This is a genomic window from Haladaptatus sp. SPP-AMP-3 (assembly GCF_049568665.1).
GTDB lineage: Archaea > Halobacteriota > Halobacteria > Halobacteriales > Haladaptataceae > Haladaptatus > Haladaptatus paucihalophilus.
The window spans coordinates 2,441,882-2,497,274 of the sequence record NZ_CP145897.1; the positions used below are offsets into that span (position 1 = coordinate 2,441,882).

Consider the following 55,393-nt stretch of genomic DNA (forward strand, 5'->3'; position numbering starts at 1 on the left):
TGAGGAGGCAGGTCGTGACGGCACAGTTTCGACACGACGAACAGCCGATATCGCCGTCGTCGATAGCCTGTCCGAAGCCACTCAATCGATAGTAGGTGTGCGATGTCGTTTGTAACGTCTGGCTGAGATGTGGCCAATCATCTACCTCGCCCGCTCGCTCCGCTTCGACCGAGATTTGCGCGGGTATCCCCCCGCCGCTCCCGGGAACGAAGTCGGCCACGAGTCCTTCCTCCGAGATGTCCACTATCGGACAATGGCCCGTCGGTTTGATTCCCACCCTCACATCGAGTCCAACAGTCACTGTCCCGTAGAGGAAACAATCACGTTTGAATGTTTTGTTATTGGGTTGTTTTAGCTCATCTTTTCGACAAATACCTTCTTTGGAAAGATATATTGGACTAATTCACACAAACGGGCATTAAAAGCCGAAGTCCATTGTTCTGACTTCGCACCACTCGACCAGCGCGACGAGTGAGGACTTCCGAAAGCGACGACGGTTCCGAAACGGGACCGAGAAAGCCTTCGTTTTCCGCTCCCGTCCCGGAATCGAATTCCGAATAACAAAGCCTTACAGTCTCGGTTTTCGTACATCGGACTATGAGTACTGTTCCCGAACGGAGCGATATCGATGCCCAACATAAGTGGGATTTGGAAAGTATCTACGCGACCGACGAGGAGTGGGAGGAGGCGTACGCGGACGTCGAAGAGCGACTGAGCGAGTTGGAGGCGTACGAGGGACAGGTGACGGACGACGGCGAGACGTTGCTCACCGTGCTTCAACTCTCCGACGAACTCGGACGCGAAGTCTCCATGGTCGCCTCCTATGCTCGGATGCGGAGCGACGAGGACACGTCCGACCAGGAGTATCAGGCGCTCGCCTCGCGCGCCCAGTCGCTCGCCTCGCGCGCCGGTAGCGCGACCAGTTTCATCGAACCCGAGATCCAGTCGTTGGACCGCGAGGAACTCGACCGGATGATAGCGGAGACGGACGGGTTGGAGACGTACGAACACGCCTTGGACGACGTGATTCGGATGAAAGAACACACCCGCTCCGCCGAAATCGAGAATTTGCTCGCGGAGTTCGGCGAGGTCACGGGCGCGCCGAACGACATCTACAGCATGCTCTCGAACGCCGACATGACGTTCCCGACGGTCGAGGACCCCGACGGGGAGTCGGTCGAAATCACACAGAGCAACTTCGTCAACCTCCTCAAAAATCCCGACCGCGAGTTCCGCCAAACGGTGTACGAGAACTACTTCGACGAGTGGAGCGACGTCCGAAACGCTGTCGGCGCGGCGTACAAAAACAGCGTCAAAGCGGACGTGAAATACGCCCGCGCTCGGAACTACGACACCGCACGCGAGGCGGCGCTCGACGGGCCGAACGTCCCCGTCGACGTGTACGATAACCTCCTCGACACCGTTCGGGACAACCTCGACAAACTCCACCGACACGCGGAACTCAAGCGTCGAAGCCTCGGCGTGGACGAACTCCGGATGTGGGACGTCTACATGCCGATGACCGACACCGAGAGCCCCGACCTCGACTACGACCAAGCGGTCGAGTACGTCGTGGACGCGGTGGGTGCGCTCGGCGACGATTACCAGTCGCGCGTCGCGGAGGGCATCGAGTCCCGCTGGATAGACGTGTACGAAACCCAAGACAAGCGGAGCGGTGCCTACAGCGGCGGGACGTACGACACCCAGCCGTTCATCCTGATGAACTATCAGGACGACATCTCCTCGATGTACACGCTGGCCCACGAACTCGGCCACTCGCTTCACTCCCAGTTGACGAGCGAGTCCCAGCCGTACGCGTACAGCAGTTACGAGATATTCGTCGCCGAAGTCGCCAGTACGGTCAACGAGGCGCTGTTGACCCACCATCTCCTCGAAACGGTCGAGGACCCCGACTTCCGGCGACACGTCCTGAACGAGTACCTCGAACGGTTCCGCTCGACCCTGTACCGGCAGACGCTGTTCGCCGACTTCGAGTATCGGGCCCACCAACTCGCGGAGGACAACGAGGCGCTCACCCCCGACCGGTTGGACGGTATCTACGGCGACCTGAAACGCGAGTTCTACGACCCCGCCGTCGTCGACGACCGAATCGAGCGCGAATGGATGCGGATTCCGCACTTCTACCGCGCGTATTACGTCTACCAGTACAGTACGGGTATCAGCGCCGCCGTCGCGCTGGCGGACAAGATTCTTGAGGAGGGCGAACCCGCCGCCGAACAGTACCTCGACTTCCTCAGCAACGGGTCGCGCGAGTATCCGCTCACCCTGCTCCAAGGCGCGGGCGTCGATATGAGCTCGCCGGAGCCGATTCAGCGCGCGCTCGACGTGTACGGAAAACGGCTCGACGAGATGGAAGAACTCATCTAACCGCCGCGGAATCTCCGCGTTTCGCTGACCGTTTCGCCGTTACGTCTGATTCTCTGAGGAGGAACGCCGATATCCCAACCGATACCAATCTTCTGTATCGCCCGCGACCCAAAGGCACTTTTAATGTGGTCCCATACGCTTGAACAAGAAATGTCACGCAGCCCATCCGTCCCGGACCGACCAACGCTCGAACTGGACCCCGAGATGTCCGATGAGGAGCGCCTGTCCGCACTCAAGGAGCATTTCACGGATATTACGAAGGTCAACCAGAAACTGCGTGAGCGCGTCGATGCCGCGGCCGAGCGACGAGACGATCTCGCAAACGAGGTCGACCAGCTCCAGCGCGAAAACGAGATGCTGAAGACGACCTCGCTGTACGTCGCGACCGTCGAGGACGTGACCGAGGACGGGGTTATCATCAAGCAACACGGCAACAATCAGGAGGTGCTGACCGACGTGGCGGTGCAACTTCGGGAGGATATCGAGGCTGGTGACCGCGTCGCCGTCAACGATTCGTTCACCATTCAACGGTTGTTGGACACGGAAAAGGACGCACGAGCGCAGGCGATGGAAGTGGACGCATCGCCGACCGTCTCGTACGAGGACATCGGCGGCATCGACGAGCAGATTCGGGAGGTCCGCGAGGCCGTCGAGGAACCCCTCGTCAACCCCGAGCAGTTCGAAGCGGCGGGTATCGAGCCCCCGAGCGGCGTTCTGCTCCACGGCCCGCCGGGAACCGGGAAGACGATGCTGGCGAAAGCGGTCGCCAACCGGACCGACGCCACGTTCATCAAGATGGCCGGGTCCGAACTCGTCCAGAAGTTCATCGGCGAGGGCGCGAAACTCGTCCGCGACCTGTTCTCCCTCGCGGCGGAACGCGAACCCGCGGTCATCTTCATCGACGAAATCGACGCCGTGGCGTCCCGGCGAACCGACTCGAAGACGTCCGGTGACGCGGAGGTCCAGCGCACGATGATGCAGTTGCTCTCGGAGATGGACGGCTTCGAGGACCGCGGCAACATCCGCATCATCGCGGCGACCAACCGCTTCGACATGCTCGACAGCGCCATCCTTCGGCCGGGTCGCTTCGACCGCCTTATCGAAGTCCCGAACCCGACCGTGGAGGGTCGCCACCGCATCCTCGAAATCCACACCGGCGACATGAACCTCGCCGACGACGTGGACTTCGACCGCCTCGCCGACGAGACGGAGGGCTTCAGCGGTGCGGAAATCGAGAGTCTGACGACCGAATCCGGCATGTTCGCCATCCGCGACGGTCGGTCCGAGGTGACCATGGCGGACTTCGAGGGCGCGCTCGAAAAGATGGAAGCGGGCGACAAGTCGTCGGTGCCGAACCTTCGGTACGCGTACTAACACCCACCTTTTGCTGCACGCGAAATCGCGGCCCCACCGCGATTTCGCGTGCAGCAAAATCTGGACCAAAACCTCGGTGCTCCATTCGAGGCACTTCGTGCCTCTCCGGTCCGCGCTGAGTCCGTTCGCTTCACTCACGGAGAACAACGGCGAATCCGCGGTTGTGTCGTCGGCCTATTTCTGACGGTTGTGAAAATACGGGTTTCCGGCGGTTGGTCGCTGACTGATTCTGGCGGGTGTGTCCATTCGAGAAACGACGCCGTTTGTCCGGTTTTATTTCGTCGTGAAATCGACCTGCCATCCGAGAACTATTTCCCGCGTCGAAGGAGGTGTCTTTTTCACGTCCGACGGTGCGGAGTTTCGTATGCGAGTAGACCTCGGCAACGCCCTCGACTCCGTTGCCTCGCCCGGCGTCTCGCGCGATGCACTCTCCCGTTTGGACGAGCGCGTCGCCGACGCCCACGAACGAATCGAAACCGGACGAGCGAACGACGAACACGGCTATGCGGCGCTAAACCTCCCGGAAACGACGGATACCGACGAAATCCGGTCCGCGGTCGAACCGTTTTCCGACGCCGAGACGGTGCTCACCGTTGGCATCGGCGGCAGCGCGCTCGGCGCGGCGACGCTGGCCAACGGTCTCGACTCCGACGTGGACGCCTACTTCCTCGATAACGTCGACCCCGAACACGTCGCGTCGCTCCTCGACCGACTCTCGCTTTCTGATACGGCGGTCAACGTCGTCTCGCGCTCGGGCACGACGGCCGAGACGCTGGCGAACTTCCTCGTCGTCCGCGACGCGATGGAATCCGCGAACGTGGACTGGACGGACCGCACCTTCGTCACGACGGGCGGGGAGGGGAACCTCAGGAATCTCGCCGACCGACACGACCTGCCCGCGCTCGACGTTCCCGACGGCGTTCCGGGTCGCTTCTCGATGCTCTCGACGGTCGGCCTCGCCTGTGCCGCCATTCAGGGCCACGACATCGACGCCGTTCTCGACGGGGCGCAAGCCGAGGCGAACCGGCTTGCGGGGTCGCTGTTCGAATCGCCAGCCTACGCCTACGGTGCGACCACCTACGCGCTCGACGAACGCGGCGCGGGCATCAACGCGATGATGCCCTACGCGGAATCGCTCGAAACGTTCGCGGAGTGGTTCGCGCAGTTGTGGGCCGAGAGCCTCGGGAAGGACGGACTGGGCCAGACGCCGGTGCGGGCGCTCGGTGCGACCGACCAGCACTCGCAACTCCAACTGTACCGCGCCGGACCCAGCGACAAGATGGTGACGTTCGTCCGGCCGACGGAGCGCGCCGACCGGTCGATTCCGGGAACCGACCTGTCCGGCCTCGAATATCTCGGCGGCGGCAGTCTAGGTTCGCTCCTCTCGGCCGAGTTCGAGGCGACCGAAGCGAGCCTCGCGGCGTCGGGACAACCGAACGTCCGCCTCGAAATCGACCGCGTAGACGAGTACGGACTCGGCGAACTCTGTTACTGTCTGGAAGCGGCGTGCGTCCTCGCTGGCGAACTCTACAGCGTCGAGACGTTCGTCCAACCGGCGGTCGAGTGGGGCAAGCGCGCCGCTCGCGGCCTTCTCGGTGGCGGCGACTTCGAGGAAGCGGACGAAGTTGCAGAAAAATCGACGCTTACCGTGGAATAGCTGCGTTCACAAAGCATTTACCGGCCCGCAAACTTTCATCCTATATCCCTTGCGTCGAACCCTGAACGGCGCATTTTCAGTATGAACAGGCGACATTTAATTCGGATGGTGTTTGTGGCAATCGTCGCTCTCTCGACCGTTTCGGGCGTGACGAGCGCACGCGGCGGTACCGCGCTCGACGCGACGCGAAAAACCCCGCTCAGCCACGACCAAACGACCGCGAACAACAGTTCGGTTTCGATTTATCACGAGGATGTTCCTCTCGTTCTCACCGCTGCAGGCAATCAGTCTATCCGTGGAAACACGACGCTCGACCCCGGCACGGAGCTCGAAATGCAGGTTCACGCCACGAATCGGTTCTTCATGTCAAAATCGATGGTGGTGGCGTCCAACGGCACCTTCGCCGCGACGTTCAACTTCTCCGAGTACGAATCCGGCACGAAGTTCGGCGTCACCGTCGGCCGTCCGCGCAATAACTCGACGGACGTCGGCGCGCTGACCGTCATCGATGGCGTCCTCCGAAGCCGGACAAACGAGTCGGTACGGCGTTCGACGACCACGGCAACCGCCACCACCGAAGCCGGGACGATGACCTCGACGACCGCCGCGTCGGACGAATCGGACGCGACCGCCAGCACAACCGGGACGACGAGCACTGAGACCGAGAGGGTGGCCGAGGCACCGACCGAGAGCGAAGGGCAACCCGGATTCGGCGTTCTCGTCGCCGTCATCGCCGCCGTTGCCCTCGTCGGTCTCGGTTTCGTCCGCCGAATCGACTGACCGGTCGGAGCACATTTACCGCCGGGGATACATTTTTCGGTATGGAAGACGGTACCGCGACGGGGGTCGGCGAGTCGTCTCCCCCGCGCTCGTTCGAGGGGATGGTGCGTGCAGTGCTCCAAAGCGGCGCGCTCGGATTCTCCGGATTGCTCGCCATCTCCATCTGGGCGTCGATACTCGTCTCGCTGGCGGGCGGTGAGAGCGTCGGCGTGATGGTACGCTCCGCGCTCAGCATCGTTTCGCTCGGCCTCGGAACCGGCACCGTCGCGCTCGTATTCCTCCGCGTACGGGGAATCGGTCGCTCGTATCTCGATTTCAAACTCCCGACCCGGCGCGACGTCGGCTACGTCGTCGTGGGGATACTCTCTATCTTCGTGCTGATGTCCGTCCTCTCGTTCCTGCTGACCGAACTCGGCATTCGGACGGCCAGTCACAGCGTCGAGCAACAGGCGAAAAGCGGCAACCCGGACATTCTGCTGCTCTTCGTTCCCCTCTCGTGGCTTGTCATCGGACCGTGCGAGGAGCTGCTGTATCGAAACATCATCCAAAAGTCGCTGTACGATTCGTTCTCTGACTACGGAGCGGTCGCGGTCGCGAGCGTCGTGTTCGCGCTGGCGCACGTGCTCGCCTACGCGACGGGTTCGACGCCACTCCAACTGGCGGGGACGCTCGTCGTCATCTTCTTCCTCTCGCTCGTCCTCGGAACCGTCTATCTAAAAACGGATAATCTCACGGCCTCGGCGCTCGTCCACGGGACGTTCGACGCCATCGTGTTCGGCGTGATGTATCTCCAGTTTGCGGGATAAATCCGGTTACTCGTGGTCTCCGCTCGGTCAATTGGGGTTCTTTCGTGAGAGCGGGCTGCCACAAATCGGGCACCGGTCTTTCTTCTCGTCGAACTCCCGGCCGCATCCCGAGCACTGGAACGACCAGTCGCGCTGTTCCTCGATACCGTCCTGTGCGATGACTTCGACGGAAACGTCCAGACGGTCGGCGACGTTCTGCATCGCGTAGTCGTCGGTGACGAGGGTCCCATCCAGTTCGAACGCGGACGCGACGAGTCGGATGTCGGTGTCCGAGAGCACGTCCAAGTCGCCCGTGTGGTCCGCCGCCCGGCGTACCTTCTCGACGGCATCGTCTCGTGGGATGTGAATGTGCATTCCCGAACCCTCCATGGCGTCGAACCGGAAGGCGTGTTCGCCTTCGAGTTCCTCCTGAACCATCGGAATCGACGCTGTCTGTTGGGTGGTGTGATACTCGTTGATGAAGGCTGAGGAGTCTAAAACGTACATTTACCGCTGAACGACGATGTAGTCTTTAACCGCTTGCACTCGGTTTACGGGTAGTTCGAAATGACCGTCCTCGTTCGTTTCGAGGTCGACGGTGTCGGTATCGAGCTGTTCGTCGGGTTCGACGACGAGGCTGGACAGCCCCCCCGTCTTCAGGTTCATGGTGATGTTGTAGAGCATTCCCAGTTCCGTACCGTCCGAACCCATGACGGCCTTTCCCGAGAGGTTTTCCGCGAGTATGCTCGGCATACGAGGTGATTACCGACCGCTACTACATAAACTCCACGGGGAGTAGCCGCCCGCTTCGAATGAATTCGAGGCGAATCGGTGGACGGCCGGACGAGCGTGGCGATGGAGTTAAATGCCGTGCGGGGCTGTTCTGTGATAAGAACTTCTCCCGGGTGGTAGGTATGTCGGACACAGATACACACGAAACGGAAACTCGGTCCCTCAGGACTCCCATCGTCGCAGTCCTCGGTCACGTCGACCACGGCAAGACCAGCCTGCTCGACAAGATCCGAGGCTCGACGGTCATCGAGGGCGAGGCGGGAGCGATTACACAACACATCGGCGCGACAGCCGTCCCACTCGACGTGGTGTCGAAGGTCGCCGGGAAACTGGTCAACCCGGACGACTTCGACCTGCCAGGGCTGCTCTTCATCGACACACCGGGTCACCATTCGTTTACGACCCTTCGGTCGCGTGGTGGCGCGCTGGCGGACATCGCCATCCTCGTGGTGGACGTCAACGACGGCTTCCAGCCACAGACGGTGGAGGCCATCAACATCCTCAAACAGTCACAGACGCCGTTCATCGTCGCCGCGAACAAGATAGACACGACGCCGGGATGGAACCCCGAAATGGACGCCCCGGTCCAGAAGACGTACGAGGCCCAGAGCGACCGCGCGCGCTCGACGCTCGACAGCAGCCTGTACGAACTCATCGGCGAACTCAGCGACGCGGGCTTCTCGGCGGACCTCTACTGGCGTGTGCAGAACTTCCAGAACAACATCGGCGTCGTCCCCGTCAGCGCCGAGACGGGCGAGGGCGTCCCCGACGTGCTGACGGTGTTGATGGGGCTGGCCCAGCGCTACATGCGCGAGGACATGGAAATCGACGTGACCGGACCGGGTGCCGGAACCGTCCTCGAAGTAAAAGAGGAGAAGGGCTTCGGGACGACCCTCGACGTGGTGCTGTACGACGGCACCGTCCGTGCGGACGAAACCGTCGTCGTCGGCGGGATGAACGAACCCATCGTGACGGACGTTCGCGCCCTGCTGAAACCGCGACCCCTCGCCGAAATCCGAACCGAAGACCGGTTCGAGAAGGTCGATTCAATCGCGGCGGCGGCAGGTGTAAAAATCGCGGCGCCGAATCTGGACGAGGCGATGGCGGGTGCGCCCGTCCGCGTCGTCCGCGACCGCGAGATCGAGGACGTCATCGAGGAAGTCCAAGCCGAACTCGCGGAAGTCGAGGTCAGCACGCAGGAAGAAGGCATCGTCGTGAAAGCCGACACCCTTGGAAGCCTCGAAGCCATCGTGAGCACGCTCGAAGAGGAGGAAATCCCGGTCATGCGCGCGGAGGTCGGCGACGTCGCCCCGCGCGACATCCGCTTTGCGACGACCGCGGAGGAGCCGAAACACCGGACCATTCTGGCGTTCAACGTGGACGTGCTCGCCGACGCCGCGGACGAAGCGGAACAGCGCGATATCCGACTGTTCGACAGCGACGTCATCTACCAGCTCATTGAGGAGTACGAGGAGTACGTGGACGAGATGGAGCGTGCCCAACAGCAGACCGTCCTCGACAACATCACCCGTCCGGCCCGTTTCCGCATCCTCGAAGACCACGTGTTCCGACAGAACGACCCCGCCGTCGTCGGCGTCGAGATAATGTCGGGAACGGTACGGAACAACTCCTTCGTCGCCAAGTTCGAGGCGAACGAACCGAAACGCGTCGGTACCCTCAAGGGAATTCAAGAACAGGGCGACGACGTGGACGAAGCCCGCGCGGGAAGCCGCGTCAGCGTCGCCATCGACGGGCCGACGGTCGGCAGGCAAATTGACGAGGGCGACGAGCTGTGGATCGAACTCCCCGAGAAACACGCCAAGATTCTTGAACAGGAGCTCTCCGAGGACATCCCCGGCGACGAACTCGAAGCGCTCCGGATGTATCTCGACAAACAGCGCAAACGCGACCCGTTCTGGGGCAAGTAATCCCGCACAGTCACCACGGGGCGAGGGAGTTACGTTTTAGTTTTTCGCGGTAATAGTATCCGTTGGAGGTATCAATCGTGCGTGTGAGAAACCGACTCGGTAGCCGTATCGCTCGCGTCCCGGTTTCGTACTACGACTTCGTTCTGTTCGCCGTTCCGCTCGTCTTACTCGCGGGGCTAGTTGCGGTAGCGGTGTTCTCGATTCCGCTTCACGTCGGCATCACCGTCTCCGGCATCGTGTCGGTGGCCGTCCTCGCCGACGCGATGTTCGTTCGACCGCCGTCCAACCGGCCGCCTAGCGGGCGGTCGGCGTAATTTTGTTCTCGACCGCCTGTTTGACTTGGAGGGCGGCACTGGCGGCGAGGCCGCGGGCAACCTCGTCGCGCTCCTCGGCGTCGATGAGTTCGTCGTCGTCGAGTTCGTGTTTCTCCGGTTCGAACCCGGCGCTGACGATGTGACCGACGGGGGGTTGCACCGAGACGGACGCCTGCGGACCGGTGAGACTGTTCGTCACCTGCGAACCGATGACGTACTCCTCGGGGAGGTATTTGCGAGTCAACGTCGCAATATCGGCGACGCTATCCCGGAGATGGCGCCGCTGCTCGGGGGTAAGTTCGTCGACGTCGACGGACGCGCGCTGTCCGGCCTGCGTCACGTCGGGAATGCCAGCGTAGGGAGTATTTCCATTCATGCGGTCTGCTACCCTTCGATAAGGGCGAGCACGGTATAAACCCGTCGTCCCCGGAAACTAACAAATCGGCTCGCTCTCGCCGTACACCGCGAGGACGAGGGCGGTGACGTACGTCCCGGACTCGGCGTCCGCGGTGACGATTTTCGTCCCCTCGCCGAAGAAGTCCCAGTCGCGTAGCTTCCGACCTGCCGCCAGTCCGGCCCGAACGCGTGCTTCGATTTCCGCCGCGTCGGTTTCGCCCGACGCCTCGTAGAACAGTCCCGCGCCGTCGCTCTCGCTCCATCCCAACCCGGCGGAGACGTGCCCCGGTCCGGCGCGCGTCGCCCGCGCTTCCACCACGGTCAAGCGATTTCCGGCCGAGCCGAGGTCGGGCGCGGTGCCGACCGTCTCGACCGGCGTGTCGGCGGGGATGACCGACGAGACGGAGACGAGGTTGTAGTTGTGGACGTTCGCGTCCGCCAGCGCGGCGTCGTAGGACGACATCTTCGTCGGCCCGCTCGCGGTTCCCCAGACGACCCGAATCGTGCTCATGTTCGATGGTCGGGTCGTCGCGCGAAAGGGTCTGTCGATTACCGTTGGACCTCGACCGAACTCCCGAGGTATTTCGAGACGACCTCCGACACCGAATCCGCCTTGAACGCGGCCAAATCACCGTCGATTTCCGCCTTCAGCGCGTCGTAGTACTCCTCGTCCGTCTCGAACGCGCGGTACTCGACGCTCGTTACGGGGACTCCGAGCGCCTCGCTCGTCAACTTCCGGAAGTAGCGCTCGTCGCCGATATCGCCGCGCCAGAGGTTGTCCCGGAAGAACTGCCAGCCCTCCTCCCCGGGCGGGTCGGCGCGCCGGTAGAGGCGCGTCTCGAACTCCCGCGGTTCGAGCGTCACGCCCGACGCGTCGGGGTCGAGTCGGAACCGAACCGCGAAGACGTAGCGGGCGTCCATCAGCGCACGTCGTCGAAGCGCTCGGCCATCTCCACGTCGGTATCCGTGATGCCGCCCTCCTCGTGACTCGTCAACCGAACTTCGACTTCCTCGTATCCGATGATGATTTCGGGGTGGTGGAACTCCTCCTCGGCGACTTCGCCGACCTCGGAGGCGAACGCGACCCCCTTCAGGTAGTCGTCGAACTCGTAGGTTCGAACGATTTCGTCGCCGTCGCGTTCCCAGTCGTCCGGCTTCTGCTGTTCTATCTCCTCGTCCGAGAGCAAACTCGCCATAGGCTCCCGGACGGCGGGAATGTAAATAAAGGCATTCGCCAGCACCCACCTTTTGCTGCGGTCGGGAGCCGAGATCCGCGCCGTTTGGCGCGGATCTCGGCCTACCTCCCTGACAAAAGCTGGACCAAAAGCACGGCGTCACCCCACTTCCGTCGCTCCTTTCAGTCGCTCCGTCGGGGGTTCCTTGGCCCGGAAAATCTCCGATTTTCCGGTTGGGTTACTAGCGACTGACGGTTGTGTCACTGGCCGCTCTTAGCGGTCGTGTCGTCTGCCGCCCCGGAGAAATCTCTCTGTCGAGCGCTAAGCGGTCGTGAAAATGCGCGTTGCAATCGTCAGTCGTCCGCGGTCGATTCGAGGTGTTCGGCCACGAACGCGGGTGGGTCGTCGCGGAACTCGGGGTCGAACAGTTGGAGCGCGGTGTTGATCGTCGTCCAGTCGTCGTTCGCGGCGGCGTCGCGGAGGCTCTTGGTCGGCGGTGCGAGGAGTTGCGAGACCAGCGCGTCGGCCAGCGACTCGACGATGGCCCGCTGCTCCTCGTCAAAGTTCTCCGATTCGAGGCGCGAGAGCGCCGTTTGCAGTTCGCGCTCCTTGACCTGCTCCGCTCCCGCGTACATCTCGGCGATCACTTCGTCGGCCCGCTTTCGCTTGTACTGTTCGAGCAAGTTCTCGAACTCGCGGTCCACCATCGCCTCGACCGCTTGTGCGGCGGCGCGTCGTCGCTCGCGGGTTTCGTCCGTCACCGATTCGAGCGCCTGCATGTCGTGAACGATGATGTCGTCGAGCGCGGAGACGGCGGGGGACACGTCGCGCGGTTGGGCGATGTCCACGACCAGCGTCTCGCCGCAGTCGTCGAGCAGATCCGCATCGAGGACGTGTCCGTCGCGTCCGGTCGCGGTGATGACGACATCCGCGCGCGGCAGACTGGCCGGGAGCGCGTCCAATCCGACGGCGCGGGTGTCGGGCAGGTACACTGCCTCGGCGACCTCCTCCGCGCGCTCGATGGAGCGGTTGGCGACGATGAGCGTCTCGACTCCGGCCTCGGCGAACGCGTGGGCCGCGATGGTTCCCATCTCCCCGGCACCGATGACGAGCGCGGTCGCGCCCGCCAACTCCGAGTGGTCGCTCACGAGCGTCACGGCGGCGCTGCCGACCGAGACGACGCCCTCGTTGATGGCCGTCTCGGTGCGCGCGCGCTCGCCGACGTGAATCGCCTTCGTCAGCGCCTCCTCCAACATCGGGCCGACCGCGCCGATTGCGCGCGCCGAGGTGTAGGCGTCGCGCACCTGTCCGATTATCTGGTCCTCGCCGAGGACGAGCGATTCCAGTCCCGCGGCGACGCGGAGGAGGTGCCGGAGGCTCTCCTCGTGGCTCATCTCGATGACCGCCGAGCCAGTCACGTCGGGGACGAAATCGGCGAGCACCGTCCGTCCCGTCGCCGGTGCGTCCGTGACGACGTAGGCCTCGAAGCGGTTGCACGTCTGTAGGACGAATGCCTCGGAAACCTCCGGCTCCTCGGCGAGTCGCGCGACGGTGTTCTGCTGGTCGGTGTGACAGGCCGCCGCCACGTCGTCCAAACTGGCCCGGTCGTGGGAGACGCGGATGCCCGAAATAACACCAGTGCTCGGCGTCACAGGTTTTGCCTCCGGTGAATAGAAAACATACAGTTCATACGAAACACTCCGGACGTTCTTATCACGTGGTTAGGAAGGCGCGTACGTAAAGCCTTCTAACTCGTCTCGCTCTTCACTCCTCACTCGCCCCGCTCTTTACCCCTCGACGCCCGTTACCTCGAAGCCGAGGTCGCGGATGCCCTCCAGTATCGCGTCCTGGTCGGCGCTGGCTTCGTAGTAGAACACGATGTCGAACGTTCCGTCGCGGAGCAACTGCTGGCACTCCCAGACGAACTCCTCGTCGTCGAGCGTCAGTCCTTGGTGCTGGTTCGACGAGAAGTCGGTGTCGTCGGTTCCGGAGTAGACGTAGGTGTCGCGCGGGTCGTGGCCCGCTTGTTCCGCGATGATGTCGCCGACGTCCACCGACGCTTGGTGCATCTCGATGTCCTCGTCGCTCCCGAGGTAGGTGTGGACGATGGCCCCGTTGAGTTCTATCTCTCCGGGTTCGAGCAGTCGCTTCGTGCGCTCGTAGAGGTCGTCGTCGATAACGCTGTCCATACTCACGGATACGTGGCAGCCGTTATACGACCTACGGTTACCGCCGCTGCTCAAAAATCGTTGTTTTCGCGCGGCAGCGTGAACTCCCGCGAGAATCAGTTTCTACTGATACCGTTTACAGGCGCTGGACGTTGGTCGCCCGCGGTCCTTTGTCTGCCTGTTCGATGTCGAATTCGACTTCCTGCCCTTCCTCGAGGTCCGGGCCACCGACGTCTTCCATGTGGAAGAACACGTCTTCGTCAGAGTCCTCAGTGTCGATAAAGCCGTAGCCGCCGGTGTCGTTGAAGAAGTCAACCGTACCTTTCGCCATTGCGTTCTACCAAAGTAATCCCATACTTAAAAAGCTATGCAACTCCCAATGATCATTGTGAGCACACACCATGATTCTCGGAGGACAAGGCTGATACTCGTCGGGTGAGTGGAAGGGAACAAGACGATGTTGAGGTGGGTTCGGCGACAGCTGGAAACGGCCTACGAGCGGCAGTTACGGCGAAGCGTCTCGGGCGCACCCGCGCACGTCGCGGTCATTCAGGACGGCAACCGACGCTACGCCAGCAAACAGGGCGGGGAAGCCTCGGAGGGACATCGCGAGGGGGCGAAGACGACCGAGCGCGTCCTCGACTGGTGCGACGAAATCGGCGTCGAAGAACTGACGCTGTACACTTTCTCCACCGAGAACTTCGATCGCCCCGAACAGGAGAATGAGTCCTTGTTCAACCTACTCGAGGACAAACTGTACGAGTTCGCCGACGCCGAGCGCGTCCACGACAGCGGCGTCTGCATCCGCGCTATCGGCGACGTCCAGCAGCTTCCTCCCCGCGTCAGGGAGGCCATCGACTACGCCGAGCGGCAAACCGGCGACTACGACAACTTCGTCCTCAATATCGCGCTCGCTTACGGCGGCAGAAACGAACTCCTCCGCGCGGCCCGCGACGTCGCCCGCGAAGTCGAATCGAACGACTTGGACCCGGAAGAGGTCTCCGTCGAAACCATCGAGTCGCGGCTCTACGCCCGCCCGGTTCGGGACGTGGACCTCATCATCCGAACCGGCGGCGACGAGCGGACCAGCAACTTCCTGCCGTGGCACGCGAACGGCAACGAGGCCGCCGTGTTCTTCTGTACGCCCTACTGGCCCGAGTTCTCCAAAATCGACTTCCTCCGGGCGGTCCGAACCTACGAGTCGCGCGCACAATCGTTCAGGCAGGCGAAAGTCCAGCGCGCGCTGGCGCTCGTCCGTGCCGTCGGCGGCGTGGAGTTGGACGAAGCACGCTCCGTCTTGCACAAGTTCGCCGAGTACGTCCCCGACAGTGCGACGGTCGAGGAGGTAGAGGGCGGCGACGAACGCCAAACGACGAAATAAGACTGCTTTCTACACCGAGTCCAACAGCGAGTCGCCCAACCGTCTCAGCGAACCGATTCCGCCCGTCTCGACGTTCTTCGTTAGCGGCTTCGTACTCGACGCGACGATTGGGGTGCCGCTCACCCGGAGATGCGCGTCGTGAATCTCCGTCCGTCGGCCGCTCTCGATGGTGATGCCGTCTCGACTGCCGAAATGGTGTTGAACGGTGACGTCCGACAATCGGCACCCGTCCCGCCCCGCGAGGAGGATGGCGGTTCCCTTCGGGGCGGCACCGTAAATCGAGACGTTCTCACAGGTGACTTCGTGGTTCGCCGGAAGGTGGTCCATGCTCGGCATCGTGGTCGGGTCGTATTCTGTTGTCGGCGTCCGGACGTGAATGGCCGGAACGCTGTGGTTGGTCTGAATCGCGGTGTTCGTGATTCGGGCGGTCCCGAACTGCTTTTCGACGACGATTCCCCCGGAGCTGTACGTGCCCGTCAGGTCAGTAATCTCGACGGTACAGTTGTCCACCTTCGCGTTCGTCCCCTCTTCCAACCAGATCCCCCGCATGTTCGGCTTCACCTCCGGGTTCCGCGGGTCGTCGATACGGACGGTTGCTCCTTCGACCCGCGCGCCGCTCGTCCCGCCGCCGATGCGTATCTGGTCGATGCCGTTGTTCGCGTACGTTCCGCCTCGCACGAGGAGCGGGCCGGAGTGCGGTGACGCGTACAGTCCTTCCGCCCAGTGTTCGACCCGACAATCGACGAACTGAAGCGACCCGTCGCCGCTGTGAGTGAAGATGGCGTTCCCTTTTTTCGACCCGCCACGCATGCGGACGCGCTCGACGAGCAGCGACGCGGCGCGCTTCGGAACTTCGAGTTCGAGACCGCTCCGCGGGGTCGTCCCGTGGTGTCCCTCGAACGCGAGGTCCCGGAGGACGTTTCGCTTCCCCGCGACGGAGAACGCGACGACTGGTGCCGCCGCGGAGTCCGCGTAGTCGAACGTGAACCCGTCGAACAGGAGGTTCCGAACCCGCTCGCCGTAGATCCAGTTGCCCCGCTCTTCCGGTGGAACGAGCAGCGTGGCGTCGTTGCCGACGAACCCACAGTTCGAGCGGCCGGAGAGGTCGAGCTCCGTGAGTCGATACGTTCCGGGCGGAAAGTAGAACAGCGCGCCGTCGCGCATCGACCGGTTCAAGACGTCATCGACCGGCTCGGTTCCCGTCCCGTCCGCACCCAGTTCACCGACGTCGATGATCGCCCCGAATCGGTCGCGGTACGGACCCACGACGGACTCCTTACCCGGGGGAGACCGTCCGCCACAGCCCGCGACCGCCGTCGAAAGCGCGACACCGGTCGCTCGGAGATACGCTCGTCTCCTCGTCCCGTCGCTCGGCGTCCCCATCCCAGTCGGTTTGACCGTCGGATTCCATTTGAGAATTGGGGACGTAACGGATGTGGACGAAGCTGTCGGGAATATAAGCGGACCCTGTAACGCCAAAATCTGAGGTGCCCCGTCGGCTGAGCGACCCTACCGTCCGAACCGCCGCTGTCGATTCTCGTGATTCGAAGTCGCACCGACGGTCGAAACGGTCGGACGCGCTCCCCCGTCCGTCGTACATAGCCGTTAGAGCCGCGAAGAAGCGTATACGCCGACGAGAACACAGATTCGACTGCAAAGGTACGCGGTCGCGTACAGCGCGCTCGACGACGGCTGATAGAGCAGTAGAATCGCGTACGTTCCGAAGGTGAACGAGAACCCGACCGTCCTGACGCGAACCGAGTCGCTCAGTCGTGTCCGTCTATCCTCTAACTGCTGTGTGAGGAAGGGAACGACGCCGCCGAGGAGCACACCCATCGCGATTCCCGCGTATGCGGGGTACGTCGGCGACGGGAGTCCGGCGTCGAACACACGTGTCACGCTTTCCACGTCGCTCAGCAGGTATGCGAGGAGGGCGAAGACGATGAGCACGCCACCCAACTGCACGACGTTCGCTACGACCGAGGGCGTTTCGGTCAGGTCGAACTCCACGTCCGAAAACCGATCCACGGCCACGAAGAACGCGGCCCCGAGAAGGACGGTTCCCGCACCGAGGGCTGTACCGACGATATCGTCGATAATCGCGCTGAGGGCCAGTAGAACGACGCCAAGCGGAACCAGTGCCGCCGAGAGGAGCCGTCCGAGTCGTGTTCTATCCACACACGTTCTGTTGGATAGATTCACAAATACGTTCGGATATCAGTCAAAATGGTGAGTACTCGACCACCCTCTCGTTCGCTACCGTCCGAACCGCCGCTGTCGATTCTTGTAATCGAAAATCGCGCGCAGATAGTCCCGTTTGCGGAAATCGCGCCAGTTCACATCGGTGAAGTACAGTTCGGAGTACACCGACTGCCAGATCATGAAGTCAGAGAGGCGCTCCGCGCCGGTTTTGATGACGAGGTCGGGGTCGGTCGGGAAGACCAGCCGGGACTCGATTTCCGACTCGTCGATGTCGGCGGCGGAAACCGTCCCAGCCTCCACGTCCTCCGCGACCGCGCGGACCGCCTCGGCGAACTCGTGTTTGCCGCCGAGTCCGATACTTATCTGAATCGGCGCGTCAGCGGGGGTGAGGTCGTCGGGTCCGCGAACGGCGATGGATCGGGGCGCGCGGACGTTCTCCAGTTCGCGTTCGAGGGTCGGCACCGCGCCCGAATCCAGCACGCTCACGTAGACCGTGATGCGTTCTGCCCCGTAGTCGAACGCCCACTGGAAGAACGATTCGAGCGTCTCGTACGCGCCCTGTTCCAGCAGGTCGCGTTCCGTGATGACGACGGCGACGTGGCTCGGCGGGTCGGCATCGTGTCGTCGCACGCGGGCCGTGAGGTACTGGTCGTAAAGTCCCACTGCGGCTAGGTTGCCACTATCGACGCTTAAACGTCACGCCCTGCGCCGTTCGGGAAGATTAAGTGCCCGTCCGCGAAAACGAAACTCGTGACTTCGAGCATTCGGCGGGCGACGGCCTTCGCGGCTATCGCCACGCTATCCCTCGCCGCATCGGTGCTGGTTGCGGGTGTGGCGGCGCTGTTCGCCGCGGTGGGTGCGGTCGCGCTCGTCATCGACGACGGCCCGTTGTTCGACCTCTTCGCACGGCCGAGCGACCGCAGTGAAGGACGATTGCGCGGACTCGCCGCGTTCTCCTTTGCGACCGCCGGACTCGCCATGCTCGTCATGCTCGTCGATTTACCGACGAGCGTCTTCGCCGCCGCCGTCTGCCTGCTCGCCTACGGAAATCTGACGGAACAGCTCGTCAGAATCCGGAGCAACGCGACCATCACCGCGACGGCCGGGTTCACGGTCGGCGGGTTCCTCGCGGCCGTCGTCGCACAGGTATTCGTCCGAAGCGTCCAAGGCAGTCCCGTCGAACCGGCGATTCCCGAAATCGTCTTCCTCGCCGCGAGCGGCGCGCTGTTGGCCGGGCTACTCCGGTCGGTCCTCTTCGAGCGCGACGACCCGTTGGTGATGTTCTCCGTCGCGCTCCTGCTGTGGCTCTTTACCGACCTCACGATGACCGTGACGGAACTCGACATCGTGCTCGCAATCGCCATCACTGTCGGCTTCGGCTACGTCTCGTGGGCGCTCGATACGGCGTCCGTAACCGGCATGCTCACTGGCATCCTCCTCGCGTTGCTCACCATCGTCCTCGGCGGCTACCCGTGGTTCGCCGTCCTCATCTCCTTTTTCGCGCTGGGCGGACTGTCAACGAAGTTCAGATACGAACAGAAGCGGGAGAACGGCGTCGCGGAAGCCAACGAGGGCGCGCGGGGCGGCGGAAACGTCCTCGGGAACGCTGCCGTTGCGCTGGTCGCCGTCCTCGCGTTCGCCGCCAGCGACCGGCTCCCCGTCTCGGAAGCCGTCTTCCTCTTCGCCTTCGCGGGGAGCATCGCGGCCGCCATGAGCGACACCCTGTCGAGCGAAATCGGCGGCGTCTTCGACAATCCGCGACTCATCACGACGTGGCAACCGGTCGAACCCGGAACCGACGGCGGCGTGACGTGGCAAGGCGAGGTGGCCGGGGCGTCCGGCGCGACAATCGTCGCGCTCATCGCCGTCGCACTGTTCGGTTCTATCGGCCCGCTCGGCGGTGCCGTCATCGCGCTGGCCGGTATCGGCGGCATGACGGTCGATAGCCTCCTCGGCGCGACGGTCGAAGGTGAGGGTGTCGGCAACCAGAGCGTCAACTTCCTCGCGACCCTCTCGGGGGCGCTCCTCGGTGCCGGACTCGCGTTGCTGGTGGGTCTGGCGGCGTGATTCGACCCGCGACGGCGGACGACCGTCCGCGCCTGCAACGGATTCGGACGTGGCTCCCCGAACCGACGCCGGGACTCCTCGAAACGGCGATTTCCGGGGTCGGGTCGGTCCTCGTCTCGACGGCCGACGGCGTGCCGGTCGGCTACGTTCTCACCATGGTCGCGGACGACGCCTACGTCGCCGAACTCATCGTTGAACCCGCACACCGCGGAGAGGGGCGGGCGACGCGACTCCTCGGCGCGACGGTCGATATGGCTCGGGACCGGGGCTGCGACCGCGTTTCGTTGACGGTGCACGAGGAAAACGACGCCGCACGGTCGCTCTACGAGTCGCTGGGATTCGAACGCCGCGGACGGGAACCGGACTACTACGCCGACGGCGGCGACGGATTACTGTTCGAAAAGCGGTTGTGAGGATTATTCGCTCAGGAGGTCGTCCGCGGTGATGATGCGGACGGTCGTCGGCTTTTTGACGAATTCGCCCTCCTCTCGGGCGATAATCTGCTCGACGCCGCGCTGGGCGGACACGTCGAGGATTCGCTGGCTCAGGCGACCGTCGATGACGACGGCGTGCGGGACGGTCTCCGAGTCTTCGATGGTCGCAAACGCTTCGTCCGCCGGTGCGTCCGCGAGGACGCCGAAATCGTCGTCCAGCAGTCGCACGGTGTCCGTTTTGCCGTCGATGACCGCTTTCGCGTGCCCGCGAACCGTCATCGGTTCGCGTTCGGCGCGCGGTTCGGCAACGGCTTCGGACGCATCGCGTTCCTCCGCGTGCTCCTCGGCGTCCGACGATTCGGAGTCGGACACAGACTCCGGGTCGGTGGTCGAAGCGTCGGTTTTATCGGCCGAGTCGGCCTCTTCCGGCGCGTCGGCCTCCCCGACGCTTCCGCTCTCGTCGGCGTCGCTCTCGCGTTCGGGTTCCTCGCGGTTCGCCTCGCCCGACGGTTTGATCGGGTGGGGCACCGTTTCGCTCTCGGTTTCGGGTGCGGGGAGCGTGCTGCCGTCGGTCGCGGCCATCACGGTCCCGTCGGATTCGAACCGTTCGAACCGCCGCTTCTGTCGGAGGGACGCCATCACTTCGTCGCGCGAGAGGTCCTCGACGGACGTCCCCCGCGGAGCGACGGCGACGTAATCGATGTCGCCCACCTGGTCGAGTTCCTTCAGAATCAGGTCCCCTCCCCGGTCGGCGTCGAGGAACGCCGTGGTCGTCCGCTCCTGCGTGAGGTCCGCGACGGTGTCGGGAACGTTCGTCCCCTCTACCGCGATGGCGTTCTTGATGCCGTATCGGAGCAGGGTCAGGACGTCGGATCGGCCTTCCACGACGATGATGGCGTCGCTGTCGGTCACGTTCGGTCCCGCCGGGAAGCCCTCGTATTCGGTGATGTCCTCGACGCGGATGCTCTGGCGAACTTCGTCCAGAATCTCCTGGCTGGTCATCACGCTGTCGTCGAACGAGGAGGAGAGCAGGTCCTTGGCGCGGTCGACCACTTCGCGGCGTTTCGCGGCCCGGACGTCTTCGATGCTGGCGATGCTGACGCTGGCGCGACAGGGACCGACGCGTTCGATGGTTTCGAGCGAGGCCGCCAGAATCGCCGTCTCCACTTTATCGAGGCTGCTGGCGATGGTGATGGTGCCGAACGACTGTCCGTGTTCGCTTTCGATGTGAACGTCGATGCGGCCGACTTTGGATGACTGTTGGAGGTCGCGTAAATCGAGGTCGTCGCCGAGCAGACCTTCGGTCTGGCCGAAGATGGCACCGACGACGTCACTGCGTTCTACCACCCCGTCGGCGGTAATGTCTGCGTGAATGAGGTATTTCGCTGTATCGTCCATGAGTGATGAACTGCCCTCGGGGAGGGCGTGATTGTGATGCGTCCATGAGCGTTGCCATGGATACGTCTCATTGTGGCGCTCCGACGCCCAAATACCTGTCGTCACGGGGGTTCCGTCCGGCGATTTTACCGCATTATTTCGACTAAATTCATCGCCGGTTTAAATTTGACCGATGGGGGGTTCGTTACCCGTTCAACTCCCGAAGGCGTTTCGCACCGTGGTCGAGTGACGCGAGCGGGTCGGTCGGGTTATCGTGTTCGTAGACGAGCCAATCGGCCCCGATTTCCTTCGCCGTATCCACACACGCGGTCAGGTCCACGTCGCCGTCTCCGAGTTCGACCGGTTCCCCGGCGTGCGTGTCCTTCATGTGGACGAGCGGAACGCGGTCGCCCAGAGACCGGAGGAGCGAACGCGGGTCCGCCCCCGCCGCGACGGCCCATCCGATGTCGAGTTCGATTTCGACCTCCGACTCCGAGAGGAAGACCTCGAAGCCGGTTTCGCCGTCCACCGACGCGAACTCGTGGTCGTGGTTGTGGTAGCCGAGCGAGGTGCTGTGGCCCTCCACCCGCGCCGCGAGTTCGTCCAGTCGGCGGGCAGTTTGCGTCGCCGCCTCCCGACTCTCGAAGTGCTCGGCGTCGAGGTAGGGAACGACTACCCACTCGCAGCCGAGTCGATGGTACTCGCGTGCGACCCGTCCGGGGTCGTCCTCCAACTCGCCGATGGGGACGTGGGCCGCGGCGGCCTCCAATCCTGCATCGTCCAGCGCGTCGGCGACGGCCGCCGGGTCCGCGTCGCCCAAGCCCGCGAACTCCACGCCGTCGAAGCCAGCCTCGCCGACCCGCGCGAGCAGATCTGGGAGCGGTTCGTTCAGTTCGCGGAGCGTATACAGTTGAATCGCGGTTCGCGTCATGGGTCCTACGTGCTACCCCGACGGCTTTAGTGGTTGTTCTCCCTGCAACGCTCGTTCCCCGTCTCGATTTCATTCCGTCGAAACCGCATCAACGGGACGGGTACGAACCCGCGTTTCGAAGAGGAATTTTCTTCGAAATACCCCTCCGAACATTTTTGGCAACTCTTATCACCGTCCGTTCATACGTTCGGATAATGGTTAGCAATCTCGGGCGAATCGGTTGGACGGTCGTGTTCACGGTGCTCATCGTGCTCACCATCCCGTGGTTCCTCTGGGGCGACGGGCGGGTCGCGTACGGCTTGCCGGTGTGGCTCTGGTGGCACATCGGCTGGATGGTCGTGGTGTCGCTCGTCTTCACGGTGTTTGCGAACCGCGCGTGGGGCATCGGCATCGAGGAGGGAGCATGAGCGACACGACGCTCCAGTTGGGTATCATCGGCGGCTATCTCGTCCTCTCGCTGTTGATCGGCCTGCTCGCGTATCGGCTGACCGACCGAACCGCGGAGGATTACTACCTCGCCAGTCGGACCTTCGGGACCGTCGTCCTGCTGTTCACGACCTTCGCGACCCTGCTCTCGGCGTTCACGTTCTTCGGCGGGCCGAACGTCGCCTACGGGTCCGGCCCGGAGTGGATTCTCGTCATGGGTCTGATGGACGGCGTGCTGTTCGCCGTGCTGTGGTACGTCGTCGGCTACAAGCAGTGGCTCCTCGGGCGCGAACACGGCTACGTCACGCTCGGCGAGATGCTCGGCGACAGATTCGGGTCGCCCACCCTTCGCGGCCTCGTCGCCGGAATCAGCCTCTTCTGGTTGTTCCCCTACGTGATGCTCCAGCAGGTCGGGGCCGGAACCGCGCTGGAAGCGCTGACCGGCGGCGAAATCTCCTACGCCGTGGGCGCGGGTCTCGTCACCATGTTCATCATCGCCTACGTCGTCCTCTCCGGGATGCGCGGCATCGCGTGGACCGACACCCTGCAGGGCGCGTTCATGCTCGTCATGGTCTGGGCCGCCACGCTCTGGGCGCTCTCCGAGTTCGGCGGCCTGAGCGCCGCGACCGCGGGGATGGCCGAATCGAACCCCGGATTTCTCTCGCTCGGCGGCGGGCCGTACTCGCCCCAATGGATGCTCTCGCAGGCCATCGGCATCGCGTTCGGCGTGGCGATGTTCCCGCAAGTCAACCAGCGCTTTTTCGTCGCTCGCTCGAAGAAGGTCCTGAAGCGGACGTTCTCGCTGTGGCCCATCCTCGTCGTCCTGCTGTTCGTCCCCGCGTTCATGCTCGGCGCGTGGGCACGGGGGCTGCCCATCGACGCCGCGGACGGAAACGTCCTTCCAGTCGTCCTTTCCGAGTACGCACCCGCGTGGTTCGCCGCGCTGGTCATCGCGGGTGCCATGGCCGCCATGATGTCCTCGTCGGACTCGATGCTCCTCTCCGGGTCGTCGTACTTCACCCGCGACCTCTACCGCCCGTTCGTCAATCCGAACGCCAGCGATAGCTGGGAGGACACCCTGGGACGCATCGGCGTCGCCGTCTTCGCCATCGCGGCGTTCGTCGCCAGTCTCTACACGCCCGGCACGCTCATCGAAATCGGCGGCACCGCGTTCGGCGGGTTCGCCCAACTCGCGCTCCCCGTCATCGTCGCGCTCTACTGGAAGCGGGTGACAAAATGGGGGATGTTCGCCGGAATCATCGGCAGCCAGGCGTTTTACCTCCTCAGCGTGTTCCTGCCGTTCGTGCCGGACACCTACGGCGGGTGGCTCGCATCCGTCGTCGGCATGCTCCTCGGTCTGGTGCTGACAGTTTCGGGTTCCGTCGTGACCTCGCCCGCACCGACCGAAGACCGGGACCTCTACTTCGACCTCCACGCCGACTAGCACGGGATTGGTTTTTTCGGTGTGACTTGTCGAATTCAGTCTCACTGGTTTCTGCACGCCGCTCTCGTTTTGATTCTGGTTCAAACGCCCGTTGTGAGGTGATTACGTCCTCGAAAGCCCCCCGCTCGCTACGGATCACACTTGGGTGTCTTGTGATCGCAGTTACTGAGAAGCAGGTTTCGAAAGCCCCCGTCCGCTCGCGGTCGCTGTGCGGGATATTCTGGCCGCCCCGCACCGCACGGCCAGAATAGTTGCCCGCACAGCAGACCAGGCAACCGCGACCAAACGGCCCCTTTCAGTCCTCCCACAACACCGTCACCGCAATCGCATCAGCCACGTCCTCCCCAACCGATTGCGCGCTTCGCTCCGCTCAGTGCTCATCCCTCGCACGCTTCACCGAGAACGGCTCGGACGGACTATCCTCGCCGTCCCGCCAGCGCGCGCCACAGCGACAAGTCGGGTACACGAAACTGGGCTTTCCATTCCGGCGCGTGCGCCAGCAGGCCCGAGGACTTCACGTCCGAGGGCCTGTTAGTTATCACGCGAGGGATGAGCACCGGAACGAAGTGAGGAGCGCAATCGGCTGGGGAGGGTGAGGCCGTCGCGGTAGCTGTGTCTGGGTGGATTGAAAGGGGCCGTCTGCTCGTGCCTGCGTGGTTACTTCAGCGGCCCCTCTCGATGAGGTGTGCGGTTTGCACCGAATCGAGATGCCGCTGAATAACCGCGAGCATGGCGGGGGCTTTCTGGGATGTCAATTCAGTAGTTGCAATCACACCAAAACCGGTATCACGTCGTCCTGAACGCGGAACGATTTCGAAAAATCACCCTCGCAGTCGCCAAACGCGTTGACGACGGTTTTAAACCCGTTTCGTGAGAATTTCCGCCCATGCAAACGCACATCGTCCCGGTCGGGTTCGATTACGACCGGCTCATCGCGCCGCTCGTGCGCGACCAACTCGACGTGGACCGTGTCATCCTCTTGGAGGGCGCGGTGGGCAGCGAGGCCAACGTCGAATACTCGCGGAACCTCTCCCGCAAACTCGGCAAGGACTTCGAGAACCTGCTCGGCGCGGAAACCGAGCGCGTGGTCATCGAGGACGTCTACGACTACGACACCGCGTTCGAGCAGGCCTACGACCGCATCAACGCCGAACTCGACGGCGGCGGCGAGGTGTGGGTGAACGTCAGCGCCATGCCCCGAACGGTCAGCTTCGCGTTCGCCACCGCGGCCCACTCCATCATGGTCGAACGGCAGGAGGACCGCGAGCGGATACACACCTACTACACCGCTCCGGAGAAGTATTTGGAGACGGAACTCGCCGAGGAGTTGCGCGAGGAGACCGACCTACTCGAATCTGTCTTGAACGGCGAGGTGGACGAAGGACGCATCGAAACCCACCTCGAACGCGCCCGCGACCTGCTCTCGGAGTTCGACGAGCGCGGGACGACCATCGGCGCGAAACGGGTCGGCTCGGGACACATCGTGGAACTGCCGGTCGCCTCGTTCTCGAACGTCAAGCCGTTCGAGGAACTCATCCTGTTCACGCTCGGCGAGCACGGCCAGTTCGAGAGCGTGAGCGAACTCGCCCAGACATTGGCCCGCGACCTGAACGAGGAGTACACCGATAGCTTCCGCTCGAAAGTCATCTACAACGTTGACCGCCTCGGACCGGGCGGAAAGGGCTACATCGAACAGGAGGAGGAGGGCAAATCCTACCGCACCCGACTCTCACGAATCGGGGAGCTGTGGGTGCGGTCGCACACGAACGGGGACGCGTAGGGCGGAGGACTGGTCAACCGGCGGTGTTCCCTTCTACAGGTACTCTTTCCACTGCTCGCGGAGGTCTTCGAGGAACCCCTCTTCGCCCGCCGCCTCCAACTGCTCCGTCGCGAGCGTCCAGTACTGTCCGCGGTGTTCGACCAGTTCGTCGTCGGCCAACTGGCTCAACACCGGGCCGACGCTGCCGTCCGGTATGTCCGTGCCGTCGCGCACCTCGGACCGGGTGAACGCCTGCTGGTCGTTCACGGCGAGAAACGACATCACGCGGTGGGCGTTGGTTCCTTGTCGAATGTCGAGCGCGGCGTCCGGCAGGTGTCGAAACTCGTCTCTGTCGATGGGCATGAAACGGATTTCGACGGGTTTCTACTAAAATATACTGGATAGTACTGAATGCTATCGAATTCTACTGTCTACACGGATATGATACTGGTTCTTCTCGTATTGCACTGATTCCTCCGGTATCGCACCGAAACGTCCCGAGAACACCGAAGATTGGTCGTGACCTATCGTCTCATCCCTAGCGTCCCCGCCTCCAACTTCTCTACTCGGGTCGTGAGCGCCAGGAACGTCGCCAGCAGGGTGATGACGACCGCACCGGCGGCCGCGATTTCGTGGGTCGGCGACGGGTGGCTGTATCCCGCGACGAGGATTTGTTGGGCCGGAAGGCCGGTGTGGTGGGGCGTGCCGACGATGGGAACGAAGTAGTCCACGAGGTCGTTGAAGCCGTACCAGACGACGGCGACGAAGACGGCACCGACCGGAAAGTCGCTGTAGCGGTGGATGAGGAACGCCTCGACGACCATGGCGAGGTGGCTACAGAACAGGAAGGCGTACATCGGCCAGCCGACGCCGATGAACCCCGAGAAGAACGTGGTCAGTACGAACGGCGTCCACAGGCCGAGTTTGATGCAGCCGAAGAAGGCGAGCATGTTCACCCACTCGTTGTTCCGCCCGAGTTTCCACAGGGCGAGCGACAGCGCGATGAACAGCGTCGCCATCGGGCTGTCAGGGACGAAGGGCCACATGACGGCCGGTTCGACGCCGAACTGCCACGTCATTAGCGGGTCGGAAAACGGGTACGGGTGAAAGCCGTAGTACCAGAAACCGAACGCGGTGCCGACGAGGTTGATCATCACGATGGGCCACGCCATTCGCAACCCGAAATCCTCCAGCCATTGGGGAAGCGGTGCGACGTACCACGGGAGGTCCTCGAGCGGCGGGAGGCTCGTCATACCCTCGGCGAGGAATTGTCGGGGCAAAGAGGCTTCGATTGGCGTGTCACCGGAGTAGCCGTTCCGCAATCGGTACGTCTTAACCCTCCCCTTCGTTAGGGGCATGCATGGCAGAGCCAACCGACATCGAGGAACTGAAGCGCGGCACGGAACTGGTCAAGCGCGGCTTCGCCCGCATGCAGAAGGGCGGCGTCATCATGGACGTCGTGAACCCCGAACAGGCCCGCATCGCGGAGGACGCGGGCGCGGTCGCCGTCATGGCGCTCGAAGCCGTCCCGGCGGACATCCGAAAGCGCGGCGGCGTGGCGCGGATGGCCGACCCCGCCGACGTCGAGGAAATCATCGACGAGGTGTCCATCCCGGTGATGGGTAAGTCGCGAATCGGTCACACGACCGAGGCCCAAATCCTCGAATCCATCGGCGTGGACATGATAGACGAGTCCGAGGTGCTCACCCCGGCGGACGAGAAGTACCACATCGACAAGCGCGAGTTCACCTCGCCGTTCGTCTGCGGCGCGCGCAACCTCGGCGAGGCGCTTCGCCGCATCAACGAGGGCGCGGCGATGATTCGAACCAAGGGCGAGGCCGGTACGGGCGACGTGAACCAAGCCGTCCACCACCAGCGCACCATCAAGGGCGCGATTCGGGAACTGCAGGGCAAGACCCACGAGGAGCGCGAGATGCTCGCCCGCGAACTCGAAGCCCCCGCGGAACTCGTCCACGAAACCGCCGAAGCGGGCCGTCTCCCCGTCGTCAACTTCGCGGCGGGCGGAATCGCGACGCCCGCCGACGCGGCGCTGATGATGCACCACGGCTGCGACGGCATCTTCGTCGGCTCGGGTATCTTCGGTGCAGAGGACCCCGTACTGATGGGTAACGCCATTGTCGAGGCGACGAACAACTGGGACGACCCGGAGCGCCTCGCCGAGATCAGCAAGGACATCGGCTCGGGCATGAGGGGCGAGGCCAACGTGGACCTACCCGAAGAAGAGAAGATGCAGGGCCGCGGAAACTGAGCGAGACTCCCTTTTCGCCGCGCGTTAGCGCGCTTTCGATTCGAGACGGAGTGCCAACCGCGTCAGCCGGTTCGTGTCCATCAGTCGAATTCGTGTCCGTCAGTCGGCTCGTGTCTATCAGTCGCCCTGTCTGTACGTCATTCGAACCAGCGTCTCGACGCCGCCCTCGGGAACTTCCATCTCGGGGTCGAACGGCTCGAAGCCGACCGACTCGTAGTAGGGCACCAGTCCACGGCGACAGAGCAGCGAGAGGCCGACGACGCTCTGTAGGTCGGGGTGGTTCACGACGGCTTCCATGAGTATCTTACCGAACCCTTCGCCGCGGCGGTCGGCGGCGACGATTACGTCGAAGACGTTCGCGTAGTACGTGTAGTCGGTCAGGATACGTGCTGCAGCGACGAGAGTACCGTCACGGGTCTCCGGCGGCGCGCACTCGATACCCACGGTGACTTCCGTTTCCGAGAGCGCGCTCCGAACCCCCTCCACGCTCCGGTCCTCCCACCACTCGTACTCCTCGTACAGGTCGGTCAGTTCGCGGGCGTCGTCGGGTGTGAGGTCTCGGACGCGTCTCATTCGTCCCGTCGGTTTTTCGCGCCGAAATAATTCTCTTTTGATACATTGGCAACCGTTAGCACGGGGGCTCGACGGTTTCATCGTCAGGACCGCTGACGGCGTCGGAAAACGACTGTAAAAACGGAACGCGAATCGAACGCGGTTATTCGAAGTCGCGGCGCATGGCGATTTCGAACCACGGGCAGAGACGAAGTTGGCGGTACCAGCGCGGGTTCTCGTGCAGGCGCTCGTAGGGAACCCACATCACGCCGCCGACTTCCTCCTCGACGGGGTCGAGCGATTTATCCGTCAGGGTGAGTTTGAGGACGGAACAGACCTCGTGTTCGACGCCCTCCTGCGGATAGTAGCGCTTGTACTCGAACTTGTCCGTCACGCGGAGGTCGTCGTACTGGTTCGGCGAGATACCCAGTTCCTCTTCGAGACGCTGCCGCGTGGCCTCCTCTTGGGACTGGCCGGGTTCGGGGTGGGACGCGACGGTGCCGTCCCAGTAGGTGTCCCAGAGGCGCTTCGTCGGCGAGCGCTGTGCGAGCAGGATGTTGTCGTCCTCGTCGAAGATGAGCGCGGTGAACGCTCGATGGCGGATGCCGTCGCCCATGTGGGCGTCGAGGCGGTTCACGATTTCGAGTTCGTTGTCGTCGCCGTCCACGGCGACGACGTTCTGGCGAGCGTTCTTGTGTCGCTCGTCGGTTTCGGCGCTCTCGGTGGCGGATCCGCCCGACGAGTTGGCGGCGTTGTCAGTGCTCATACCGCTATAGAGAACCATCCGTTTCAAACGTTCTTCGGAAATCGTTCGACACGAAGTCGTACCGTTCGTCCTCTCGACCCGAAGTCGCGCCATTTACCTTCGCGCGAATCCGAGTGTCGGGTGATGACCGACGCCGCTTCCGCCGGTGAGGACGACTACTCCGGGTTGCTTGGCGCGTTCCGCTACAGTTTCCGCGTCTCCGACTCGCTCGTTTTCCGGCTGTACGTCCTTCTCAGCTTCGTTCTCGGGGTTATCCTCGGGTTCACGTTCGTCCTCGCACTGGTTCGCTGGTTCTACCTCACGCTCGGTCACTCCGCGCTGGAGACGACCTCGAACGCCTTCCTCGGCGTCATCGCGCTCTTCGTCCTCGGACCGCTGTTCGCGCCCGTCCTGTTCGTGGCGCGTCGGCACCGACGCGACGAAGGCGAAGACGCCCGCTACGACACGATTCTCGCGCTCTCGGGCGTCCTCTTCCTGCTCTCGTTGTACGTCGGGGTCATCATCTCCGTTCCGGCGCAGTACCAGTCGGCGAACGCCGGTGCCCTCGGGAGCTTTCTCTACTCGCTCCCGCAACTGTCCGGCCTCGTCCCGCCCATCGTCTCGGCGCTGTTCATCTACGCCCTCCATCGGTTCCTCAAGTAGCGGACGGGAGCGCAACCCGGAAAAGGAACCGCGACGTACCACCTGCCATGACCGAGAAGACGAGCACGTTCCTCGTCACCCACGCCGAAGACGACTCGGCGGTGCTCAAGGACGTTCACGACGGACAGGTACACACGCTTTCGAGCAACCCCGGCGTCGAAGCGGACGACGCCATCGAGGCCACGGTCGAACCCGAACCCCCGATGGAAGTGACGTGGACCGCCGTCGAAATCGACGAACGACGGTCCCTCACGGTCCACGAGAGCGACGAATCGCCGACGGGTCACGAGCGAGACATCGCCGACGAACAGGAGGTTGGCGACTTGGAACGCACCGAACGCGCCGGAATCGGCGAGATTCACGTTCTATCTGTTCCGCCGGAGGAAACCGAAGACGCCGTGGCCGACGTGCTGGACGACGAGGGAACGCTCTCGCGTGCGGCTCGACTCGGCGTGAACCGCGTCGAAGTCAGGTCCGAGGACGGAACGGTGAGCGTTCGGTACTTGCCATAGTATTGTTTGCGGTCAATGTCTTTAATAAGTGCTACTTACTCAGTGCCACATTTGGCGCGAATCGTACTACTATCGACTCTCTTGCCATTCTGGTAGGCGACCATTTCGTACGTTTCTCCAGTAGGACGTCGATTTCCCACGTCCCAAGTAACGTCTGTTTGCTTCTCTGTCACCTTTGATGTGGAGATTTTGGAACCATTTTCCGAGTAGACCGTAATCTTCCCTACAGACTTCGGTTCGATTTCCAGAGTGGTTGTAATTTGAAACACCGTTACCGTTCCATCGTCGGTATCTCGTTTGACAGAATCTCCCTGATACTTGAGCGCTGTAATCGCATCCGTCTTGAACGCACGTTTCGTCGAGTAGGTGCAAATGCTTTTGTCTCCACTATCTTTACCGAGACAACCTGCAAAAAAGACTGTGCATGCTCCATAGAGGACTTTTCACCGTTTGTATAGGGCAGACATACTAGCGGTATTGCACCCATGCATATGATCCTTATCAATCAATTTACCATATGCCTATTAATCCACACTTTATAACTATGATATATTGTATATTATAATGTGGTCTATATTTAAAACGCAAGAAACGAAGCGCGGACACCCTTATTCGTACTACGTCGCCACCTCGCTCGGAAAAGCAGTGATGAAACACGGTATCGGCGAACTCATCCGCGAGGAACACGACATCCTGACGCGTTACAGCTACTCTTTTCTACCTCACCCCAAAACCCCTCGTCCATGGCAATGCAACCGCACCTACTCGTTGACGAGGGCGACCTGAACGACATCGCGCTGATTCCCGGCGACCCGGGGCGCGTGGACCGAATCGCGGCGCAGTGTGACTCTTCGGAGGTCGTCTCCGAGAACCGCGAGTACAAGGTCGTCAACGCGGAGTACGAGGGGACGCCGCTGACCATCTGTTCGACCGGAATCGGCTGTCCGTCGGCGACCATCGCCATCGAGGAGATGCACGCCGTCGGCGTCGAAACCGTCATCCGCGTCGGGACGACCGGCGCACTCCAGGAGGACATCGAAATCGGCGACATGGTCGTCGCCACGGGCGCGGCGAAAGACGAGGGGACGACCCGTCGCTACGAGAAGGACACCTACCCGGCGGTGCCGGACTACCACGTCCTCTCGGCGCTGGTCGATTCCGCGGAATCGAACGACGAGGACGTTCACGTCGGCCCGATAGCGTCCGACGACGCGTTCTACGCGGAAACCGACGAGTACGTCCGGTCGTGGGAAGAGGCGAACATCCTCTCCGTCGAGATGGAGGCGGCCGCCGTCTTCTCCGTCGCGCGGCGCAAGGGCATGCGCTCGGGGGCCATCTGCACCGTGGACGGCAACCTCGTGAAGGGGACCCAGAAGGGCACCGACACCGAGGACGACGAACTGCCCGAGAAGGCGAAGAACAACGTCGAGCGCGCGATTCGCATCACGCTCGATGCCATCGTCTCGTTGGCGTAACCGAGAGCTGACACGGGCGGCGATTTTCGTAAAACCGACCACAAGAGTGTAGCGGCTCCCCGTCGTGGTGCTCTCTATGGGTGGAGGGGACGGGAGCGAGGAGGCGGCGAGCGACGAGTCCATGTTAGGGGAGGTTCGTTCGCCCCTCTCCCCGCCGTCCCTCCGGTCGCTTCCGGCGGACAGCGACCTTCGAATGGTGGTGTTGGCGCTCGCAATCGGGATCATCGCCGGACTCGGTGCGGTGTTCTTCCGATTCGCCATCTGGGTCGTTCAAGAGGTATTCTACGGCCCAGCGCTCAATCCGGGGAGCGTCGAGTTCGCGCTCGTCCCGGTTCCGAACGCCTTTTCGATACTGTCGGTGCTCGGTCCGGTCAGGCTCCTCCTCCTTCCCGCCGTCGGCGGCCTCATTGTGGGCGTCATCATCAAACTGACGACGCCGGAGGTGAAGGGCCACGGCGTGCCGAAGGTCCTCGAATCCATCCTCGTTCGGAGCGGCGAAATCGACCCGAAGATTTCGGTGTACAAGACGGTCGCCTCCTCGCTCGCTATCGGCAGCGGCGGGTCGCTGGGTCGCGAGGGTCCCATCGTCCAAATCGGAAGCGCGGCGGGGTCCTTCTTCGGGCGGTACGTGGACCGGAGCGCCTACACCCGGACGCTGGTGGCGGCGGGTGCGGCGGCGGGCATCGCCGGGACGTTCAACGCGCCGTTGGCTGGCGTCATGTTCTCGTTGGAAATCCTGCTCGCCGAGTACTACCTCCAGAACGTCATCGCCATCGTCTTGAGCGCGGTGATGGCGACGGCCGTCGCGCGGTCGTTGCTCGATTTCACGCCGAATCCCGGCGTCCGCGAATTTCTCGTTCCCATCCAGTACCGTCTCGTCTCGCCGGTGGTCGAATATCCGCTGTACGTCCTGCTCGGCCTGCTCGTCGCGCTCGTCGGCGCGGGCGTCGTGAAACTCCTCTACCGTACCGAACACGTCTTCGAGGGTCTCGACCTTCCGCCCGTGACGAAACCCGCGCTCGGCGGGGCGCTCCTCGGGCTTTCAGCCCTCGTCACGGCGGTCGCGTTCGGCGTCTCCCCGCTCCGCGGCGCGACGTGGCTGTTCGGCGTTGGGTACGGCACGATTCGCCACAGCATCCTCGGCGATTACGGATTCGTCCTGCTGTTGGTGCTCGCGCTGATGAAGGCCGTCGGGTTCTCGCTGTCGGTCGGGAGCGGCAGTTCCGGCGGGGTGTTCTCGCCGTCGCTGTACATCGGCGCGATGCTCGGCGGCGCGTACGGGGCCGCAGTCCACGCATTCGTACCCGGCACCGCCGGACCCGGTGCCTACGCGCTCGTCGGCATGGGCGGCATCTTCGCAACGTCCGCCCGCGCGCCGCTGACGGCGACGCTCATCATCTTCGAGTTGACCGGCCAGTACACCATCATCCTCCCGCTCTTGCTCGTCTGCGTCCTCGGCAACGAACTCTCGAACCGCCTCCTCCGAGGGAGCACCATCTACATCGAAAAACTCCGGGAGCGCGGAATCACGGTGCAAGAGCGCCGTATCGGCAGTCTGGAAGACCTGACCGCGAGCGATGTGATGACGACGACCGTCGATACGCTCCCCGCGGAACTGTCGGTCGAGGACGCGATTCCGACGATTCGAACCAGCGACCACGGCGGCTTTCCGGTCGTCGATTCCGAGGGCGACCTCGCCGGAATCGTCACGCTCACCGACTTCGAACCGTTCATGGCCGGTCGCGTCGAGGGCGAAACCGAGCGCCCCGAGGCGGAACAGACCGTCGGCGACGTGTGCACGACGGACGTCCGTACCGTGACCCCGGGTGAGAACTTGCTGTCGGTCGTGGACAAGATGGAATCGTTTGATATCGGACGGTTACCGGTAGTCGAAGACGGCGGGGTGGTCGGAATCGTCACCCGAAGCGACGTGTTGGATGCGTACGACCGAATGCCGTCTTTCGTTTAAGAACGTCCACTTTTTCGGTCGTCTGCATATCGAAAGGGAAATCCCCCCTCGCTCAGTATAGGCACATAAATGGGGTTATTGAGTTCGTTACCTATCCTATCGGGGTCACAATCAACTACCGGTGATAGCTCTCGAGGGTTATCACTCGGTGACGAAGAAATACAGATGAACCTTATCGCGATCGTCATCGGAATCATTGCGGGACTCGGGGCGGTCGTTTTTCGGTTGACGATTTGGGCGGCACAGGAGGTCTTTTTCGGAACGACACTCAACCCGGGAAACGTCGAGTTCGAACTGATAGACTTTCCGAACGTGTTCGGCGCGCTGTCGTTCCTCGGCGACGCGCGGTACCTTTTGCTCCCCGCCATCGGCGGCCTTCTCGTCGGCGTCATCGTCGTGTTGACGACGCCGGAGGTGAAGGGCCACGGCGTCCCGAAAGTCATGGAATCGATGCTCGTTCGCGGCGGGAAGATAGACCCGAAGATTTCGGTGTACAAGACGGTCGCCTCCTCGCTCGCTATCGGCAGTGGTGGGTCGCTGGGTCGTGAAGGCCCCATCATCCAGATTGGAAGCGCGGCGGGGTCCTTCTTCGGTCGCTTCATGGACCAGAAGTACACCCGGACGCTGGTGGCGGCGGGTGCGGCGGCGGGCATCGCCGGGACGTTCAACGCGCCGTTGGCTGGCGTCATGTTCTCGTTGGAAATCCTGCTCGCCGAGTACTACCTTCAGAACGTCATCGTCGTCGTGTTGGCGTCCGTGATGTCCACCGCCGTCGCGCGGACCATTCTCGAATTCACGCCGAATCCCGGCGTTCGGGCGTTTCTAGTTCCTGTCGATTATCAGATGGTCACGCCCATCGTGGAGTTCCCGCTCTACATCGCCCTCGGCTTCGTCATTGGCCTATCCGGTGCCGCCGTCGTCAAGATGCTGTACGGCACCGAGCACGTCTTCGAGCGCCTCGACCTGCCCGAGTACGTGAAACCGGCCATCGGTGGCCTGCTCCTCGGTGCCACCGTTCTCATCAGCACCGTCATGCTCCACGAGTCGGCGCTGACGACCGCCGACTGGCTGTTCGGCGTCGGATACGCGACCATCCACTCGGCCATCGCGGGCGACCTGACGCTCAAAATCATCCTCGCGCTGGCGATTCTGAAACTGCTCGCCTTCTCGTTCTCGGTCGGGAGTGGCAGTTCCGGCGGGGTGTTCTCGCCCGGACTCTACATCGGCGCGATGATCGGCGGCGGATTCGGCATCCTCGCCAGCATGCTCTTCCCCGGTACCGCCGGACCCGGTGCCTACGCGCTCGTCGGCATGGGCGGCGTGTTCGCGGCGACCGCCCGCGCGCCGCTGACGGCGACGCTCATCATCTTCGAGTTGACCGGCCAGTACACCATCATCCTCCCGCTGCTCGTCGTCACGGTCATCGGCAGCGTCGTCACCCAACGCCTGCTCAACCGCGGGACTATCTACACCGAGAAGCTCCGTGACAAGGGCATCACGGTGCAGGAACGTCGCATCGGCAGTCTGGAGGACCTGACCGCGAAAGACGTGATGACGACGAACGTGGACACGCTCACCACCGGTTCCGGTTGCGAGGACGCCCTCATGATGTTCCAGCAGACGAAACATCACGGGCTTCCGATCGTCGACGAGAGCGGCAGTCTCGTCGGTATCATGACCCTGACGGACCTCGAATCCGAACTCACCAACTCCATCATCCACACCATCGAGGGCCGCGAGGAGATCAACCTGCCGGACGAGGAACTCGCCCCGGTGGAGAAGATCGGAACGACCGAGGTGCTGACCGTCCCGCCGTCCGCGAACCTGCTCTCCGTGGTCGATATCATGGAGAAGTTGGACGTCGGCCGCATCCCCATCGTGGACGAGGAAAACCACCCCGTCGGAATCGTCACCCGGAGCGACATCCTCGACGCCTACGACAACGTTCCCGAGTTGGCCCGCGGGACCGAAGTCGATATTCCGGTGGTCGCGGAATCGAAGCTCCCCAACGTCAGCGCCGACAAGCAGGACTGAGAATCGATCGGACCGACCGAACCGGTCCGATGCGGCAGGAACGCATATAGTTCACGCTGGAAAACCCTTCGTTGATGCGCAACTGGTTGCGGACGATGTACGAGCGGTCGTTAGCGCGCGCTCGACGCGTCAGACGCCGCGAAACCAAGGAGTTTCGTCGTTGGTTGGAGACGAGTGCGAACCTCCGTCATCTGACGGCGTTGATAGCCCTTCCTCTGCTCATCGCCGGAATTACGGCGCTCTCCGACCGCATCGAAGAGCTCTCGTTCCTGCTCTATCCGCCGCTCGCATCGGGAACCTACACCCTCTTCAGCGACCCGGACGGACGATACGCCTCGCCCCGGAACTTCGTCGGCGGCCTCGGAACGGGCGCGGTCTGCGGCTGGTTTTCCGTTCTCTTCTCGGAGACGTTCCTCAACGTCCCGGAGATACAGCCATTGCAGGCCCACCCCGTCACCGCGGCGCTCGCCGTCTTCCTGACCATCGCGGCGACGTGGGCGCTCTCGCTCGAACTCCCGGCGGCGTTCTCCACGTCGCTGCTCGCCGTCGTCGTCGGCGTTCACGACCCGTACTACGTGGCGAGCGTCATCGTTTCGAGCATCATCGTCATCTCGGTCTTCGGTGCGTGGCGGCGGGAATTCTATCAGAAACGGTCGCGCTATCTCTACCAATCCACGAAGGGTGACGACCACGTTCTCGTGCCGATGCGGGGACAGTACGCCGAGGGAGCGGCCATGTTCGGCGCGAAACTGGCGTCCGCCCACGACGCCGGAAAAGTCGTTCTGGTGGACATCGTGGACGATACCGCCATCGAGAAGGCGAAGGGGGACGGCGGGGACGGGACCGAGCCGACGCTCGTCGCGCGAGAGAACGCAGAACTCGACGCCGATGGGGTGGCAGAAACGCAAGCCGCGGACGAAGCGGCCGCCCGCCTCGAACGACAGGCCCAACGGATTCGAACGCGGGTGGGCGTCCCCTGCGAAGTCGTCATCGCCGGGGACGGAAAGAACCAGTCGCGGACGATACTGCGGACGGCCCGCGAGACGAACTGCGACCTCATCGTCACGCCCTACGAGGAGAAACACGGTAGCCTCTCGCCGTTCGTTCGCAAACTGTTCCGCGGGCGAATCGACGCCATCGTCTATCGACCCGCCCCGGACACCGACTCGGCGGACGCTCGGAAGCACGAGTGGAAACGTATCCTCATTCCCGTCCGACGGGCCGGTGATACTGCCCACGCGATGATCGACTTCGCCCAACGTCTCGTCGGTCGAACGGGGACGGTGAGCGTTTGTACCTGCATCGACCGTGAATCGGAGCGGCGGAGAGCGGAATCGACCCTCGCCGACCTCGTAGAGGCGTTCGAGGGGTCGTTCGAGACGCGAATTTCGCGGGACCACATCGAGCAGTTCCTGACGGCGAACGACGACCACTACGACCTCATCTTCATCGGGGCGAGCACCAACCGAAGCGCCGCGTCGCGGTTCATCTCGCCACCGACGTTCGAGCGACTGCACGAGGTCGAATGCGACGTGGCGGTCGTCCACCGCGGCTGAATCGCGCGAAACGGCTCAGAAATCGTCCAGCGTTCGGTTCGATGGGTCGCCCGCCAACTGCGCCGCTAACTCCTCGACGTGTTCGCCGCCGAGGGCCGCCTGAACCAGCATGCGACCGATGAGCGCCGGACTGACCACGATGTCCGCACCCGCCCGACGGAGCTTTCGCACGTTCTCCCGCTCGGTGGCGGACGCCACGATTCGAATGTCCGAGTTCAACTGTCGAGCGGTCAGGACGGCGAGCGAGTCCGCGGCGTCGTCCTCGGTGGCGACGAGCACCGATTTGGCGCGGTCGATGCCGACGCGCCGAAGTACGTCCTCGTCGCTCGGGTCTCCGTGGATGACGGTTTTCTTCGCCTCCCGGAGTTCCTCTACGAGGTCCGCGTCTTCCGCGACGACGACGTATTCGGTTCCCCCGTCGAGTTCGTCGAGTATCGATTCCGTGAGCAGGTGGCCGTAACCGAGGACGAGCAAGTGGTCTTCCATGAGGTTGATGTTCGTGTTCGTCGATTTTCCGAGCGCGCTGGCGAAGCTGTTTTCGAGAATCGGTGCGAAGAGGACGCCCAGTGCCGCCGCGAAGCTTCCCGCGCCGAAGACGATGACGGTCATTCCGAACGCGCGGGCGACCGTGGTCGTGGGGTGAATGTCGCCGTACCCGACCGTACTGGCGGTGATGAGCGTGAAATAGAACGCGTCGAACCAGGAGTTCAGGTCGGAGAAGTTCGTACGTAGCGCGTACGCGCCGATCGTCCCGTAGAGCTGTGCGCCGACGACGGCGGCGGCGGTGGCGACTTGCGCCGCCGACAGTTCGACCGGTTGCTGAAACCGCGTCCGAACGAGGAACAACGCGGGAAGCGTGAGGAGCGAGAAGACGACGAGCGGAAGCGAGTACGGCGTCGACTGGAGGAGGCCGTGAATCGCGGTGACCGGCAGCAAAATCGCGCTCGCGTACCACGCCGAGCGAAGGCCGCGACGAAGGCCAACAGCCGCGACGAGGAGCAGAAACCCTACGATGGTGCCGGTGTACGAAGTGGCCTGACGGACGGCGCGCGGAATCAGTCCCCCGAACAGGCCGCCGCCGGTCGGACCCGTCGCGGTGCTCACGAGACCCGTCGCTATCGAGAGCAGCGCGACCCCGATCACCAGCCATACCACGACGCGCGCCGACGTGAACCGCCGGACCCCCCTCGCCATACGACCGTTCGTGCGACGGCCGCCGCGATAAATCGGGTGGCCGAACGGTCACGTTTCCCACTCGAGTCGTGGCCGGAACGGACACGATTCGTGTCGCCGAATGACAAACTTCGGCGATTCGACCGTCCGAATCTTTATGTCGGATACCGGGACCAATCCACCCCGATGGTGACAGGGACGGCGCTGATACGGATTGCGACCGCGGTTGCGCTAGCGATAGTGATGAGGATAGAGATATTCGTCCCGGCGTCCGTCCGTGGGCGGTGGCTCTCCCGTCCCGACCCGCGTCCGTCACGGAGCTCCTTCGCGGAAAGAAAGTCACTTGCCGTCGCCGCCCGTTCCATCGTCCATGCAGTGGAAACTCTTCGCGGACTTGGCCGAGCTCGCGGGACAAAAGGAGGTGTCCGTAGACGCCGAACCGGGCGAAACCGTCGGCGACGCCTTGGACGACCTGCTTTCTCCCCGGCCGGAACTCGAAGACCGCGTGCTGGACGACGATGGCCGCCTCCGCGACCACATCAACGTGCTCCGGAACGGGACCAACGTCTTCACCGAAGACGGGTTGGACACGACCCTCGAATCGGGCGACGAGTTGGCGCTCTTTCCCCCCGTTAGCGGCGGGTAGCGCGTTAACGTGGCCGTCTTCCCGGACGACGGAGGCATCGATCTCGGTATCGACGCGTCGTCCGGGTCGCGAAAGGAAAACGTCCCCCGCCCCGGTAAACGTCCACCGTCCCGGTCCGCCACCGCTCGGCCGCCAACAGTCGGCCGTCAGCGGTCGTCCTTGGTTAGGTCCATCCCCATCACGAAGTCCGGTTCGTCGGAAATCTTCACCCGGCAGTAGGCCGTGTCGGTGACGAACCGCGGTGTCTCGGGGATGAGGACCCGCGTTTCGTCAGCACCGCGTTCCGCGGCGTCGCGGGAAATCGCGGCGAACAGCGAGCGCGCGGCGTCCGCATCCGCCCACGCACCGACGGCGTATTCGACGAACGTCGTCGTCACGTCGTCCTCGTCCGTTCGCTCCTCTTCGCGGGAGAGACACGCGAACCCGTGCGTTCCGTCCTCCTGCACGACGAGGAGGTCGTCGTTCTCGGCGCTTCGATGAAGTTCGGAGCGGGTCAGCTCGGACACCGCCCACGACTCCTCGAAGTCGAGGGCGAGGCCGCGGAGGTGTGCGCGCGCGTCGCTCTTGCTCCAGTATCCCCACGCGGCGTCCGCGTCGTCGGTCACGGTCATGACCGGGTCGGCGTCGGCGTCGGGTTCGGGGTGCGCCCACCGGAACTCCGTAATCGGGTCGTAGCCCGTCGCCCGCGACTGGCCGAGTCCGGCGATGTTCCACGAAAAGACCATGTTGCGAAGCACGGTCGCACCCTGCTCGCGCGCCCAGTCGAACAGCTCGTGGGTCATCCGGTTTGCGACGCCGTCTCCGCGGAAGTCGGGATTGACGCGCATTCCCTGTCCCCACGCTTCCCAGTCCGAGAGCAGGACGCACTGAACGATGCCCGCGATGTCGTCCCCGGCATCCGCGACGACGGTGTAGCGGTCGTCGCCGTCTATCCAGTCGTGGTAGACGTGCGGGATGTAGTCGCTGCCGTCTCGGTCCGCCCACGTGTTCTCCGTGAACGCCGCGACCGCATCGTAGTCGTCGTGGGTCGCCTCGCGGAGTTCTATCTCCATCACTCCCATGGAACCGACCGCTCCGTAATCTCGCCCGCGATGGGTTCCCGCATCGTCGTCGCGGGGTCGTCGCTGTTCGCCAGCGACCACATCAGCTTCACCTTCGCGGTTCCGGGGAGCATGTCCTCACCCTCGATGATGCCCGCGTCGAGCAGGTCGCGGCCCGTGTCGTACACGCGGTCACAGACGCGGCCGCCGAGACACTGACTGGTCATGACGACGGTCGTCCCGTCGTCAACGAGTTCGCCGATTCGGTCCGCCCAGTCGGAGTGGACGTGGCCCAGTCCCGTCCCTTCGATGACGAGTCCGGCCTTCCCCTCGGCGTAGTCGAGCGCCTCGACGCCCATCCCCGGCGTGAATTTCAGGAGTTCGACGTCGCTTTCGAGGTCGTCCGCGAGCGCGAGTTCCCGTGTTCCTCGTTCGTCGTATTCGCGTCGGAACGCGACCTCCTCGGCGTCGTAGTCCACTTCGCCGAGCGGTTCCGCGCCGACGGTTTCGAACGCGTCGCGGCGCGAGGTGTGGTTCTTCCGAACCCGCGTTCCGCGGTGGAGCGCGCAGGTGTCGTCGCTCTCGCTGGCGTGCATGCAGACGAGGACTTCCGCGCAGTCGGCCTTCGCGGCCTCGACCGAACAGACGGCGTTCATCACGTTGTCCGAGGACGGCCGGTCGGCCGAGCGCTGGCTTCCCGTGAACACGACCGGAACGGGGGTGTCGAGCATAAACGAGAGCGCGGACGCGCTGAACTGCATCGTATCTGTCCCGTGCATGACGACGACGCCATCGGCGCCGTTTGCTATCTCGTCGTACACGGCCTGTGCCAACTCCTGCCAGACGTCGGGCGTCATGTTCTCCGACAGGATGTTTGCGACGACGCGACCGCGATAGTTCGCCCGCCCGGCGAGGTCCGGCACCGCGCGAAGCACGTCCTTCGCGTCGAACTGTGCGGTCACCGCGCCGGTGCGGTAATCGACCGTCGAAGCGATGGTTCCGCCGGTGCTGATGAGCGAAATCGTCGGCAGGTCGGGGTCGAATTCGACGACCGACGAGTCGTCCGACTCCTCGTCCTCGATGTCGTAGACCTCGGATTCGAGCACCTCCACGGCCGACTGGTCGCGGTCGATACCGACGTTGTATCCCCCGTCGAGTTTGACGACGAGATTGTCCGGCGTCGTGGAGGGAAGCAGTACGCCCTCGTAGGTTTCGTCCGCTCGCTCGACGCGAACGCGGTCCCCTGGATTCATACCACGGGGTAGCGCGCCGTTCGACTTGAATCCACTCGTTTCGGGGAAAGGCACATTACCCACGGGAGTCAATTCGGAAACATGACCCAGCGCACTCGGACGCGCGAAGCCGACGACGACATCTCCGACCTCCTCAGCGACATCGATGGTGATAGCGAGCAGCGCACGGGGGGGAGCGAAAGCCGTCGGAGCCGCGCAAAAAAGCGCGTCGGGAACCTGTTCTCGGTTCGCTACTTCGCCCTCGCGACGGTCGTGTTGACGGTGGCGATGTTCTTCGGCGGCGTCGTCCCGTTCATCGGTGGTTTGACCGGTCTCGTCGCCATGTTCGCCGTGTCGTTCCTACTCGGCGCGCTGACGAGCGAGTCGAAAATCGCCGAAACCGCGCTAGCCGGTGCGGTCGCTGGCGGTCTGACGTTCGCACTCAAACACATCGTCGCCCTCACGGTCGGGGGCTTTCCCGTCGCCGCAATCGGTCTCGTCTCCGGCCTGCTCGTCGCCAGTTTGGGTGCGTACTTCGGCGGCGATTTGCGCGACGGCCTGACCCGAGACCTCTAACCCGTCAACGTCCACTCGTCGTTTTCGCGGTTCCGTTCGACGACTCCCCGCTCCGCCATACTCTTGAGGTGGCTCTCGACGATTCGTTCCGGGGCTTTTATCTCTCGACTTATCTCGACTGTCGTCTCCGCACCGGCCGCGAGCGCTGCCAGAATTTCGGCTCGAATCCTGTTCTCGCCGTCTCCGTCCACGGCCTCGCTCAGCGAGTCGAGGACGCTCGTCATCCGCCCGTGAACCCATCGCTGTGCGAGCGACAGTTCGCTCTTCAGGTCCTCCAAACAGTTGAGTTCGGCGGCGAGCTCGGCCACCTCGCTCGCTTCGGAGTCGCTTATCCGCTCGACGTCGTGCTCGAGGTCATCCTCGGCGTCGTCCGCGGGTTCGACGTGCTCGTTGAGATACTGAACGTTCAGGGAGAGATACTGACACGAGCTCACGTCGAGGTTCGGACTCGCGGGATACGCGCTCTTCATTCCGAACTCGTAGGGAGAAACGTCGACTTCGAGCCGGAGGTTCCGCGAGATGTTGAAATACTTGCGGCGCTGGTCGTCGGTCCGACTTTCGACTAATCCCGCCTCCTCCAGTTTCCGGAGGTGGTCGATGACCGCCTTCGGGCTGACACCGAGATAGTCGCTTATTTCGGTGACGTAGCAGGGTTTGTGTGAGAGGAGCCGCAGGATACGTCTTCGGTTTTCGTTTCCCAGTATATCGAGCAGCGCGGCGGAGTCCATTCGCGCTCACAACTTGGCAACCCGGACGGAAAAGGGTGTCTCTCGGCGTCAAACGGTGAAATCTCCCGAAAAAGAGGGAATGGAGACGGTTTTCCCGCGGCCAGCGTCAGTTTCCGTTTCCGCTGTCGTGCCCGTTTCCGTTTCCGACACCGACGCTTCCGTTCCCGCCGTTTCCGTTTCCGACACCGACGCCGACGGTACTGTTGCCGTCACCGCTTCCGATGCCGATAGTTCCGTTCCCCCCGATTCCAGTTCCGGGGTGTTCACCGCTCGCGTTTCCCGTTCCGTTTCCCACTCCCGGTGCGCTCGTGGAGTTGTTCGCGTTCTCGGCACGGAGGTTGACGCCGTGCATCGATTTGGCCACCGCGGCTACCTCGGGACCGCCCACGGTGTTGGCCTGCTTGTCGAGTTCGTTGACGTCCCTCACGCGCGCTCCGACCGTCACGGCGCGCGGTCTGGTCGCGTTGATGGAGTGTTGGACCGCGCGAATCTCACCGATCAATTGGCTCATCTCCGACTGGTACTTGAGCTGGCTGATCTGCCCGTCGTTGCGAGCCTTGACGAGCCTCTGCTTTCTGTCTCGAAGGTTCGCGAGCTGGTTTTTCATATCGCCGACGTGGTTGCTGACGAGCGCCTTCTGTGCGGATTTGTTCTTCGTCTGGTTGAACCGAGCGACCCACATGCCGGTATCGACCGTTCCTTGCGCCTGCGTGGTGCTGACCTGCATGAACGACGATATTTCTGCACCGAGGGTGCTGTTGTTGTCCGCTTGCTGGTTCGCTTGGAACGATGCCGTGGTGATGTCATCGGCCTGCGTGTTTTGCGTCGGTGCCCCGGCGGTCGGGACGGCGAGGGCGAACCCGGATAGAGTAAGGACGACTAAGAGGACGGCACGAGGGGAGTTCATCAACAGGTCATTACCACCCTCTGATTAAAAAGGGGGTAATTCGTTCGTTCTGTTCACGAGCCGAAATGAGGGTCCGAGAGACGAGAAGAACGTTTAAAAACAACGCTCAGTCGTCCAATCTCCCCATCGCGTGGGAGGCGGCGAAGACCGAGACGAAGGAGAGTGCAACGGTTATTAGGGGAAGCACAAGCCCGACCTCGTACCGAAGCGGCGGGTGATAGCCGAAGCCGTAGTCGAGAACGTCACTGCCGAGCGACACGACGAGCGCCGCGGCCAGCGCGCCCGTGGTCGTCTTCCCGTAGTTCGGAATGAGGTACCCTTCGGCGACGAACCCGAGGTGGGTGATGATGATGCCCCAGTAGTCCCAGAGGGCCTGTTGGTCCCACGGCGGACCGAAGTAGAGCGAGAAACCGAGGTTGAGCGCGAGGAACGTCCAGAGTCCGAACTTTACCAACCAGACGAAGGCGAACGTATTGAGATACGCGAGCGGGAGGTTCTGTGGCGCGTCGGAGAGTCGATTCCCGAGGTTCGGGAGGAGCGTAAAGAGCGAGGCGGCCATGAGCGCGAGCGCGGTCGGAGAATCGGCGTAGAGGGGCCAGAGAAACGTCGGAAAGTTCGGCATCGTCCGGATGTAGAAATCGAGCCCGACGAGGATGGCGGCGACGTTGACGACTATCAACCAGACCAAACTCGGCGTGTTCTCCAGATAGTAGCGGGCGTAGCGCTCGGGGATTGCCATATTGTATCCGCGTAGCGAGTTACTAAAAGAACTGCTATCACCGTTTCAGGTCCGGAACGGGTGGAACGAACGACGGGTAGATTTGTCCTTCCTCATAACTGTTCGGCATAACTACTATATAATTATTGATCCTTGTGTGCTATTGACTATCATGTTCGAGTCGTTTTCCAGCGGCTACTACCTCGGACGGTTGTACGTCGAACCACACGACGGTGAACACGCGGTCATGAGCCGCAATGAACACGAATCCGTGAACCAGGCCCTGTACTCCTCCGGCGAAGGCGTCGAGCGGTTGGACTGGCCGCTCGTGATGAAAATCGACCAGCAGCACTTCCCCGTCCACGCGGAGGAGGGCGTTCCCGAGAACACGCTCGCGCTTCCCGATACCGTGCTCGAAAACACGCGAATCCGGAATCCGCCGGAGTTGAAGGAGGTTCTGCTGGCGAAAGCGGACCGCGCCGAGCAACTCATCCGGTATCAACGTGACCATCCCGGATTCGGAAACACCGGCGCGGTGTAAGCGACCGCCGACCGCACGTGCTCACGGTGCCGTGCTCACCAGGCTGTGCCGTCTCGCGCGCCATCCGGTACGCAAAAGAGTACAGACTTCGTACCTCCGGGTATGGTTTCGGCCGCCACGATGCTCGGACTCTTCGTCATCATCCTCGTCAACACCGTCATCACGGCGGTTGTCGTTCGCTTCTTCCGCCTCCGCCTCTCGACGCGCTGGGGAGCGGTCGTCTACACGCTCCTACTCGTCCCGCTCGTTTACGTCGTCACGACCATCGTGTTGAGCGGCGTGGTCGGGTTCGGGGGCAGCGGTATCCGAGACATCGGAACCGCCCTCATCCTCATTTGGGTGCTTCCGTTCTCGCTCGGCGTCTCCATCGACCTGTTCTGGATGCCGCCCCCCGAGGAGGTCGAATTGCCGGACAACTCGCGCGAGCAACAACAGGGTCGCTGAGGGCATCACCGTCACCCATCCCACCCCGAACGCGACCGCGAGGGGTTCCCAGAGGTAGAGGAGGCTCGCGGGACCTATCAGCGTCGCCGTGAGACCGACGCCGACGAGCGCGCGGATCCACGGTGCTGGCGAACCGAACCCCGCCGCCAGTATCGCGTCCAGCAGGTCGAACAACAACAGCGCGGCGACGAGATATTTCGTTCGCACGCGAACCTGCGAGGAACGCTCCGGTCGCTCGGGCAGTTTGAACAGCGGAACGACGAGTCGAATTCGCTCGGGAAGCGAGAGCGGCGGCAGGCGCATCGGCGGCAGCGTGAATCCGAGTCCCGAATCGTCGTCCCCCTCGGTCATAGGTGACGTACGACTTCGACCGTCAAAACTACTCGTCCGCGTCCTCGGTGACGCGTTCGATGGTGGAGACGACGCTCTCGATGACGTCTTCCGGCGACCGGGTCGCATCGACTCGGACGAACCGGCCGGGTTCCGCGTCCATCAGTCGCTCGTAGTTCGATTGTACCTGCGCGAGGAAGCCAGCCTGTTCGAACTTGTTCGTCGCGCCGCTCCGCGCCGCGCCGGTCTCGGGGTCCACGTCGAGGTAGATGGTGCAGTCGGGCGGGCGCGTCCACGGCTTGTGGACGCCGATGATGTACTCCATCGGGCGCGAGACGACCCCATCCAGCGCGACGGCCTGATAGGCGTACCGGGAATCGGAATAGCGGTCGGAGATAACGAGCTTTCCCTCTTCGAGCGCGGGACGAACGGTGTTCGCGAGGTGGGCCGCGTGGTCGGCCGTGTAAAGGAACAACTCGGCGACCGAATCCGCGTCGTCGTCCTCGATGGAGCGGTTCACGGCCTCGCCGTACCACGAGTCGGTCGGTTCGCGGGTGAACACCGCGTCGGGAAACTCCTTGTGGAGCACCTCCCAGACGGTCGTTTTTCCGCTCCCGTCGAGTCCTTCCAGCGTGAGCAGCATAGCGGGACGTTCGGGTCGCTGGGTAAAACGTTCGGGGTTTCGGTCGGGACCCGTCGAACGAGCTCCTCGTCGGCAGGTATCTTTAGGTCCGTTCGTCACCTATCTGAACTATGAAGGTTCTCGTGACAGGCGGCACCGGTTTTATCGGCCAACACCTCGTCCGCGAACTCCACGGCCGGGGACACGAGGTGACTGCGCTCGCTCGGAGTCCCGACGAGGCGGCGTTTCCGGCGGACGTCGAGCGAGCCATGGGTGACGTGACGGCCTACGCGTCCATCGAGGGAGCGTTTGCCGGACAGGATGCGGTCATCAATCTCGTCTCGCTCTCGCCGCTGTTCGAACCGCCGCGCGGGCTCGACCACATGCGCGTCCACCTCGGTGGAACTCGAAACGTCGTTCGGGCCGCGGAGGAACACGGCGTCGGAAAAATCGTCCAGATGAGCGCGCTGGGTGCGGACCCGACGGGACCGACCGAGTACATTCGAGCCAAGGGGCGGGCCGAGGAACTCGTGACGGGGTCCGACCTCCGGTGGACGATATTTCGCCCGTCGGTCGTCTTCGGCGAGGGAAGCGAGTTCCTCTCGTTCACGAAGAAACTCACGCCGCCGTACCTCGCGCCGCTTCCGGGCGGCGGAAAGACCAGATTTCAACCGATTTGGGTCGGCGACCTCGCACCGATGCTGGCGGACGGAGTGGACGAGTCCCGCGACGGCGATACCTACGAAATCGGCGGCCCGGAAGTCCTGACGCTCGCGGAGGTCGCCAAACTCGCGCGACGGGCCGAGGGACAGTCCGTGACCATCGTTCCGATTCCGATGGAGCTAGCGGGGGTTGGATTGAAACTCGGCGGCGCGATTCCGGGGTTCCCGATGGGCGGCGACCAGTACCGCTCGCTCAAATTTGACAATACGGTTTCAGATAACGACGTCTCGGCGTTCGGCGTCGAACCCGAAGAATTGACAACCCTGCAGGTATATCTGGCGAACGAGTACGATCACCCGACATAACATATTTTGGATCTTTCTGGACATATCCAGACTTAAAGAGGGGTCATATGATAGTTATCCCGTCGGAAACAAGACTGCATGATAATCGGTCTTCGTCTTGCGTTTTTTCTCTCCGAATGTCGAGTGTTTGAAACGGAACATACCACAAAGTTTATGTCCTCTTTCCTTCTGTTCTTCTCTCAACGGAGAACGGTACCGAAAAATGAAACTCGCGATGATCGGATTTGGTCAGGCAGGCGGGAAAATCGTCGACAAGTTCCTGGAGTACGACCAGCGAACACAGAGCGGCATCGTCCGTGCGGCTGTCGCCGTCAACACCGCCCGTGCTGACCTCATGGGCCTGCAGCACGTCCCGGAGGACAATCGGGTGCTTATCGGACAGTCCCGCGTCAAAGGACACGGCGTGGGTGCGGATAACGAACTCGGCGCGGAAATCGCCGAAGAGGATATCGACGAAGTACAGGGCGCTATCGACAACATCCCCGTTCACGAAGTGGACGCCTTCCTCATCATCGCCGGAATGGGCGGCGGTTCTGGAAGCGGCGGTGCACCCGTCGTAGCGAAACACCTGAAGCGGATCTACACCGAACCTGTCTACGGACTGGGTATCTTGCCCGGCGGCGACGAAGGGGGAATCTACACGCTGAACGCGGCGCGTTCGTTCCAGACGTTCGTCCGCGAAGTGGACAACCTGATGGTGTTCGACAACGACGCGTGGCGCCAGTCCGGCGAGAGCATGGAGAGCGGCTACGAGGAGATCAACGAAGAAATCGTCACCCGTTTCGGCATCCTCTTCGGTGCCGGTGAAGTCGGCGGCGGCGATGACGTCGCGGAAAGCGTCGTCGACTCCAGCGAAATCATCAACACGCTCGCGGGCGGTGGCGTTTCCACCATCGGCTACGCCGCGGAAGAAGTGGAGATGCAGAACTCCGGCGGCCTCCTCTCGCGCTTCACCGGCGGTGGCGGCGGACAGGCCGAGGACACCGCACACACGACGAACCGCATCACGAGTCTCGTCCGAAAGGCGGCGCTCGGTCGTCTCACGCTTCCGTGTGAGATTCAGGGAACGGAGCGCGCTCTGCTCGTCATGAGCGGGCCGTCGCACCACCTCAATCGGAAGGGTATCGAGCGCGGCCGGAAGTGGCTCGAAGAGCAGACCGGCAGCATGGAAGTTCGCGGCGGCGACTACCCCGTCAACGAACCCAGTGTGGCGAGCGTCGTCCTGCTTTCGGGCGTGACGAACGTGCCACGCATCAAGGAACTCCAGCAGGTCGCCATCGAGGCGCAGGACAACATCGACGACATCCAACAGGAGAGTCAAACGAACCTCGAAAATCTCGTCGAGGATGATGAGGATGAACTCGACCCGTTGTTCTAAGCTGTTCGCCCTGCTCCTCGTCGTCACGCTCGCCCTCTCGGCGGTCGCACCCGCCACGGCGATTTCGACGGAGCAGAGCGGCGTCCCGAACGACGCGGCGGTCGGCGATTCGGTGACGGCGAAGCTGACGCTCACCGACCTCTACAGCGACTACGAGCAGTGGACCCTGAACGGGGAAACCGAACTGACCGACGTGACGTGGACCGTCACGACGTTCGACCAAGCGGGCAACCAGAAGGCAAAGGAGTCCTACGACGGCCAGTCGTTCAACCACTCCCTCGCCCTCGACACCGACGCGAGCAAGGCGGTCGTGAAGGTGTCCGGCACCGTGCCCGAAGTCGAGAACTTCACGTTCGACCCCCAGCAGGAGTTCACGTTCGCCACGCTGAGCCAGACCCGGAAGGGCGGCAACAGCGAGGAAATCGAGACGTGGACGGCGAACTACCACACCGAGGACAGCAAGAGCGCCCGTGAGGCCATCCTCGGCGCACAGGGTGCCATCGACGACGCTCCCTCGGGTGCGAACACGAAGGACGCCGAAAGCACCCTCGACAACGCCATCTCGGCCTACGAGGCGCAGAACTTCGACAACGCCATCGACCTCGCCGACAAGTCGAAAAAGAGCGCCGACTCGGCCGCGGACAAGGCCAAGCAATCCGAGCAGCAGAACAAACTGCTCATGTACGGCGGCGTCGCGGTCGTCGGCCTCGTCGTCATCGGCGGCGCTGGGTTCTGGTACCGCTCCCAGCAGCAGGATAACTACCGCCTGCGCTGAATCGGCTTCCCCGTTTTCGCGACCGCTGAGGTTGCCGTTTCACAACCACGTTACCTCATTTCGCAACCACTTAACCCGTCACCCGAGTAGCGTCGCGTATGCAGGTGGTGGTGCCGTTCGCCGCTGGCGAACCGAAGACGCGACTCGCCGAGACGCTCACACCCGCCGAGCGCCGTGAGTTCGCGCTGGCGATGCTTGACGACGTTTGTGCGACGATTCGTTCGACCGGCCGGGAGCCGCGGGTGCTCACGACCCGCCGCATCGACATCGACGCGCCGCTCGCGGTGGACGAACGACCGTTGACGCCCGCCGTGAACGGGGTGTTGGCCGACGGCGACCCCACCGCAATCGTGATGGCCGACCTCGCGTTGGCGACGCCGACGGCGTTCGAGCGGCTCTTCTCGGCCGACGGCGACGTCGTTCTCGCGCCGGGTCGCGGCGGCGGAACCAACGCGCTCGTTTCCCGCCACCCCCAGTTTCGGGTGGATTACCACGGCACGTCGTATCTCGACCACCGCGAAATCGCGCGGGAGGTTGGTGCGTCGGTCACCGAACTGGACTCACACCGCCTCGCAACGGACGTCGATGAGACCGCGGACCTCGCTGAGGTGTTGCTGCACAGCGAGGGTGCCGCCCGCGATTGGCTGCTGGGCGCGGGCTTTTCGCTCTCCGTGACGGGTGGTCGGGTGTCGGTCACGCGGTGAACCGCGAAGAAAAGCCGAAGCGCCCCTCAGAGCGCTAGCCGAACCCAACCGAGCCACGGAATTCTGAGCTTCGCCTTGCCGACGATCCACGACGATTTGACGGGACCGCTTATCGGCCCGCCGATCCCACGGTAGACCTGGTCGTACTCGCCGTTGTGGTCGCCCTTGGTGATGAACCCGGCGTGCGGCGCGGGACAGTTCGGCAGTTCCTCGCAGTCGTCGGCGCCGCCGACGTACGCCTCGTTCGCCCGCTCGTACCAGTTTTCGCCCCTCCGCACCCAAAACCGCGCCCGATGAATGATGGGCGTCTCCCCGGTGTCGCCGTCCGGGCGGTAGACGATCACGTCGCCGTAGCCGTGGAACTCCCGATACCCCGAGCCTTCCCCGGCGCGGTACGGCACGACGCCCGTGTCGGCGTACGACCCGTCGCCCGTGAGCCGCCCTCGATCCATCACGACGATGAGGTCGCCTTTCTTCATGTGCGGTTGCATGCTCCCGCTCTCGACGGCCACCATCGGCGGCCACACGCCGGTGATGGCGAAGAGGAGGACGCCGATTCCGGCGACCCACATCGCCGTTTTTACAACGTCGCGGACGATGGCGACCGGCTCGTCCTCGGTCGTTCTGAGCCAGTGGAACCACTCCTTCGGCCCGGCGTCGGTCGGAGGTGACATTCACGTTTCATTCGTTTGTGTCATTGCTTGAAACTTCGGATTCGGTGAACGGATGGTCGGGGAGCGCCTCGTCCCGAAGCTCCAAACCCTTTTACCCCCAGTCCCGTAGCCCACACCATGATTCCGGGGGCCGACGAGTACGACATCGACATCAGCTTCGACGAAGCGGACGTGGACCGACTCCTCACCGTCACCCCGGCGGACGCCTCGCCCGCCGACGCGTTGACCTACGCGAGGAACATCTTCGTTCCGTTGACGACGGCGTGTCGGTACACCTGCACCTACTGTACGTACTTCGACGCGCCGGGCGAGGCCTCCTTGTTGTCTCCCGAGGAAGTCCGGGAGATGCTCCGGACGGGCGCGGACGCGGGGTGTACCGAGGCGCTGTTCACCTTCGGCGACGACCCCGACGAGCGGTACACGCGGGTCCACGAGCAGTTGGCCGACTGGGGTCACGACTCGATTCACTCGTACCTCCGCGAGGTGTGTACAATCGCGCTGGAGGAGGGACTGCTCCCCCACTCGAATCCGGGCGACCAGACGCGCGAGCAGATGGAACTCGTCGCGGACGTGAACGCGAGCATGGGCGTGATGCTGGAGACAACGGCGGACGTGGACGCCCACGCGGGGCCGCGGCGGAAGAGTCCGGGCCAGCGCCTCGCCACCATTCGGAACGCGGGCGAACTCGACGTGCCGTTCACGACCGGACTGCTCGTCGGCATCGGCGAGGACTGGCGGGACAGAGCGGAAAGCCTGCTGGCGATTCGTGAACTGCACGCCCGATACGACCACGTACAAGAGGTCATCGTTCAGAACGTGGTGCCGAACGAACGGTCCCGCTTTGAGCGACCGGCGGTCGAGACGATGCGCCGCGTCGTGGCGATGGCGCGGGTGGCGCTTCCCGACGAAGTGTCGGTGCAGGTGCCGCCGAACCTCTCGCCGACGCGCGACCTGCTTGATTGCGGCGTGGACGATTTGGGCGGCGTCTCGCCCGTGACGGACGACTACATCAACCCGGACTACGCGTGGCCCGCCGTGCGCGAACTGGAGGACATCGCGGAGTCGGCGGGCGTTCCGCTCCGCGAGCGCCTCCCCGTCTACGAGCGGTTCGTGGACGAGGGTCGGGTTTCAGACCGGATTCGAGCGGCGCTCGACGCCGACGACGAGGCCGGGGAACGGTACCGTTCCGCGATGGGTCACCCGTAATCGTCGTTTCCGGTAATCGTCGTTTCCGAGCGGCCGCGTCGCCGTCGTACTCCGCACCCGACCCGCTCGGTTCGTCAGTCGAGCAGCGGCGTTCCGTCGGCGCACGGCCCGAGCGTGGGGCCGAACGGCGGGTCGTCGGGGTCGATTTCACGGATTTGGCGATAGTCGGTCGAACGCTCCGCCGGGACGCGGCCGATGGCGGTTATCATCTCGACGTACTCCTCGAACGAGCGGAACTCGCCGAACTGCCCGCCGGCGCGCTTCGTGATTTCCTCCGAGAGGATGGTACCCATGAAGTCGTTCGCGCCACAGGAGAGCATCTTCAATCCCTGTTCGTCGCCGTACTTCACCCACGACGATTGGATGTTGTCGATGTTGTCCAGAAACAGGCGGGAAACGGCGATGAGCAGTTCGTCCTCGTGGGTGCTCGCGCCGTTCTCCACCATGCCGCGTTCGTACAGCGGCGTGTTCCGGTGGACGAACGAGAGCGGGACGAACTCCGTTATCGCGCCGGTTCGGTCCTGTAACTCCCGGAGTCGCTCCAGATGGAGGACGCGGTGCATCTCGTTTTCCACGTGGCCGTACATGATGGTCGCCGTGGTGTCGAGACCGACGTTCGCGGCGGCCTCCATCGCCTCCATCCACTCGTCCGTGCCGATTTTTCCGGGACAGATGACGCCGCGCACCTCGTCCACCAGAATCTCCGCGGCGGTGCCCGGAACGCTGTCGAGTCCGGCGGCCTTCAGCTTTCGAAAGACGTCCTCGTAGCTCCAGTCAGTGCCGCGGCGGGCGTGGTAGGCCTCCTCGGGCGTCATCGAGTGCACGTGGATTCCGGGAAGGCTCATCGCGCGTATCTGCTCGGTGTACGTCGCGGGGTCGGTCGTGTACTCGCCCGGCGATTTATAGTTCAGGTCGCCCCGCTCGCTCGCTTCGAGGAGTTCGAGGTGGTCGTCGTCCAGCGCCATTCCGGGATGCAGGCCGCTGACGGACGTCACCTCGTAAATCCCCCGTTCGCGCGCGTCGGCGACGATTCCTCGTGACTCCTCGGGCGTTTTCGTGAACCCGCCGTGCTCCTCGTCCGAACCGGCTTCGAAATTCTGGGCGGTGTTCTTGAAGTTACAGAAGAGACACCCCGTGTTGCACGCCGTCGTGACGTTGTTGTTCAGGTTGGCGACGAAGGTCACGCGGTCCCCGACGATTTCCTCGCGCCGCCGGTCCGCGGCTTCCAGCACGCGCTCCTTTCGAGCGATGTCGATGCCGGGACGGTCGGTGCCGGTCGTCAGCAGTTCCACGCCGTCGTCGACCGTCAGTCGGTCGCCGTTTCGCGCCCGTTCCAGCGCGTTCTCGAACGATTGGTCGGTTTCGGGTACGTGTTCGAACCCGAACCCCTCCCGAGGTACGTTGCTCTCCGCGCGCACGTTAGTCATGCCCCATCAATCCCGTCGGACCCCCAAAAATCGCCGGGTCACGGCAGTCCCTATCGCATACATATGTACATCTTTCGGCCACATGTCGGTGCAGTTCAGCACGAAGATGGAAACTACTTAGTCGGGGGGCGGCCGACCCAACACCATGACGAGTGTGAAGGAGTTCCGGGTCGAACGCGAACCGACGCCGGACTCGCTCGGGCGCGGGTCGTTCGTGTTCACGGACGACTACTCGGTGTTCGATTGGGGCAAGATGCCCGATACGATTCCCGACAAGGGTGCCAGCCTCTGTACGATGGGCGCGTTCAACTTCGAACGACTGGAAGAGGAAGGTATCCCGACCCACTACCGCGGCGTCGTTTCCGACGGCGAGGTCGTTTCCCTCTCGGACGTCAGCGAACCGCCGACCGAGATGGCAATCGACCTCACGCAGGTTCCGAACCTGCCGCGCGAGGGGCGCGACTACGATTACGACCTCTTTCATAGCGGCGCGGACGACAACTACCTCATCCCGCTGGAAGTCGTCTTCCGCAACAGCGTGCCGGTCGGGTCGAGTCTTCGACGACGGACCGACCCGGAAGACCACGGACTCGACTTCCCGGAGTGGCCCGACGGGGCCGTTCAACTCGAAGAACCCGCCGTCGAGTTTTCGACCAAGTTCGAGGAGAGCGACCGATACCTCTCGCGGAGCGAAACCGACGAAATCGCCGGAAAGGCCGACGTGGACGAATTGGAGCGAATCGCTCACGAGGTGAACGACTTCGTTACCCGGCAGGCCGCGAAAGCGGACCTCACCCACGAGGACGGCAAAATCGAGTGTCTCTATTACGACGGCGAGATTCGCGTCGCCGACGTGGTTGGAACCTTCGACGAGAACCGGTTCACCTTCCACGGCCAGCAGGTCAGCAAGGAGTTCATCCGCCAGTACCACAAGCGCGACCAGACCGAGTGGACCGACGCGGTTCAGGACGCCAAGGTCGAGGCCAAAGAGCGCGAGGTGGCCGACTGGAAATCGCTATGCTCGGTCCAACCGCAACCCTTGCCGGACGACGTTATCACCGCCGCCCGCGACCTCTACACCGCGGGAGCGAACGCCTACGTCGATAGGGACCTGTTCGACGCGCCGTCGCTGGAGGACGCGGTGATGGCCATCAAGAACCTGTAACGCGGACCGTCGAAACGACGGCACGAACGCCGTCGGCGAACCTTTTTATACGAGACCGAACCATGGAACGACAGTACGGTACCACCGTTCCGACCCATGCCCCACGAGAGAAACGACGTTCGTCGCGCCTACGACCGAATCGCGGACGACTACCTCGCCGAGCGAAACGGCACCGACGAGGAGAGCGAGGACATCGCCCTGCTGGCGGAGTTCCACGGCCATCTCCCCGACGACGCGCGCGTCCTCGACGCCGGATGCGGCGCGGGGCGTCCCATCGCGGAACTGTTGGCGACTCACACGAACCTCGTCGGCGTCGATTTCTCCCGCGAACAGGTCGCCCGCGCCCGGGAGAACGTCCCCGAGGGGCGGTTCTGTCAGGCCGATATGACCGCGCTCGGTCTGACGGGCGAGGCGTTCGACGGTATCTGTGCGTATCACTCGGTGATTCACGTGCCGACCGACGAGCATCCCGACGTGGCGGGCGAGTTCCATCGCCTGTTGCGTCCGGGTGGCTACCTCCTGCTCA

At 63.2% G+C, this 55,393-nt stretch carries 59 protein-coding genes (2 of these 59 cut by a window edge); 30 read left to right on the plus strand and 29 right to left on the minus strand.

From position 1 onward, the window contains the following. Positions 1-301: the 5' portion of a helix-turn-helix domain-containing protein gene (locus tag V5735_RS13345; RefSeq protein WP_423743966.1), read on the minus strand. Its footprint begins 386 nt before the window's first position; 301 of the gene's 687 nt are visible here — the first part of the coding sequence; the start codon lies at positions 299-301; the stop codon falls past the left edge of the window. Positions 302-597: 296 nt separating this feature from the next. On the opposite strand from V5735_RS13345, the gene pepF reads away from it, so the two are divergent. From pepF to V5735_RS13370, 5 genes are all read left to right on the plus strand, one after another. Continuing rightward, positions 598-2,388: an oligoendopeptidase F gene (gene pepF, locus V5735_RS13350; RefSeq protein ID WP_423743967.1), complete on the plus strand. Its 1,791-nt coding sequence runs from the start codon at positions 598-600 to the stop codon at positions 2,386-2,388. A gap of 150 nt (positions 2,389-2,538) precedes the next feature. Then, on the plus strand, positions 2,539-3,762 hold the full coding sequence (pan2, locus tag V5735_RS13355) for a proteasome-activating nucleotidase Pan2 (RefSeq protein WP_423743968.1): 1,224 nt from the start codon (positions 2,539-2,541) through the stop codon (positions 3,760-3,762). A 364-nt stretch (positions 3,763-4,126) separates the two neighbouring features. Continuing rightward, on the plus strand, positions 4,127-5,419 hold the full coding sequence (locus tag V5735_RS13360) for a glucose-6-phosphate isomerase (RefSeq protein WP_423743969.1): 1,293 nt from the start codon (positions 4,127-4,129) through the stop codon (positions 5,417-5,419). A 105-nt stretch (positions 5,420-5,524) separates the two neighbouring features. Further along, on the plus strand, positions 5,525-6,199 hold the full coding sequence (locus V5735_RS13365) for a BGTF surface domain-containing protein (RefSeq protein WP_423743970.1): 675 nt from the start codon (positions 5,525-5,527) through the stop codon (positions 6,197-6,199). 41 nt (positions 6,200-6,240) lie between these two features. Then, a complete protein-coding gene (locus V5735_RS13370) occupies positions 6,241-7,005 on the plus strand; it encodes a lysostaphin resistance A-like protein (RefSeq protein WP_423743971.1) in 765 nt (254 codons plus the stop codon). A 27-nt stretch (positions 7,006-7,032) separates the two neighbouring features. Here V5735_RS13370 and V5735_RS13375 read toward each other — a convergent pair whose 3' ends face one another. Both V5735_RS13375 and V5735_RS13380 read right to left on the minus strand, forming a co-directional pair. Further along, positions 7,033-7,491, minus strand: a complete 459-nt coding sequence (locus V5735_RS13375) for an NOB1 family endonuclease (RefSeq protein WP_007976755.1) — start codon at positions 7,489-7,491, stop codon at positions 7,033-7,035. Next, positions 7,492-7,737: a PRC-barrel domain-containing protein gene (locus V5735_RS13380; RefSeq protein ID WP_007976757.1), complete on the minus strand. Its 246-nt coding sequence runs from the start codon at positions 7,735-7,737 to the stop codon at positions 7,492-7,494. It lies immediately after the preceding gene. A gap of 161 nt (positions 7,738-7,898) precedes the next feature. Between V5735_RS13380 and infB the strand changes: the two genes are divergently transcribed. Then, on the plus strand, positions 7,899-9,704 hold the full coding sequence (gene infB, locus V5735_RS13385; protein WP_423743972.1) for a translation initiation factor IF-2: 1,806 nt from the start codon (positions 7,899-7,901) through the stop codon (positions 9,702-9,704). Between the two features lie 77 nt (positions 9,705-9,781). Further along, positions 9,782-10,018 carry a hypothetical protein gene (locus V5735_RS13390; protein ID WP_423743973.1) on the plus strand — a complete coding sequence of 79 codons (237 nt, stop codon included), beginning with the start codon at positions 9,782-9,784 and terminating at the stop codon, positions 10,016-10,018. On the opposite strand, the gene V5735_RS13395 is transcribed toward V5735_RS13390, so the two are convergent. The 7 genes from V5735_RS13395 to V5735_RS13425 all read right to left on the minus strand — a co-directional run bounded on the left by V5735_RS13395 (position 9,999) and on the right by V5735_RS13425 (position 14,088). Further along, positions 9,999-10,394 carry a DUF5811 family protein gene (locus V5735_RS13395; RefSeq protein ID WP_007976763.1) on the minus strand — a complete coding sequence of 132 codons (396 nt, stop codon included), beginning with the start codon at positions 10,392-10,394 and terminating at the stop codon, positions 9,999-10,001. The two genes, V5735_RS13390 and V5735_RS13395, sit on opposite strands and share 20 nt — an antisense overlap. 57 nt (positions 10,395-10,451) lie before the next feature. Continuing rightward, on the minus strand, positions 10,452-10,925 hold the full coding sequence (locus V5735_RS13400) for a pyruvoyl-dependent arginine decarboxylase (RefSeq protein WP_423743974.1): 474 nt from the start codon (positions 10,923-10,925) through the stop codon (positions 10,452-10,454). A gap of 38 nt (positions 10,926-10,963) precedes the next feature. Continuing rightward, entirely contained in the window at positions 10,964-11,335 is a 372-nt protein-coding gene (gene lwrS, locus V5735_RS13405) for an LWR-salt protein (RefSeq protein ID WP_423743975.1), read from the minus strand. After that, on the minus strand, positions 11,335-11,610 hold the full coding sequence (locus V5735_RS13410) for a 4a-hydroxytetrahydrobiopterin dehydratase (RefSeq protein WP_423743976.1): 276 nt from the start codon (positions 11,608-11,610) through the stop codon (positions 11,335-11,337). Before V5735_RS13410 ends, lwrS begins: the two co-directional genes overlap by 1 nt. 332 nt (positions 11,611-11,942) lie before the next feature. After that, positions 11,943-13,241 (minus strand): glutamyl-tRNA reductase, encoded by a 1,299-nt coding sequence (hemA, locus tag V5735_RS13415; protein ID WP_423743977.1) that lies wholly within the window; start codon positions 13,239-13,241, stop codon positions 11,943-11,945. Between the two features lie 135 nt (positions 13,242-13,376). Then, positions 13,377-13,778: a DUF5778 family protein gene (locus V5735_RS13420; RefSeq protein ID WP_423743978.1), complete on the minus strand. Its 402-nt coding sequence runs from the start codon at positions 13,776-13,778 to the stop codon at positions 13,377-13,379. A gap of 115 nt (positions 13,779-13,893) precedes the next feature. Beyond that, positions 13,894-14,088 (minus strand): cold-shock protein, encoded by a 195-nt coding sequence (locus V5735_RS13425; protein WP_007976778.1) that lies wholly within the window; start codon positions 14,086-14,088, stop codon positions 13,894-13,896. Positions 14,089-14,214: 126 nt separating this feature from the next. Here V5735_RS13425 and uppS point away from each other — a divergent pair, with 126 nt between their 5' ends. Beyond that, positions 14,215-15,138, plus strand: a complete 924-nt coding sequence (gene uppS, locus V5735_RS13430; protein ID WP_423743979.1) for a polyprenyl diphosphate synthase — start codon at positions 14,215-14,217, stop codon at positions 15,136-15,138. Between the two features lie 9 nt (positions 15,139-15,147). On the opposite strand, the gene V5735_RS13435 is transcribed toward uppS, so the two are convergent. From V5735_RS13435 to V5735_RS13445, 3 genes are all read right to left on the minus strand, one after another. Next, positions 15,148-16,521: a hypothetical protein gene (locus V5735_RS13435; protein WP_423743980.1), complete on the minus strand. Its 1,374-nt coding sequence runs from the start codon at positions 16,519-16,521 to the stop codon at positions 15,148-15,150. Between the two features lie 222 nt (positions 16,522-16,743). Next, entirely contained in the window at positions 16,744-17,316 is a 573-nt protein-coding gene (locus V5735_RS13440) for a hypothetical protein (RefSeq protein WP_423743981.1), read from the minus strand. Between the two features lie 78 nt (positions 17,317-17,394). After that, the gene (locus V5735_RS13445; protein ID WP_007976785.1) at positions 17,395-18,003 is read right to left on the minus strand and encodes an undecaprenyl diphosphate synthase family protein; all 609 of its coding nucleotides are present in this window, start codon (positions 18,001-18,003) and stop codon (positions 17,395-17,397) included. 87 nt (positions 18,004-18,090) lie between these two features. On the opposite strand from V5735_RS13445, the gene V5735_RS13450 reads away from it, so the two are divergent. Beyond that, positions 18,091-19,407, plus strand: a complete 1,317-nt coding sequence (locus V5735_RS13450) for a DUF92 domain-containing protein (RefSeq protein ID WP_423743982.1) — start codon at positions 18,091-18,093, stop codon at positions 19,405-19,407. Continuing rightward, complete coding sequence (locus tag V5735_RS13455) at positions 19,404-19,820, plus strand: GNAT family N-acetyltransferase (protein WP_423743983.1); 417 nt, start codon at positions 19,404-19,406, stop codon at positions 19,818-19,820. The genes V5735_RS13450 and V5735_RS13455 overlap by 4 nt, the downstream gene beginning before the upstream one ends. Positions 19,821-19,823: 3 nt before the next feature. Here the strand turns inward: V5735_RS13455 and dnaG are convergent, their stop codons facing one another. Next, entirely contained in the window at positions 19,824-21,239 is a 1,416-nt protein-coding gene (dnaG, locus tag V5735_RS13460) for a DNA primase DnaG (RefSeq protein WP_423743984.1), read from the minus strand. 184 nt (positions 21,240-21,423) lie between these two features. Continuing rightward, entirely contained in the window at positions 21,424-22,149 is a 726-nt protein-coding gene (locus tag V5735_RS13465; RefSeq protein ID WP_423743985.1) for a sugar phosphate isomerase/epimerase family protein, read from the minus strand. 194 nt (positions 22,150-22,343) lie between these two features. Between V5735_RS13465 and V5735_RS13470 the strand changes: the two genes are divergently transcribed. The 3 genes from V5735_RS13470 to V5735_RS13480 all read left to right on the plus strand — a co-directional run bounded on the left by V5735_RS13470 (position 22,344) and on the right by V5735_RS13480 (position 25,799). Then, complete coding sequence (locus tag V5735_RS13470; protein ID WP_423743986.1) at positions 22,344-22,556, plus strand: DUF3311 domain-containing protein; 213 nt, start codon at positions 22,344-22,346, stop codon at positions 22,554-22,556. Further along, a complete protein-coding gene (locus V5735_RS13475) occupies positions 22,553-24,019 on the plus strand; it encodes a sodium:solute symporter family protein (protein ID WP_423743987.1) in 1,467 nt (488 codons plus the stop codon). The genes V5735_RS13470 and V5735_RS13475 overlap by 4 nt, the downstream gene beginning before the upstream one ends. 886 nt (positions 24,020-24,905) lie before the next feature. After that, on the plus strand, positions 24,906-25,799 hold the full coding sequence (locus tag V5735_RS13480; protein WP_423743988.1) for a DUF6293 family protein: 894 nt from the start codon (positions 24,906-24,908) through the stop codon (positions 25,797-25,799). Positions 25,800-25,832: 33 nt separating this feature from the next. Here V5735_RS13480 and V5735_RS13485 read toward each other — a convergent pair whose 3' ends face one another. Beyond that, entirely contained in the window at positions 25,833-26,141 is a 309-nt protein-coding gene (locus tag V5735_RS13485; RefSeq protein WP_007976799.1) for a hypothetical protein, read from the minus strand. 161 nt (positions 26,142-26,302) lie between these two features. Beyond that, positions 26,303-27,031, minus strand: a complete 729-nt coding sequence (locus V5735_RS13490; protein ID WP_423743989.1) for a DUF1405 domain-containing protein — start codon at positions 27,029-27,031, stop codon at positions 26,303-26,305. Between the two features lie 107 nt (positions 27,032-27,138). On the opposite strand from V5735_RS13490, the gene pdxS reads away from it, so the two are divergent. After that, a complete protein-coding gene (gene pdxS, locus V5735_RS13495; RefSeq protein WP_423743990.1) occupies positions 27,139-28,047 on the plus strand; it encodes a pyridoxal 5'-phosphate synthase lyase subunit PdxS in 909 nt (302 codons plus the stop codon). 117 nt (positions 28,048-28,164) lie between these two features. On the opposite strand, the gene V5735_RS13500 is transcribed toward pdxS, so the two are convergent. Next, positions 28,165-28,620: a GNAT family N-acetyltransferase gene (locus tag V5735_RS13500; RefSeq protein ID WP_423743991.1), complete on the minus strand. Its 456-nt coding sequence runs from the start codon at positions 28,618-28,620 to the stop codon at positions 28,165-28,167. A 142-nt stretch (positions 28,621-28,762) separates the two neighbouring features. Next, a complete protein-coding gene (locus V5735_RS13505) occupies positions 28,763-29,365 on the minus strand; it encodes an NUDIX hydrolase (RefSeq protein ID WP_423743992.1) in 603 nt (200 codons plus the stop codon). Between the two features lie 123 nt (positions 29,366-29,488). Here V5735_RS13505 and V5735_RS13510 point away from each other — a divergent pair, with 123 nt between their 5' ends. From V5735_RS13510 to V5735_RS13535, 6 genes are all read left to right on the plus strand, one after another. Next, a complete protein-coding gene (locus V5735_RS13510) occupies positions 29,489-30,007 on the plus strand; it encodes a hypothetical protein (RefSeq protein WP_423743993.1) in 519 nt (172 codons plus the stop codon). 47 nt (positions 30,008-30,054) lie between these two features. After that, a complete protein-coding gene (locus V5735_RS13515; RefSeq protein WP_423743994.1) occupies positions 30,055-30,519 on the plus strand; it encodes a DUF5812 family protein in 465 nt (154 codons plus the stop codon). Between the two features lie 743 nt (positions 30,520-31,262). After that, positions 31,263-31,994, plus strand: coding sequence for a nucleoside phosphorylase (locus V5735_RS13520; RefSeq protein ID WP_423743995.1), 732 nt, complete (start codon positions 31,263-31,265; stop codon positions 31,992-31,994). A 76-nt stretch (positions 31,995-32,070) separates the two neighbouring features. Beyond that, positions 32,071-33,963, plus strand: coding sequence for a chloride channel protein (locus V5735_RS13525; protein ID WP_423743996.1), 1,893 nt, complete (start codon positions 32,071-32,073; stop codon positions 33,961-33,963). A gap of 165 nt (positions 33,964-34,128) precedes the next feature. Continuing rightward, positions 34,129-35,997 carry a chloride channel protein gene (locus V5735_RS13530; protein WP_423743997.1) on the plus strand — a complete coding sequence of 623 codons (1,869 nt, stop codon included), beginning with the start codon at positions 34,129-34,131 and terminating at the stop codon, positions 35,995-35,997. 74 nt (positions 35,998-36,071) lie between these two features. Continuing rightward, positions 36,072-37,553: an HPP family protein gene (locus tag V5735_RS13535; RefSeq protein ID WP_423743998.1), complete on the plus strand. Its 1,482-nt coding sequence runs from the start codon at positions 36,072-36,074 to the stop codon at positions 37,551-37,553. A gap of 15 nt (positions 37,554-37,568) precedes the next feature. Here the strand turns inward: V5735_RS13535 and V5735_RS13540 are convergent, their stop codons facing one another. Further along, positions 37,569-38,747 carry an NAD-binding protein gene (locus V5735_RS13540; RefSeq protein ID WP_423743999.1) on the minus strand — a complete coding sequence of 393 codons (1,179 nt, stop codon included), beginning with the start codon at positions 38,745-38,747 and terminating at the stop codon, positions 37,569-37,571. A gap of 349 nt (positions 38,748-39,096) precedes the next feature. Between V5735_RS13540 and V5735_RS13545 the strand changes: the two genes are divergently transcribed. Beyond that, positions 39,097-39,372, plus strand: coding sequence for a ubiquitin-like small modifier protein 1 (locus V5735_RS13545; RefSeq protein WP_007976830.1), 276 nt, complete (start codon positions 39,097-39,099; stop codon positions 39,370-39,372). Positions 39,373-39,518: 146 nt separating this feature from the next. Here the strand turns inward: V5735_RS13545 and V5735_RS13550 are convergent, their stop codons facing one another. After that, entirely contained in the window at positions 39,519-40,424 is a 906-nt protein-coding gene (locus V5735_RS13550) for an N-acetyltransferase family protein (RefSeq protein WP_423746032.1), read from the minus strand. Then, positions 40,424-41,665, minus strand: a complete 1,242-nt coding sequence (gene gatD, locus V5735_RS13555) for a Glu-tRNA(Gln) amidotransferase subunit GatD (RefSeq protein WP_423744000.1) — start codon at positions 41,663-41,665, stop codon at positions 40,424-40,426. Before gatD ends, V5735_RS13550 begins: the two co-directional genes overlap by 1 nt. An 81-nt stretch (positions 41,666-41,746) precedes the next feature. Between gatD and V5735_RS13560 the strand changes: the two genes are divergently transcribed. After that, on the plus strand, positions 41,747-42,220 hold the full coding sequence (locus V5735_RS13560; RefSeq protein ID WP_423744001.1) for a hypothetical protein: 474 nt from the start codon (positions 41,747-41,749) through the stop codon (positions 42,218-42,220). Here V5735_RS13560 and V5735_RS13565 read toward each other — a convergent pair. From V5735_RS13565 to V5735_RS13575, 3 genes are all read right to left on the minus strand, one after another. Continuing rightward, positions 42,217-42,948, minus strand: coding sequence for a metalloregulator ArsR/SmtB family transcription factor (locus tag V5735_RS13565; RefSeq protein WP_423744002.1), 732 nt, complete (start codon positions 42,946-42,948; stop codon positions 42,217-42,219). The two genes, V5735_RS13560 and V5735_RS13565, sit on opposite strands and share 4 nt — an antisense overlap. Before the next feature lie 106 nt (positions 42,949-43,054). Beyond that, on the minus strand, positions 43,055-43,855 hold the full coding sequence (locus tag V5735_RS13570; RefSeq protein ID WP_423744003.1) for a DUF7096 domain-containing protein: 801 nt from the start codon (positions 43,853-43,855) through the stop codon (positions 43,055-43,057). A 106-nt stretch (positions 43,856-43,961) separates the two neighbouring features. Then, positions 43,962-44,594, minus strand: a complete 633-nt coding sequence (locus V5735_RS13575) for a DUF1405 domain-containing protein (RefSeq protein WP_423744004.1) — start codon at positions 44,592-44,594, stop codon at positions 43,962-43,964. Between the two features lie 151 nt (positions 44,595-44,745). Between V5735_RS13575 and V5735_RS13580 the strand changes: the two genes are divergently transcribed. After that, entirely contained in the window at positions 44,746-45,114 is a 369-nt protein-coding gene (locus tag V5735_RS13580) for a DUF5802 family protein (protein WP_423744005.1), read from the plus strand. 231 nt (positions 45,115-45,345) lie between these two features. Here V5735_RS13580 and V5735_RS13585 read toward each other — a convergent pair whose 3' ends face one another. Continuing rightward, positions 45,346-45,909 (minus strand): hypothetical protein, encoded by a 564-nt coding sequence (locus V5735_RS13585; RefSeq protein WP_423744006.1) that lies wholly within the window; start codon positions 45,907-45,909, stop codon positions 45,346-45,348. A 28-nt stretch (positions 45,910-45,937) separates the two neighbouring features. Continuing rightward, entirely contained in the window at positions 45,938-46,531 is a 594-nt protein-coding gene (tmk, locus tag V5735_RS13590) for a dTMP kinase (protein WP_423744007.1), read from the minus strand. A gap of 110 nt (positions 46,532-46,641) precedes the next feature. Here tmk and V5735_RS13595 point away from each other — a divergent pair, with 110 nt between their 5' ends. From V5735_RS13595 to cofC, 4 genes are all read left to right on the plus strand, one after another. After that, a complete protein-coding gene (locus V5735_RS13595; protein ID WP_423744008.1) occupies positions 46,642-47,538 on the plus strand; it encodes a complex I NDUFA9 subunit family protein in 897 nt (298 codons plus the stop codon). Between the two features lie 202 nt (positions 47,539-47,740). Then, complete coding sequence (locus tag V5735_RS13600; protein ID WP_069449682.1) at positions 47,741-48,916, plus strand: tubulin/FtsZ family protein; 1,176 nt, start codon at positions 47,741-47,743, stop codon at positions 48,914-48,916. After that, positions 48,894-49,691, plus strand: coding sequence for a hypothetical protein (locus tag V5735_RS13605; RefSeq protein WP_423744009.1), 798 nt, complete (start codon positions 48,894-48,896; stop codon positions 49,689-49,691). The genes V5735_RS13600 and V5735_RS13605 overlap by 23 nt, the downstream gene beginning before the upstream one ends. A 98-nt stretch (positions 49,692-49,789) precedes the next feature. Continuing rightward, on the plus strand, positions 49,790-50,395 hold the full coding sequence (gene cofC, locus V5735_RS13610; protein WP_423744010.1) for a 2-phospho-L-lactate guanylyltransferase: 606 nt from the start codon (positions 49,790-49,792) through the stop codon (positions 50,393-50,395). A 26-nt stretch (positions 50,396-50,421) separates the two neighbouring features. Here cofC and V5735_RS13615 read toward each other — a convergent pair whose 3' ends face one another. After that, complete coding sequence (locus V5735_RS13615; protein WP_423744011.1) at positions 50,422-51,069, minus strand: S26 family signal peptidase; 648 nt, start codon at positions 51,067-51,069, stop codon at positions 50,422-50,424. A 117-nt stretch (positions 51,070-51,186) separates the two neighbouring features. On the opposite strand from V5735_RS13615, the gene cofG reads away from it, so the two are divergent. Next, positions 51,187-52,275, plus strand: a complete 1,089-nt coding sequence (gene cofG / locus V5735_RS13620; protein WP_423744012.1) for a 7,8-didemethyl-8-hydroxy-5-deazariboflavin synthase subunit CofG — start codon at positions 51,187-51,189, stop codon at positions 52,273-52,275. Positions 52,276-52,349: 74 nt separating this feature from the next. Here cofG and cofH read toward each other — a convergent pair whose 3' ends face one another. Continuing rightward, a complete protein-coding gene (gene cofH / locus V5735_RS13625; RefSeq protein WP_423744013.1) occupies positions 52,350-53,702 on the minus strand; it encodes a 7,8-didemethyl-8-hydroxy-5-deazariboflavin synthase subunit CofH in 1,353 nt (450 codons plus the stop codon). A gap of 145 nt (positions 53,703-53,847) precedes the next feature. On the opposite strand from cofH, the gene V5735_RS13630 reads away from it, so the two are divergent. Beyond that, positions 53,848-54,867, plus strand: a complete 1,020-nt coding sequence (locus V5735_RS13630; RefSeq protein WP_423744014.1) for a phosphoribosylaminoimidazolesuccinocarboxamide synthase — start codon at positions 53,848-53,850, stop codon at positions 54,865-54,867. Positions 54,868-54,963: 96 nt separating this feature from the next. After that, positions 54,964-55,393, plus strand: partial view of a class I SAM-dependent methyltransferase gene (locus tag V5735_RS13635; RefSeq protein ID WP_423744015.1) — the 5' portion only. Its footprint extends 206 nt past the window's final position; 430 of the gene's 636 nt are visible here — the first part of the coding sequence; it begins with the start codon at positions 54,964-54,966; its stop codon lies off the right edge, out of view.

Coding starts and splice junctions, on each gene's coding strand:
- V5735_RS13560 (WP_423744001.1), top strand. CDS start 41,747: ATGACCCAGCGCACTCGGACGCGCGAAGCCGACGACGACATCTCCGAC.
- V5735_RS13435 (WP_423743980.1), bottom strand. CDS start 16,521: ATGGGGACGCCGAGCGACGGGACGAGGAGACGAGCGTATCTCCGAGCG.
- uppS (WP_423743979.1), top strand. CDS start 14,215: ATGTTGAGGTGGGTTCGGCGACAGCTGGAAACGGCCTACGAGCGGCAG.
- tmk (WP_423744007.1), bottom strand. CDS start 46,531: ATGCTGCTCACGCTGGAAGGACTCGACGGGAGCGGAAAAACGACCGTC.
- V5735_RS13370 (WP_423743971.1), top strand. CDS start 6,241: ATGGAAGACGGTACCGCGACGGGGGTCGGCGAGTCGTCTCCCCCGCGC.
- V5735_RS13515 (WP_423743994.1), top strand. CDS start 30,055: ATGACCGAGAAGACGAGCACGTTCCTCGTCACCCACGCCGAAGACGAC.
- V5735_RS13465 (WP_423743985.1), bottom strand. CDS start 22,149: ATGACGCGAACCGCGATTCAACTGTATACGCTCCGCGAACTGAACGAA.
- gatD (WP_423744000.1), bottom strand. CDS start 41,665: ATGAATCCAGGGGACCGCGTTCGCGTCGAGCGAGCGGACGAAACCTAC.
- V5735_RS13395 (WP_007976763.1), bottom strand. CDS start 10,394: ATGAATGGAAATACTCCCTACGCTGGCATTCCCGACGTGACGCAGGCC.
- V5735_RS13575 (WP_423744004.1), bottom strand. CDS start 44,594: ATGGCAATCCCCGAGCGCTACGCCCGCTACTATCTGGAGAACACGCCG.
- V5735_RS13535 (WP_423743998.1), top strand. CDS start 36,072: ATGCGCAACTGGTTGCGGACGATGTACGAGCGGTCGTTAGCGCGCGCT.
- V5735_RS13550 (WP_423746032.1), bottom strand. CDS start 40,424: ATGGAGATAGAACTCCGCGAGGCGACCCACGACGACTACGATGCGGTC.
- V5735_RS13500 (WP_423743991.1), bottom strand. CDS start 28,620: ATGAGACGCGTCCGAGACCTCACACCCGACGACGCCCGCGAACTGACC.
- V5735_RS13475 (WP_423743987.1), top strand. CDS start 22,553: ATGAGCGACACGACGCTCCAGTTGGGTATCATCGGCGGCTATCTCGTC.
- V5735_RS13480 (WP_423743988.1), top strand. CDS start 24,906: ATGCAAACGCACATCGTCCCGGTCGGGTTCGATTACGACCGGCTCATC.
- V5735_RS13425 (WP_007976778.1), bottom strand. CDS start 14,088: ATGGCGAAAGGTACGGTTGACTTCTTCAACGACACCGGCGGCTACGGC.
- V5735_RS13565 (WP_423744002.1), bottom strand. CDS start 42,948: ATGGACTCCGCCGCGCTGCTCGATATACTGGGAAACGAAAACCGAAGA.
- V5735_RS13505 (WP_423743992.1), bottom strand. CDS start 29,365: ATGAGCACTGACAACGCCGCCAACTCGTCGGGCGGATCCGCCACCGAG.
- cofC (WP_423744010.1), top strand. CDS start 49,790: ATGCAGGTGGTGGTGCCGTTCGCCGCTGGCGAACCGAAGACGCGACTC.
- cofG (WP_423744012.1), top strand. CDS start 51,187: ATGATTCCGGGGGCCGACGAGTACGACATCGACATCAGCTTCGACGAA.
- V5735_RS13400 (WP_423743974.1), bottom strand. CDS start 10,925: ATGAGCACGATTCGGGTCGTCTGGGGAACCGCGAGCGGGCCGACGAAG.
- V5735_RS13540 (WP_423743999.1), bottom strand. CDS start 38,747: ATGGCGAGGGGGGTCCGGCGGTTCACGTCGGCGCGCGTCGTGGTATGG.
- V5735_RS13615 (WP_423744011.1), bottom strand. CDS start 51,069: ATGTCACCTCCGACCGACGCCGGGCCGAAGGAGTGGTTCCACTGGCTC.
- V5735_RS13510 (WP_423743993.1), top strand. CDS start 29,489: ATGACCGACGCCGCTTCCGCCGGTGAGGACGACTACTCCGGGTTGCTT.
- V5735_RS13410 (WP_423743976.1), bottom strand. CDS start 11,610: ATGGCGAGTTTGCTCTCGGACGAGGAGATAGAACAGCAGAAGCCGGAC.
- V5735_RS13520 (WP_423743995.1), top strand. CDS start 31,263: ATGGCAATGCAACCGCACCTACTCGTTGACGAGGGCGACCTGAACGAC.
- V5735_RS13600 (WP_069449682.1), top strand. CDS start 47,741: ATGAAACTCGCGATGATCGGATTTGGTCAGGCAGGCGGGAAAATCGTC.
- lwrS (WP_423743975.1), bottom strand. CDS start 11,335: ATGGACGCCCGCTACGTCTTCGCGGTTCGGTTCCGACTCGACCCCGAC.
- V5735_RS13585 (WP_423744006.1), bottom strand. CDS start 45,909: ATGACCGAGGGGGACGACGATTCGGGACTCGGATTCACGCTGCCGCCG.
- infB (WP_423743972.1), top strand. CDS start 7,899: ATGTCGGACACAGATACACACGAAACGGAAACTCGGTCCCTCAGGACT.
- dnaG (WP_423743984.1), bottom strand. CDS start 21,239: ATGGACGATACAGCGAAATACCTCATTCACGCAGACATTACCGCCGAC.
- V5735_RS13570 (WP_423744003.1), bottom strand. CDS start 43,855: ATGAACTCCCCTCGTGCCGTCCTCTTAGTCGTCCTTACTCTATCCGGG.
- pepF (WP_423743967.1), top strand. CDS start 598: ATGAGTACTGTTCCCGAACGGAGCGATATCGATGCCCAACATAAGTGG.
- V5735_RS13580 (WP_423744005.1), top strand. CDS start 44,746: ATGTTCGAGTCGTTTTCCAGCGGCTACTACCTCGGACGGTTGTACGTC.
- V5735_RS13470 (WP_423743986.1), top strand. CDS start 22,344: ATGGTTAGCAATCTCGGGCGAATCGGTTGGACGGTCGTGTTCACGGTG.
- V5735_RS13605 (WP_423744009.1), top strand. CDS start 48,894: ATGAACTCGACCCGTTGTTCTAAGCTGTTCGCCCTGCTCCTCGTCGTC.
- V5735_RS13630 (WP_423744014.1), top strand. CDS start 53,848: ATGACGAGTGTGAAGGAGTTCCGGGTCGAACGCGAACCGACGCCGGAC.
- V5735_RS13375 (WP_007976755.1), bottom strand. CDS start 7,491: ATGTACGTTTTAGACTCCTCAGCCTTCATCAACGAGTATCACACCACC.
- V5735_RS13525 (WP_423743996.1), top strand. CDS start 32,071: ATGGGTGGAGGGGACGGGAGCGAGGAGGCGGCGAGCGACGAGTCCATG.
- pan2 (WP_423743968.1), top strand. CDS start 2,539: ATGTCACGCAGCCCATCCGTCCCGGACCGACCAACGCTCGAACTGGAC.
- cofH (WP_423744013.1), bottom strand. CDS start 53,702: ATGACTAACGTGCGCGCGGAGAGCAACGTACCTCGGGAGGGGTTCGGG.
- V5735_RS13595 (WP_423744008.1), top strand. CDS start 46,642: ATGAAGGTTCTCGTGACAGGCGGCACCGGTTTTATCGGCCAACACCTC.
- V5735_RS13545 (WP_007976830.1), top strand. CDS start 39,097: ATGCAGTGGAAACTCTTCGCGGACTTGGCCGAGCTCGCGGGACAAAAG.
- V5735_RS13380 (WP_007976757.1), bottom strand. CDS start 7,737: ATGCCGAGCATACTCGCGGAAAACCTCTCGGGAAAGGCCGTCATGGGT.
- V5735_RS13360 (WP_423743969.1), top strand. CDS start 4,127: ATGCGAGTAGACCTCGGCAACGCCCTCGACTCCGTTGCCTCGCCCGGC.
- V5735_RS13530 (WP_423743997.1), top strand. CDS start 34,129: ATGAACCTTATCGCGATCGTCATCGGAATCATTGCGGGACTCGGGGCG.
- V5735_RS13365 (WP_423743970.1), top strand. CDS start 5,525: ATGGTGTTTGTGGCAATCGTCGCTCTCTCGACCGTTTCGGGCGTGACG.
- pdxS (WP_423743990.1), top strand. CDS start 27,139: ATGGCAGAGCCAACCGACATCGAGGAACTGAAGCGCGGCACGGAACTG.
- V5735_RS13490 (WP_423743989.1), bottom strand. CDS start 27,031: ATGACGAGCCTCCCGCCGCTCGAGGACCTCCCGTGGTACGTCGCACCG.
- V5735_RS13420 (WP_423743978.1), bottom strand. CDS start 13,778: ATGGACAGCGTTATCGACGACGACCTCTACGAGCGCACGAAGCGACTG.
- V5735_RS13485 (WP_007976799.1), bottom strand. CDS start 26,141: ATGCCCATCGACAGAGACGAGTTTCGACACCTGCCGGACGCCGCGCTC.